54 protein-coding genes and 1 pseudogene (1 of these 55 only partly in view) are annotated in these 56,946 nt (G+C 47.9%); 34 read left to right on the plus strand and 21 right to left on the minus strand.

Features of this window, described 5'->3' with window-relative positions:
- Positions 1–212 precede the first annotated feature (212 nt).
- Together ACFSUS_RS26820 and ACFSUS_RS26825 are read left to right on the plus strand one after the other, a co-directional pair.
- On the plus strand, positions 213–698 hold the full coding sequence (locus ACFSUS_RS26820) for a (2Fe-2S)-binding protein (RefSeq protein WP_381527766.1): 486 nt from the start codon (positions 213–215) through the stop codon (positions 696–698).
- Between the two features lie 2 nt (positions 699–700).
- Complete coding sequence (locus ACFSUS_RS26825; protein WP_381527768.1) at positions 701–2,845, plus strand: xanthine dehydrogenase family protein molybdopterin-binding subunit; 2,145 nt, start codon at positions 701–703, stop codon at positions 2,843–2,845.
- 143 nt (positions 2,846–2,988) lie between these two features.
- Here the strand turns inward: ACFSUS_RS26825 and ACFSUS_RS26830 are convergent, their stop codons facing one another.
- Complete coding sequence (locus ACFSUS_RS26830) at positions 2,989–3,366, minus strand: hypothetical protein (RefSeq protein ID WP_381527770.1); 378 nt, start codon at positions 3,364–3,366, stop codon at positions 2,989–2,991.
- A 253-nt stretch (positions 3,367–3,619) separates the two neighbouring features.
- On the opposite strand from ACFSUS_RS26830, the gene ACFSUS_RS26835 reads away from it, so the two are divergent.
- From ACFSUS_RS26835 to ACFSUS_RS26845, 3 genes are all read left to right on the plus strand, one after another.
- Entirely contained in the window at positions 3,620–4,147 is a 528-nt protein-coding gene (locus tag ACFSUS_RS26835) for a GNAT family N-acetyltransferase (RefSeq protein ID WP_381527772.1), read from the plus strand.
- A complete protein-coding gene (locus ACFSUS_RS26840) occupies positions 4,144–4,659 on the plus strand; it encodes a RidA family protein (protein ID WP_381527774.1) in 516 nt (171 codons plus the stop codon). The genes ACFSUS_RS26835 and ACFSUS_RS26840 overlap by 4 nt, the downstream gene beginning before the upstream one ends.
- Positions 4,660–4,759: 100 nt before the next feature.
- Positions 4,760–6,097 carry a phosphatase PAP2 family protein gene (locus ACFSUS_RS26845; RefSeq protein WP_381527776.1) on the plus strand — a complete coding sequence of 446 codons (1,338 nt, stop codon included), beginning with the start codon at positions 4,760–4,762 and terminating at the stop codon, positions 6,095–6,097.
- A 13-nt stretch (positions 6,098–6,110) separates the two neighbouring features.
- Here ACFSUS_RS26845 and ACFSUS_RS26850 read toward each other — a convergent pair whose 3' ends face one another.
- The 3 genes from ACFSUS_RS26850 to ACFSUS_RS26860 all read right to left on the minus strand — a co-directional run bounded on the left by ACFSUS_RS26850 (position 6,111) and on the right by ACFSUS_RS26860 (position 8,178).
- The gene (locus ACFSUS_RS26850; protein ID WP_381527779.1) at positions 6,111–6,539 is read right to left on the minus strand and encodes a helix-turn-helix domain-containing protein; all 429 of its coding nucleotides are present in this window, start codon (positions 6,537–6,539) and stop codon (positions 6,111–6,113) included.
- Between the two features lie 195 nt (positions 6,540–6,734).
- Positions 6,735–7,055, minus strand: coding sequence for a 2Fe-2S iron-sulfur cluster-binding protein (locus tag ACFSUS_RS26855; RefSeq protein WP_381527781.1), 321 nt, complete (start codon positions 7,053–7,055; stop codon positions 6,735–6,737).
- Positions 7,056–7,173: 118 nt separating this feature from the next.
- Positions 7,174–8,178: an NAD(P)/FAD-dependent oxidoreductase gene (locus tag ACFSUS_RS26860; protein WP_381527782.1), complete on the minus strand. Its 1,005-nt coding sequence runs from the start codon at positions 8,176–8,178 to the stop codon at positions 7,174–7,176.
- 241 nt (positions 8,179–8,419) lie between these two features.
- Here ACFSUS_RS26860 and ACFSUS_RS26865 point away from each other — a divergent pair.
- Positions 8,420–9,010: pseudogene (locus ACFSUS_RS26865) on the plus strand (alpha/beta hydrolase family protein).
- Between the two features lie 51 nt (positions 9,011–9,061).
- Here the strand turns inward: ACFSUS_RS26865 and ACFSUS_RS26870 are convergent.
- The 5 genes from ACFSUS_RS26870 to ACFSUS_RS26890 form a co-directional block, all read right to left on the minus strand.
- On the minus strand, positions 9,062–9,250 hold the full coding sequence (locus tag ACFSUS_RS26870; RefSeq protein ID WP_381527784.1) for a hypothetical protein: 189 nt from the start codon (positions 9,248–9,250) through the stop codon (positions 9,062–9,064).
- Between the two features lie 126 nt (positions 9,251–9,376).
- Positions 9,377–9,829 carry a response regulator gene (locus ACFSUS_RS26875; RefSeq protein ID WP_381527786.1) on the minus strand — a complete coding sequence of 151 codons (453 nt, stop codon included), beginning with the start codon at positions 9,827–9,829 and terminating at the stop codon, positions 9,377–9,379.
- Positions 9,830–10,177: 348 nt separating this feature from the next.
- Complete coding sequence (locus ACFSUS_RS26880; RefSeq protein WP_381527788.1) at positions 10,178–11,212, minus strand: hypothetical protein; 1,035 nt, start codon at positions 11,210–11,212, stop codon at positions 10,178–10,180.
- Positions 11,213–11,379: 167 nt separating this feature from the next.
- Positions 11,380–11,751 carry a YtxH domain-containing protein gene (locus tag ACFSUS_RS26885; protein ID WP_381527790.1) on the minus strand — a complete coding sequence of 124 codons (372 nt, stop codon included), beginning with the start codon at positions 11,749–11,751 and terminating at the stop codon, positions 11,380–11,382.
- A 318-nt stretch (positions 11,752–12,069) separates the two neighbouring features.
- Positions 12,070–12,441: a hypothetical protein gene (locus ACFSUS_RS26890; protein WP_381527792.1), complete on the minus strand. Its 372-nt coding sequence runs from the start codon at positions 12,439–12,441 to the stop codon at positions 12,070–12,072.
- Between the two features lie 480 nt (positions 12,442–12,921).
- On the opposite strand from ACFSUS_RS26890, the gene ACFSUS_RS26895 reads away from it, so the two are divergent.
- From ACFSUS_RS26895 to ACFSUS_RS26905, 3 genes are all read left to right on the plus strand, one after another.
- Positions 12,922–14,445, plus strand: a complete 1,524-nt coding sequence (locus tag ACFSUS_RS26895; protein WP_381527795.1) for a T9SS type B sorting domain-containing protein — start codon at positions 12,922–12,924, stop codon at positions 14,443–14,445.
- 103 nt (positions 14,446–14,548) lie between these two features.
- A complete protein-coding gene (locus ACFSUS_RS26900; protein WP_381527797.1) occupies positions 14,549–15,868 on the plus strand; it encodes a PQQ-dependent sugar dehydrogenase in 1,320 nt (439 codons plus the stop codon).
- 59 nt (positions 15,869–15,927) lie between these two features.
- Positions 15,928–17,007, plus strand: a complete 1,080-nt coding sequence (locus ACFSUS_RS26905) for a Gfo/Idh/MocA family protein (protein ID WP_381527800.1) — start codon at positions 15,928–15,930, stop codon at positions 17,005–17,007.
- Positions 17,008–17,177: 170 nt separating this feature from the next.
- On the opposite strand, the gene ACFSUS_RS26910 is transcribed toward ACFSUS_RS26905, so the two are convergent.
- Entirely contained in the window at positions 17,178–17,840 is a 663-nt protein-coding gene (locus tag ACFSUS_RS26910; protein WP_381527802.1) for an NAD-dependent epimerase/dehydratase family protein, read from the minus strand.
- Between the two features lie 65 nt (positions 17,841–17,905).
- Here ACFSUS_RS26910 and ACFSUS_RS26915 point away from each other — a divergent pair, with 65 nt between their 5' ends.
- The 3 genes from ACFSUS_RS26915 to ACFSUS_RS26925 all read left to right on the plus strand — a co-directional run bounded on the left by ACFSUS_RS26915 (position 17,906) and on the right by ACFSUS_RS26925 (position 21,284).
- Positions 17,906–19,267, plus strand: coding sequence for an amidohydrolase family protein (locus ACFSUS_RS26915; RefSeq protein WP_381527804.1), 1,362 nt, complete (start codon positions 17,906–17,908; stop codon positions 19,265–19,267).
- Between the two features lie 128 nt (positions 19,268–19,395).
- Entirely contained in the window at positions 19,396–20,184 is a 789-nt protein-coding gene (locus ACFSUS_RS26920) for a 3-keto-disaccharide hydrolase (RefSeq protein ID WP_381527807.1), read from the plus strand.
- An 86-nt stretch (positions 20,185–20,270) separates the two neighbouring features.
- Entirely contained in the window at positions 20,271–21,284 is a 1,014-nt protein-coding gene (locus ACFSUS_RS26925; RefSeq protein WP_381527809.1) for a glycoside hydrolase family 5 protein, read from the plus strand.
- Between the two features lie 599 nt (positions 21,285–21,883).
- On the opposite strand, the gene ACFSUS_RS26930 is transcribed toward ACFSUS_RS26925, so the two are convergent.
- From ACFSUS_RS26930 to ACFSUS_RS26940, 3 genes are all read right to left on the minus strand, one after another.
- A complete protein-coding gene (locus tag ACFSUS_RS26930; RefSeq protein ID WP_381527811.1) occupies positions 21,884–22,834 on the minus strand; it encodes an aldo/keto reductase in 951 nt (316 codons plus the stop codon).
- Between the two features lie 153 nt (positions 22,835–22,987).
- Entirely contained in the window at positions 22,988–24,460 is a 1,473-nt protein-coding gene (guaB, locus tag ACFSUS_RS26935; protein ID WP_381527813.1) for an IMP dehydrogenase, read from the minus strand.
- Positions 24,461–24,624: 164 nt separating this feature from the next.
- The gene (locus ACFSUS_RS26940; protein ID WP_381527815.1) at positions 24,625–25,053 is read right to left on the minus strand and encodes a DUF2141 domain-containing protein; all 429 of its coding nucleotides are present in this window, start codon (positions 25,051–25,053) and stop codon (positions 24,625–24,627) included.
- 40 nt (positions 25,054–25,093) lie between these two features.
- Between ACFSUS_RS26940 and recJ the strand changes: the two genes are divergently transcribed.
- Positions 25,094–26,836, plus strand: a complete 1,743-nt coding sequence (recJ, locus tag ACFSUS_RS26945; protein ID WP_381527817.1) for a single-stranded-DNA-specific exonuclease RecJ — start codon at positions 25,094–25,096, stop codon at positions 26,834–26,836.
- A 133-nt stretch (positions 26,837–26,969) separates the two neighbouring features.
- Entirely contained in the window at positions 26,970–27,701 is a 732-nt protein-coding gene (gene lptB, locus ACFSUS_RS26950; protein WP_381527819.1) for an LPS export ABC transporter ATP-binding protein, read from the plus strand.
- A 57-nt stretch (positions 27,702–27,758) separates the two neighbouring features.
- On the opposite strand, the gene recO is transcribed toward lptB, so the two are convergent.
- Positions 27,759–28,451, minus strand: coding sequence for a DNA repair protein RecO (recO, locus tag ACFSUS_RS26955; RefSeq protein WP_381527821.1), 693 nt, complete (start codon positions 28,449–28,451; stop codon positions 27,759–27,761).
- 93 nt (positions 28,452–28,544) lie between these two features.
- Here recO and ACFSUS_RS26960 point away from each other — a divergent pair, with 93 nt between their 5' ends.
- Together ACFSUS_RS26960 and ACFSUS_RS26965 are read left to right on the plus strand one after the other, a co-directional pair.
- Positions 28,545–29,396, plus strand: a complete 852-nt coding sequence (locus ACFSUS_RS26960) for a fumarylacetoacetate hydrolase family protein (protein ID WP_381527823.1) — start codon at positions 28,545–28,547, stop codon at positions 29,394–29,396.
- Between the two features lie 17 nt (positions 29,397–29,413).
- A complete protein-coding gene (locus ACFSUS_RS26965; RefSeq protein WP_381527826.1) occupies positions 29,414–29,794 on the plus strand; it encodes a hypothetical protein in 381 nt (126 codons plus the stop codon).
- Between the two features lie 22 nt (positions 29,795–29,816).
- On the opposite strand, the gene ACFSUS_RS26970 is transcribed toward ACFSUS_RS26965, so the two are convergent.
- Together ACFSUS_RS26970 and ACFSUS_RS26975 are read right to left on the minus strand one after the other, a co-directional pair.
- Positions 29,817–30,941, minus strand: coding sequence for a 5-(carboxyamino)imidazole ribonucleotide synthase (locus tag ACFSUS_RS26970; RefSeq protein ID WP_381527828.1), 1,125 nt, complete (start codon positions 30,939–30,941; stop codon positions 29,817–29,819).
- 77 nt (positions 30,942–31,018) lie between these two features.
- Positions 31,019–31,720, minus strand: a complete 702-nt coding sequence (locus ACFSUS_RS26975; RefSeq protein ID WP_381527830.1) for a head GIN domain-containing protein — start codon at positions 31,718–31,720, stop codon at positions 31,019–31,021.
- A 341-nt stretch (positions 31,721–32,061) separates the two neighbouring features.
- On the opposite strand from ACFSUS_RS26975, the gene ACFSUS_RS26980 reads away from it, so the two are divergent.
- Positions 32,062–32,748 (plus strand): ABC transporter ATP-binding protein, encoded by a 687-nt coding sequence (locus tag ACFSUS_RS26980; RefSeq protein ID WP_381527832.1) that lies wholly within the window; start codon positions 32,062–32,064, stop codon positions 32,746–32,748.
- 26 nt (positions 32,749–32,774) lie between these two features.
- Here ACFSUS_RS26980 and ACFSUS_RS26985 read toward each other — a convergent pair whose 3' ends face one another.
- Entirely contained in the window at positions 32,775–33,578 is an 804-nt protein-coding gene (locus ACFSUS_RS26985; RefSeq protein WP_381527835.1) for an aminotransferase class IV, read from the minus strand.
- Positions 33,579–33,809: 231 nt separating this feature from the next.
- Here ACFSUS_RS26985 and ACFSUS_RS26990 point away from each other — a divergent pair, with 231 nt between their 5' ends.
- From ACFSUS_RS26990 to ACFSUS_RS27025, 8 genes are all read left to right on the plus strand, one after another.
- Complete coding sequence (locus tag ACFSUS_RS26990; RefSeq protein WP_381527837.1) at positions 33,810–35,177, plus strand: TolC family protein; 1,368 nt, start codon at positions 33,810–33,812, stop codon at positions 35,175–35,177.
- A gap of 85 nt (positions 35,178–35,262) precedes the next feature.
- Entirely contained in the window at positions 35,263–36,678 is a 1,416-nt protein-coding gene (locus tag ACFSUS_RS26995) for an efflux RND transporter periplasmic adaptor subunit (RefSeq protein ID WP_381527839.1), read from the plus strand.
- 196 nt (positions 36,679–36,874) lie between these two features.
- Positions 36,875–37,912: an NAD(P)H-dependent glycerol-3-phosphate dehydrogenase gene (locus tag ACFSUS_RS27000; RefSeq protein ID WP_381527841.1), complete on the plus strand. Its 1,038-nt coding sequence runs from the start codon at positions 36,875–36,877 to the stop codon at positions 37,910–37,912.
- Between the two features lie 489 nt (positions 37,913–38,401).
- The gene (locus tag ACFSUS_RS27005; protein ID WP_381527843.1) at positions 38,402–38,989 is read left to right on the plus strand and encodes an RNA polymerase sigma factor; all 588 of its coding nucleotides are present in this window, start codon (positions 38,402–38,404) and stop codon (positions 38,987–38,989) included.
- Positions 38,990–39,092: 103 nt separating this feature from the next.
- On the plus strand, positions 39,093–40,115 hold the full coding sequence (locus ACFSUS_RS27010) for a S1C family serine protease (RefSeq protein WP_381527845.1): 1,023 nt from the start codon (positions 39,093–39,095) through the stop codon (positions 40,113–40,115).
- 83 nt (positions 40,116–40,198) lie between these two features.
- Positions 40,199–40,546, plus strand: coding sequence for a hypothetical protein (locus ACFSUS_RS27015; protein ID WP_381527847.1), 348 nt, complete (start codon positions 40,199–40,201; stop codon positions 40,544–40,546).
- 132 nt (positions 40,547–40,678) lie between these two features.
- Complete coding sequence (locus tag ACFSUS_RS27020; RefSeq protein WP_381527849.1) at positions 40,679–40,927, plus strand: MoaD/ThiS family protein; 249 nt, start codon at positions 40,679–40,681, stop codon at positions 40,925–40,927.
- A 56-nt stretch (positions 40,928–40,983) separates the two neighbouring features.
- Positions 40,984–41,394: a molybdenum cofactor biosynthesis protein MoaE gene (locus ACFSUS_RS27025; RefSeq protein WP_381527851.1), complete on the plus strand. Its 411-nt coding sequence runs from the start codon at positions 40,984–40,986 to the stop codon at positions 41,392–41,394.
- Between the two features lie 46 nt (positions 41,395–41,440).
- On the opposite strand, the gene ACFSUS_RS27030 is transcribed toward ACFSUS_RS27025, so the two are convergent.
- Positions 41,441–42,559 (minus strand): endonuclease/exonuclease/phosphatase family protein, encoded by a 1,119-nt coding sequence (locus ACFSUS_RS27030; protein ID WP_381527853.1) that lies wholly within the window; start codon positions 42,557–42,559, stop codon positions 41,441–41,443.
- 184 nt (positions 42,560–42,743) lie between these two features.
- Between ACFSUS_RS27030 and ACFSUS_RS27035 the strand changes: the two genes are divergently transcribed.
- From ACFSUS_RS27035 to ACFSUS_RS27060, 6 genes are all read left to right on the plus strand, one after another.
- A complete protein-coding gene (locus tag ACFSUS_RS27035) occupies positions 42,744–43,256 on the plus strand; it encodes a ribosome maturation factor RimP (protein WP_381527855.1) in 513 nt (170 codons plus the stop codon).
- Positions 43,257–43,323: 67 nt separating this feature from the next.
- Entirely contained in the window at positions 43,324–44,568 is a 1,245-nt protein-coding gene (gene nusA, locus ACFSUS_RS27040) for a transcription termination factor NusA (protein ID WP_381527857.1), read from the plus strand.
- A gap of 164 nt (positions 44,569–44,732) precedes the next feature.
- Positions 44,733–48,182: a translation initiation factor IF-2 gene (gene infB, locus ACFSUS_RS27045; protein WP_381527860.1), complete on the plus strand. Its 3,450-nt coding sequence runs from the start codon at positions 44,733–44,735 to the stop codon at positions 48,180–48,182.
- Positions 48,183–48,336: 154 nt separating this feature from the next.
- A complete protein-coding gene (locus ACFSUS_RS27050) occupies positions 48,337–50,439 on the plus strand; it encodes a BatA domain-containing protein (RefSeq protein WP_381527862.1) in 2,103 nt (700 codons plus the stop codon).
- 36 nt (positions 50,440–50,475) lie between these two features.
- On the plus strand, positions 50,476–51,081 hold the full coding sequence (locus ACFSUS_RS27055; protein WP_381527864.1) for a Uma2 family endonuclease: 606 nt from the start codon (positions 50,476–50,478) through the stop codon (positions 51,079–51,081).
- Between the two features lie 215 nt (positions 51,082–51,296).
- Positions 51,297–51,812 carry a PEGA domain-containing protein gene (locus ACFSUS_RS27060; protein WP_381527866.1) on the plus strand — a complete coding sequence of 172 codons (516 nt, stop codon included), beginning with the start codon at positions 51,297–51,299 and terminating at the stop codon, positions 51,810–51,812.
- Positions 51,813–51,831: 19 nt separating this feature from the next.
- Here the strand turns inward: ACFSUS_RS27060 and ACFSUS_RS27065 are convergent, their stop codons facing one another.
- Positions 51,832–52,332: a dihydrofolate reductase gene (locus ACFSUS_RS27065; RefSeq protein ID WP_381527868.1), complete on the minus strand. Its 501-nt coding sequence runs from the start codon at positions 52,330–52,332 to the stop codon at positions 51,832–51,834.
- Positions 52,333–52,444: 112 nt separating this feature from the next.
- Complete coding sequence (fmt, locus tag ACFSUS_RS27070; protein WP_381527870.1) at positions 52,445–53,368, minus strand: methionyl-tRNA formyltransferase; 924 nt, start codon at positions 53,366–53,368, stop codon at positions 52,445–52,447.
- A gap of 311 nt (positions 53,369–53,679) precedes the next feature.
- On the opposite strand from fmt, the gene greA reads away from it, so the two are divergent.
- Positions 53,680–54,153, plus strand: a complete 474-nt coding sequence (gene greA, locus ACFSUS_RS27075) for a transcription elongation factor GreA (RefSeq protein WP_381527872.1) — start codon at positions 53,680–53,682, stop codon at positions 54,151–54,153.
- A 90-nt stretch (positions 54,154–54,243) separates the two neighbouring features.
- Positions 54,244–54,633 (plus strand): HIT family protein, encoded by a 390-nt coding sequence (locus ACFSUS_RS27080; protein WP_381527874.1) that lies wholly within the window; start codon positions 54,244–54,246, stop codon positions 54,631–54,633.
- Positions 54,634–54,709: 76 nt separating this feature from the next.
- On the opposite strand, the gene accC is transcribed toward ACFSUS_RS27080, so the two are convergent.
- Positions 54,710–56,212, minus strand: coding sequence for an acetyl-CoA carboxylase biotin carboxylase subunit (accC, locus tag ACFSUS_RS27085; RefSeq protein ID WP_381527876.1), 1,503 nt, complete (start codon positions 56,210–56,212; stop codon positions 54,710–54,712).
- Positions 56,213–56,435: 223 nt separating this feature from the next.
- On the opposite strand from accC, the gene ACFSUS_RS27090 reads away from it, so the two are divergent.
- Positions 56,436–56,946 carry the start of an aminotransferase class I/II-fold pyridoxal phosphate-dependent enzyme gene (locus ACFSUS_RS27090; RefSeq protein ID WP_381527878.1) on the plus strand. Its footprint extends 794 nt past the window's final position, so only the first 511 of its 1,305 coding nucleotides appear in the window; the start codon lies at positions 56,436–56,438; the stop codon falls past the right edge of the window.

Here is a 56,946-nt window from a genome sequence, read left to right on the forward strand (position 1 = left end):
TCCGAACAGAGCCGTTAAGCCCCGTACTGCCGATGGTACTGCTGTCACAAGTGGGAGAGTAGGAAGGTGCCACCTGATGTATTGCAAGCCAGAGCTCGTCCTCATAAGGGACGGGCTCTTTGCGTTTCGGGCTTTGAGTAAATTTGCAGGGAAGAGAATATCTGTTTTCTGTTTTTTGTAACTTGCTTCTTCACCCAACCCTTGTCAGACTAATGGCTATTTTTAAACTGCAAGTAAACGGCAAAAGCTATCAAGCCGATGTTGATCCTGATACACCTTTGTTGTGGGTGTTGCGTGACAACTTTGGGCTGGTTGGTACTAAATACGGTTGTGGCATTGCTCAATGTGGTGCTTGTACTGTTCATTTGAATGGAGAAGCGGCTCGTTCTTGCGTTTTACCTGTTTCTGCGATAGGTACAGGGAAAGTCACAACAATCGAGGGCTTATCTAAAAATGGGGACCATCCTGTGCAACGAGCTTGGAATGACATAGATGTTCCGCAATGTGGTTACTGTCAGGCAGGTCAAATCATGGCAGCTGCTGCCTTACTTAAACATACGCCTAAGCCAACTACTGAGCAGATCGATGCTACGATGGCGGGTAACATTTGTCGGTGTGGTACGTATCACCGTATACGAGAAGCTGTAAAAGTTGCTGCGGAGTCGACCGCTAATCCAAAACCTGCTAAAACGAAATAAGTATGCAAACATCATCAAACCCAGGCCGGAGAAACTTTCTGAGGATTGCGGCAATAACCGGGGGCGGTTTGCTGCTCGGTTTTAACTGGTCGGATGCTGATGCATCTTCATCGGCTTTGCTGGATGTAGTTGGGACAGCTGCGCCAAGTGTAGATTTTAATAGTTACTTGTCGATTAATCCTCAGGGGATTATTACGATTCTATCACCAAATCCGGAAGTAGGACAAGGTATTAAAACGGCATTTCCAATTATTGTAGCCGAAGAGCTGGACGCTGATTGGACAAAGGTTGTCGTTGAGCAAGCTCCGCTAGATACAAAGAAGTTTGAGCGGCAGGTGGCCGGAGGAAGCGGATCGATTCCGCACTCTTGGCAGCGGTTACGCAAAGCAGGCGCCACAGCCCGGCAAATGTTGCTCGAAGCAGCTTCAAAGCGCTGGAATGTGCCCCTGGCGGAGTGTACAACGGATAAAGGATTTGTTCTGCATACTGCTACTAATCGCAAGCTTAGCTATGGCGAGTTAGCTACCGAAGCAGCTAAACTACCTGTACCTACCGAAGTAAAGTTGAAAGATCAGAAAGATTTTAAACAGATAGGTAGCACGGTTAAGAATGTCGATAATCCGAAGATTATTACCGGTAAGCCTCTTTTTGGATTAGACTTCTACCGGGAAGGCATGTTGTTTGCGATGCTGCAACGGCCAGCATTTGGCTATAAACTCAAGTCCTTCAATACCGCGGCTGTCAAAGCTATGCCCGGTATTGTTGATGTGGTAACCTTCGATAATAATATAGCCATTGTCGGTAAGTCGACTTGGCAAGTGAGGAAAGCGAAAGATGCGTTAAAAATCGAATGGGAAAAGGCTGGTGATCTAGAAAGTACAGCTGATCATAATCGGCTTTTTAAAGAGCTTCTCGATAGTAAAGAAGCTACTGTCCGGCGGAAAGATGGCGATGTTGATTCTGCATTTAAAAGTGCGACTAAAGTAGTTACAGCGGAATACCAATGTCCGTTTTTACCTCATAGCCCATTGGAACCAATGAACTTCTTCGCTCATGTTCGTCCTGATGGAGTCGAATTAGTTGGGCCAACGCAGACACCAGAGCTAGCTCGAAATGAAACCGCTAAGCTATTAAATATTTCGCCCGATAAAGTCACCGTTGAGTTAACGCGCATGGGTGGTGGCTTCGGCCGACGGCTTAAGGCCGATTACGTGGTCGAGGCTGTGCAAGTATCGAAGTTGGTAAATGCGCCTGTAAAAGTAATTTGGACGCGTGAAGATGACATGACTGGTGGTAGTTACCGACCAGCGGTTCGTTATCGGTTTGAAGCGGCACTGGATGCCCAGGGTAATATGATTGGCTACAAACTGCGGGGAGCTAGTATCAACGCTGGTAACTCAACACGGGAAGACAACTTCCCGTCAGGAGCCGTTGATAATCTGCTCATCGATAGCGTAGATCATAAATCACCGATCACCACAGGACCTTGGCGGGCCCCTATTACTAATTTTCTGGCCTTTGCTGAGCAATCATTTTTTGACGAAGTGGCGCAGGCGGCTGGTAAAGACCCTGTACAGTTCCGCCTAGAGCTGCTAGACAAGGCCAAACAGAAACCCGTTGGCGCTATTAAATACGATATCGATCGGATGAAGAGCGTTATACAACTAGCGGTTGAAAAATCAGGTTGGGGCAAAAAGAAAAACGTTGCCCAAGGGTTTAGCGTTTACTTCTCTCATCGCTCTTACGTAGCTCAGGTTGGTGAAGTTGTTATGCAAAAAGGAAAACCTGTTTTGCAAAAAGTGTACTCAGCCGCTGACTGTGGAGTGGTTGTCAATCAAAGTGGTGCGCAACAGCAAGTAAGAGGTTGTGTGGTTGATGGTATCGGCCACGCTATGTATGGTAACATCACGTTTAAAGAAGGCGTACCCGAGCAAAAGAATTTTAACGAGTACCGGCTCATCCGGCTCAATGAAATTCCGGAGGTAGAAGTTCACTTTGTAGAGAACGGCATAGATCCAACCGGCCTCGGCGAACCTTCTCTTCCACCGGCTGGAGGAGCGGTTGCTAACGCTATCTTCAAAGCAACGGGTAAACGATTACGGAGCCAGCCATTTGTACAGGAAGAAGTTTTCAAAGGTGTATCCTGATCCGTTCGTAGACATATCAGAAGAAGGTACTTTATTGATAGCATCTAACTTCTACAAGCAGGCACACTATAAAACAAACGCCCGTAGGATGATCCTACGGGCGTTTGTTTTATTTGTAGTGGTAAAGTGAATAGCTAGATAGGTTATTGAGCCAAGGCAATCACACGGGTTTGTTGTTGAGCAGGAGCTGAGCTGAGTTTTAGCTGTTTTCGGATACTGCCTTCGCACGATTTGATTTCCAACTCATATTGACCATCGCTTAAGTCGTCGAGCTTGAATAGGATAGCTTGTTTATCTTCTTTTGTGCTTAGCGTTTGGCGGTAAATCACTTCCTTATAGCGGTCACGTAATAACACTACTACCGGAACGGTGGAGTTCTTGACTACTGATAAACGTATCTGATTATTTACAGTAACAAAGGCGCTAGCATCAAAGGAAAGCGCTTTAGGCGTAGTAGGATTGGTTAGTGTGGCGGCACTCAATAACAGGGCGCTTACCAGATTGGTTATGATTGGTAACATGGTCGTGTTTGTTTAGTGTTGGTTTGTATTTGTTGTGTGAGTCGAAGTTGTTCGAGTTGCTAGTACTAAGCCAAAGGTTGTGCCAGGAAACCATATCCATTGATTATCAAGAGTTTATCTGTCTGGCATAGCGTAAGAATGTACGGTAGCGGACAACTTTCGTTCACTAGCGGACAAATGCTGAGGTCGGAGGGCTTTGTTATTTCGGGGGCTCACTTAGCTGGATTCTGCAACCCTTATATCTTTGTAGCCTATGAATGAACCGAACATATTACCAGCAACAGAACAGGACATTCCAACACTTGCTGAACTGGTTAATAGCGCTTATCGGGGCGATAGCTCTCGCAAAGGCTGGACAACTGAAGCGGACTTGCTAGGTGGTATAAGGACGGATGAAGAGAGTCTACGTACCATGTTGCAAAATCCGACGGCTACCATCTTAAAGTATGAAGAAGATGACCAGTTGTTAGGATGTGTTTATCTCCAAAAGAAGGGTGACGAATTGTATTTAGGTATGCTAACCGTCTCGCCCAATGTGCAAGCTAAGGGCATTGGGAAGCAACTTATGATAGCTGCCGAAAAACTGGCCCATGATTGGCAATGTCGAGCCATGAAAATGACCGTAATTTCGCAGCGACACGAGTTGATTGCATTTTACGAACGGCGGGGATTTGTGGCCACTGGTGAAACTGAACCCTTTCCAATGGATGACCCGCGGTTTGGATTACCAAAGATACCTTTGTCTTTTATTGTCATGAAGAAACCCCTGGCCATCGCATGAAGCTCTTCTTTGTTGCTCTCGCCTTGCTTGCTTTCAGTAGGCCGTCTTGTAGTCAATCCATCGACCAAAAGATAAAAGATCAGGGTATTACATTGTTTACACCCGGTAAACCAATGGCGAATTACGTTAAAGCCGTTCGGACGGGGAACCTGTTATTTCTGGCTGGACACGTATCAACGCGAGCTGATGGATCAGGCATTACGGGTAAACTCGGCAAAGATCTGACAGTAGAGCAAGGTTACGAAGCTGCTAAAGTGGCGACCATTTCGCTGCTATCTACTTTAAAAGCCGAGTTAGGCAATCTCGACAGAGTTAAACGTGTCGTTAAAGTCACCGGCTTCGTTAACTCTACGCCTGATTTTGGTGACCAGCCAAAGGTAATTAACGGCTGCTCAGATCTGTTGGTTGCTGTATTTGGCGAGAAAGGAAAACACGCCCGCTCAGCAGTTGGGATGGGTGCACTACCATCCAATTATGCCGTGGAAATTGAACTGGTAGTCGAGGTAGATTAAGAGAAAATACGTATAAATACCTGACAGTAAGGGGAAATGTGCGCTATCCATAAAGCGACGGCGGGTCTAACTTTGGGGTAAGGTCAAACCTCTACCCCACATGAAAGCTATTCCAGTAACTATCTTAATTTGTTTAATAACTTGCTTTCAACTTCATGCGCAAATTGAACCTAGGGCGGGTGTCTGGAAAACCTGGGTAATTCCATCAGGTGAAGCCTATCGCTTACCTCCGCCACCTGACGCTAAGGCGACACAAGCCGAACAAAAAATACTGCTGAGTCTACAAAGCAAACGCGATTCAGCGGCTATTAACCAAATTAAGTTCTGGAACGCAGGTGCACCGGGGTACCGTTGGCAGGCCATTATAGAACAACTGTACGAATACTTTCCACCGGGCTGGGGGAGGGCTAAAGCCTTGATGAACGTAGCGATCTACGATGCCACTATTGCGGCCTGGCATTCTAAATACATGTACCGCCGTCCTCGTCCATCGTTTACGGGTCTGACGTCCTACCTGCCCAACCCGGATAGTCCATCGTATCCATGCGAACATTCGGTGGCCGACGGAGCCGCGGCTGGAATACTGGCTTACCTGTTCCCAGCTAAAGCGGACTCGATTCGGGGCGTAGCCGAAAAAGCTGCTCAATCGCGGGTGCTGGCTGGCGTGGCGTATCCCAGCGATGTAAAAGCGGGCTTTAGCCTCGGTCAACGAGTAGCCCAGGCCGTGATAGAACTAGCTAAGACAGATGGCGCGGATGCTGTCTGGGATGGCAAACGTCCGACGGGGGCAAACGTGTGGAACGACAAGCGCCCACCGTTTACTCCTATGTTAGGGCATTGCAAACCGTGGGTACTTACTGCCAGTAATCAGTTTCGGCCTGGGCCTCCATCCGATCCGGCAGAAGGAATGGAAGAGTTGAAGAAGTTCAAAAAGAATCCGCGCGCTATGTACCGGGCTCTTTATTGGGCCAGTGGTAATTATTGGAGCGAAATAACAAACCAAAAACTGTTTGAAAACGGGTTGAGTTTGAATGCTCCCCGCGCGGCCAGGGTATACGCCTTGGTAAGCATTGCGGCTCAGGACGCAGCCATTGCCTGCTTTGATACGAAGTATACCTACTGGGCGATTCGACCTAATCAGTACGATAGCACTTATACACCTTTTTTACCCGTTACGCCTGCCCATCCGAGCTATCCATCTGGTCACGCTACACTTTCCTGCGCGCAGGCCACCGTTTTAAGCTATCTCTTTCCCGAAGATTCTCAATTATTTTTAAGTAAAGCCAGAGAAGCCGCCGAATCCCGATTTGAAGGCGGAATTCATTTCCGAAAAGACAATGAAGTGGGCTTGGATATGGGAGGTAAAGTAGGCAAAGAAGTGATCAAACGAGCACAGCGGGACGGTGCGGATAATCCACCGGTGCTGGTTAAGAAGTGACCATACTGCGGTTTTATGACTGAGCGCCCTTCGCCTGCTTACGGTAGACGGAGGGCGTTATGCCGCACTCCCGTCGAAAAGCCGCGTAGTACGTACTCTTCGAGCGAAAACCAACTTCATAACCAATACCCGATACGCTCAGGTGCTGATGCTTGGGATCAGTGAGCAGGCTACATGCAGCCATGACTCGGTGGCGATTAACCAACCCGTAGAAGGTTTGCTCACCCACCTGGTTGATCGCCTGCGAAAGCTGATTAGTCGACACGTCCAGTGCCTGAGCGAATTGCGAAAGAGTTAACTCAGGGTCTTCGTAGGCGCGAGATGTAGTTATGTATGCTTCAGGCTTTTCGAAAAGTACTGATGCGGCTGGAGTATCCAGGGCAGAGTTTTGGTATTTGGCGGGTGATTCGATGGGTGCTATGGCTATATTTGGTGGGTACACGACGGCGGTAACTTTACTAGCCTGGGCTTATCCAAAAAAGCGTTCTCGGCCCAGGGTAACTGGTCGCAGCTGATTCTAACTGACCCGGGAAAACGATTGGTCATCATCCACCGGGCCTACAAACGCACGATTGACGGGCAAAAGGTACTCAACTTGTTACAGAAGATTATGACCGCTAAGAATCAGTAGTCAGTATTACTGCTCGGCTCCCTTGATCCGGAACACCCCCCCCTCCAGCGATTCATCGACCCGGATCTGGCAAGACAGCCGGCTGTCTTCCTCCGCATCGGGGAGAGTGTCGAGCATATCTAACTCGGCGTCTTGTGCCGGTGGTAACGCATCGAGTCCTTGCAGTACCTGTACATGGCAGGTTGCGCAGAGAGCCATGCCCCCGCAGGTCGCCAGGATGTTGTAGTCCGATCCTTTCAAAACCTCCATGAGGCTCAGGCTAATGCCCTCGGGTATCTCCATCGTCTGCCGCGTGCCGTCGCGGTCTTCTATTGTAAAGTTGATCATGTCAATTATTGATTTTAAACACCAGAGGCAACAGAGATTAGCGCAGAGTACACAAAGAACATAAAAAACCTCTGTGTACTTTGTGCTAATCTCTGTTGCCTCTGTGTTAGATTAAAAACTAAAATGTTGGGATACCATTAACGGTCGTGTACTTGAAACTTAGCTTTTGGCTCGGGTACACATACTTGAAGGCGCTCTGGCACATCAATGCAGCCTCATGGAAGCCACATAGAATGAGCTTTAGCTTGCCCGGGTACGTGTTGATGTCGCCAATCGCGTAGATCCGCTCGACGTTGGTTGAGTAGTCAGTCGTATCAACAACGATAGCTGACTTGTCGATGTTTAAGCCCCAGTCGGCAATTGGGCCGAGCTTGGGCGTCAAGCCGAACAGCGGAATCAGGTTATCAGCCTCCAAGGTTGTTACAGACTTGTCTTTGGCCGTGATGTTTATTTCCTGCAAGTGACCATTCCCATTGATGCTGGTAATATTCGACTGCAGCACCAGGTTAATCTTACCTTCTTTCGCCAGTTCAAACACCTTCTCGGCCGAATCTGGCGCACCGCGGAACGTATCACTTCGGTGAACCAGGGTTACCTCTTTGGCGACGTTGGCCAGGAAGATGGTCCAGTCGAGGGCGGAGTCTCCCCCGCCAGCCAGCACCACCCGCCGGTCGCGCAGTTGCTCAGGATTCTTCACCATGTAGGCAACGCCTTTGCCTTCAAAGTGCTCCAGATTCTCGATTTCTGGCTTGCGTGGCTCGAAACAACCCAGGCCACCAGCAATCACAACGACCTGGCAATGAACGGCTGTTCCGTCGTTGGTCGTGATGATGTATGAACCGTCATCCTGCTTCTCCAGCGACTCAACCCGCTCACCCAGCGTAAATGTTGGGTGAAACGGCTCGATCTGCTCCATCAGGTTATCGACCAAGTCCTGTGCGTTGATAGACGGATAACCTGGTATATCGTAAATCGGCTTCTGCGGATAAATCTCTGACAATTGTCCACCAACCTGGGGTAAGGCATCAATCAGGTGGCAACGCATCTTCAGTAAACCGGCTTCAAAAACGGCGAACAGCCCCACGGGACCCGCGCCAATAATGCATATATCTGTGGTAATCATCTTTTGTACGTAGTTCAATCAAGAGCATCAGCCGATAACGCAAACCAAGTATTTTGGTGGTGCTCTATAAATAGAACGAGCTGTAAAGGCGAATAATTCGGCATAAAGGTAGCTGTAGCGTGGATTTTGGCGCTAAAAAGGCCGTATCACAAATCGTGATGAGGGATAACGAGAAGGAATACTTGCACAGCTCACAAGGCACACAAAAGCGGAAACCATTCCGGATGTATATTGCGTACTAATCTCTCAACCGCGTAAAGAATTCTACGCGGCCGATGATCGTAAACATGGTGACGCGGACCTGCGAGACTGTATCGAATCTAAGAAATTTCTTGTCGCAACGGGTTACGTCGATCCGGCTAAGATTGGCATTATGGGTGGCTCCTATGGTGGCTATATGACATTAGCTGGCCTAACTTTCACACCCGATGAGTTTGCCGTTGGGGTCGACATTTTCGGTGTTGCCAACTGGCTTCGTACGTTGAACAGTATGCCCGAATAGTGGGGGCCACAGCGCGAGGCTATGTTCGAGGAGATTGGCCATCCTAAGGCGGATTCTGTTGCGTTGTATAAGAAGTCTCCGTTGTTTCATACCGAGCGTATACGTAAGCCGTTGCTGGCGATCCAGAGAGCTAACGACCCTCGTGTGCTGAAAATCGAGTCTGACGAAATCGTGGCCAATGTGAAGAAAAACGGAGTACCAGTCGAATATGTAACCTTCCTTGATGAGGAACATGGCTTCGTCAGGAAAGAGAATAAAATTACGGCTTATAAAGCAGTGAAGGAGTTTCTGGATAAATACTTGCTGAACGCACAAACAGCGGTACGCTGACAAGTGGATTCTGGCTGGCTAAGGATACAAAATCTATTCAGCCAGAATTTATTATTCAAGCCGTATTTCGGGATACTGGCGGTCAAACGTCTGAAATGCTCCGCAATGATTACACGAGTGAGGATAGGTGCCAGGGTAGCCTTTGGGCACTACGCCCGTTGCTTCCATATCGCCTATGCCGCAACGATCACATACATAACGAACCTTGTACGTACGAACTTCTTTCTTTACTTCAGGCATGGTTGTCTGGTTGAATTAGCACAATTAGTGACGGCAGGGACTCGCGTTTACTAGTTGTTTAGCGTATGGTAGCAGCTAAGATGCACTGCCAATGCAATATAAAGTTTCAGTTTGACAAAAAGGCCATTACGTTGGTGACCAGTACTGTTTCAAATCTACCATACAGTCAAGCCAGTCTGAGGGGTTTAGGGGTTTAATGATATACCCGTTTATACCGCCTTCGAACGAAGCGGCCATGTCTTCGTATTGATCAGAAGCGGTTAGCATAACAACCGGCAGTAAGCCCAACGGTTCGGGCTTGTTTCGTAATTCAGTTAAAAAAGCTAACCCATGTTCGCGCTTAGGTAGGTAGAGGTCTAACAGAATAAAGCGAGGGAAATTAGTACCCGTCAGGGCGCAACGTTCCAGAAAACGTAGCGCTTGCTTTGCATTGGTTGCCAGGATGGGCGTGATCGGTATCGAATTATGCTTAAAAGCGAATTCGATAAACTGCCATTGATCTGTGTTGTCCTCCACCACTAATGCACTAACAGGTTGAAGTGATGGGGGGCTGTCTGTTGACTTCGGTAAAGGCTTCATAACGCTTAAAACTTAAAATAAAACGGTGTAAGTGGCCTATTCAGAACACGACCTTCGTTAAAGTCAGCTTTACGTTTGTCAACATCTCTAGCTTTTATTTATCTTTTCTTATAGCAGGGTGAATGAGAAAACGGCCATTTGATAAAGCGTTCTTACTGATGTCGGACAAGGGTGAGGATGAGCGGCATCAGTGTTGGGGCAGGGTAGTATAAAGAAGAGTAAGTAGCGTTCTTTTTGTACCAGCGCTACGTTTAGTGTAAGTGGTGCACTCGCCGATTAACAACAAATAATCCCGTTAAATGTAGTCCAGAACTACATTTAACGGGATTAGATTAAGAGGGGAGCGTATTACCTTACCTCCCGAACCGGGCGATCATATTTGTTATAATCGTCTTTCGAGTCAGTACCTAGCTTTGCTCCGTAGCCCGATGCAACCACACCGATCATCAGGCCAATAAAGCCAAAGATAGCGGCTTTCGACGCGCCAGATGCTGCGTCGTCGGCCGCATGGCGAGCCTGAACTTCAGCTTCTTTTTTAGTTTGTTCAAATTTTACAGACGCTTGTTTGTACGTATTGATCCAGTTATCGACGGTACGTTCTGCTTCTGCTCGGCTTTTGCCTGTCCGCTTCATCACCACGTTCACTGCGTCTTCGCGGTCAACCTGGTTAATTGTACTTTGACCCTGCTTGAAGAGTCGGTTGAACAGTCCGCTAGCTGCATCATCAGCCCCTTGCGGATTCGATGCGGCCTGTTCTGCTGTATTACTTGCCTGCTCGGTGGCCCGATCAGCTTTACGTTCCAGCGCATTAGGGTTCAAACTTGGATCGCCGGTTTGGCGTAATACGGTGTTGACTTCGTTTTTCAGGTCGCCTAGGTCAAGGTCATTGGTATTGATACCGTTAGCCTTCAACTGATCCTGAACCATATTGGTTAACCCTGGTCCCGCGGATGCGGCTGCTGAGCCCGCCGTGCGAACTATGCCACCAACCAAGCGGCTTGCCCCACCAATAATACTGCCGAGTGTGGTAGTCAGAAAGTAGATGGTTAATAAAGTGACAAGACACCAAGTCAATACACCATGAATAACGCCGTCGAATGTCCGAGGGGCGCTCGCTAATCTACCAGCCACCCAACCACCTAAAAACAACGAAATCAAACTGCTAACGCCATACCATATAGCACTACCGATGCCCAAACCCGCTGTTGGGTTAGCTTCTTCAACCGGATCAATGGTGCCCAGTCCGATACCTAACCCTAAAAGTGTGAGGAGCATTTGAGTGACAATGGCCACTAATACACCAGCGAAAACGGCGCTCCAGGAGATGCGTTTAATGAAATCCATCCGGCTCGGACGATCTTCGTAAATCATTGTTCGTTCCATAAGTAATCGTTGTTTATCTAAAAATTGACCAATTCAAGGGACTTAATTCTCAGCTTTGTTTTATTAGTGCAAACGGAAATATCTTAAGTCGATGACGAAAACAACCCCCTGACATAGTCAAAGTCAGGGGCATCTTTAGCGTTGAGTTAATCAGAAAAAGCGGCTAGTTATAATCGTATTGTCTCGCCCGTACGGTCAATGTCCGATTGGCTGAAGTCAGCTGAATAATCTAATTCGTTGTTGTAACGACCGATGACAGGATCAATGTCGGTGGTTGTTTGGCTTGGGTATTGGTTCGAGATACCTTCTGTCTGAGTATTGGAGGTGTTAGATTCAGATTTAGACACGCTAACTCGTGATTTAACATCGTTGACCAGGTTTGTAACTTGCTCACTTGCTTTACTCCACTGGTCTTTAAGGCCTTTACTTTGTTTGTCAACCGTACTTGACAATTGGTCGCGTGTTTCTTTACCCGATCGTGGAGCTGTTAGATAGCCAACAGCTAAACCTGTTGCTAACCCTGTCAGAAAACCTTTCATAGCTATTGCATTTATTAGATATTACTAATCACATACTAGGTATTTTCGTGCCAATTCTATGTCGAGAAGAGCTAATACTTGACTATGAGCTATTTAGTACAGGGGAATAGACCTAATTAACAGCAGTCTATGGATATAACGGGGAATGATTGCCACATTATTGGGTATTTTACTTAAGTAGAATAATCAATGTGCCTCATTACGCACTGGTTAAAAAAGCAAATACGATGTATAGGAAACTCTTCGTAACGTAAAACGCCCGAAGATCTCTCCGGGCGTTGCTTAATCAGGGTGTTAATGCACCCAAGATTCTGTTGTTTACTCCATGGCGATAATACGTACTGGTGCTTTAGTAGGTGATGACAGTGTTACTTGTTTACGAATGCTACCCTCGCTGGATTTTATCTCCAATTCGTATTGGCCATCGGTAAGGTCGTTAACGCAAAATAAAAAGGCGTGAGCGCTTTCTTGCTTCCCGAGTGTGTGCTGGTACAACACTTCGTTCTGCTTATTACGTAGCAGAACGACAACCGGTTTATCAGTCGTTTTGCTAACCGCTAACCGGATTTTGTTGCTGGCCGTTACAAAGGCACTTGCGTCGAAAGATAGACCCTTAGGCGTGGTAGGATTGGTGAGCGTTGCGGCACTCAAAAGAAAAGATGTTACTAAGGTGCTCATTAATGGGAACATGGCTGTGTACTGTTTAATGGTTAAAAATGTTCTAGTTGTTTACTGTTCGCTTCCTGTAAGCCAAAGGTTGTGTCAATAACAATTTACGTTGATAATCAGATAGTTATCAACGCGGGCTAGAGTTGCCTCTGTACGTTAATGGACATCCTCTGTTCAGATGCGGACAAAAGTAGGAGTAACGCCGGGGCACATAAAAAGAATATAAACTGAAGCGGGGAAATCAGTAGGCGAATCGTACATAATTCAGTATCAACTGTTTTGATGAAATTAGCATTGATAGATGCTGTCCGTTAGCAATGCTTGTACCGTGCTGTTCAACCAACTCAAATGCATCACAAGATCATAAGCACGTTTGAGCACAGACACTAGTCCTATCGAAAGAGAATAATTATATTTTTACTTAATAATCATCTATTTTAGAGGCTCGTAGGTATAGCAGAGTTAGGTTACGTCTGTGTGGAAGCTTACAAACCGCGTAGAATGTTTGGAAAGACAGTTCATATTGCGTTTTGGCTATTAGCGTGCCTACCGGGCACAGCTATTGGTCAGGAGCTGATTCCAAATGGAAGCTTTGAAACGTATGCTAATTGCCCACGCCAGGATAATCTGCTGAGTGAAGCAACTCCCTGGTACAACCCCAACCAGGCAACCCCGGATTTCTATAATCAGTGCTTTCCGACAAGCCAGATTGAAATACCCCCCCGCACGGGTCAGGGGTTAGCCCGACTGTTTCTGGATCAGGGCTGGGCCGAATATCTGGCTACTCCGCTGGTCAAGCCATTAGAAGCCGGTGAGTGCTACTATTTTGAGATGTATGTAAGCACAAAAACGCCCAATCAATACGTTCCGCAAACCCTTGGCGCTTATTTTTCTGATAACCCCGTTGCCAGAACCGACAAAGGACTGCTAGGGGTTAGCCCCCAGGTTCTCGACTCGCAGGCTAAAACCATCAATAGCCCTTCTCAGTGGGAAAAAATAGCGGGTTATCTTAAAGCAACTGGTAATGAGCGTTATCTGACAATTGGTAGTTTTGTACAGCTCCCCCGAATGTTGGGTTTTTATTACATCTTTCTGGATGATATATCACTCCTGCCAATTCGGCTCGATCTTGGGAAAGATACTACCTTGTGTGGCCGGAAGAGCACCTATACGCTCAATGGCAAAACACCCGGAGCTATCGAGTATCGGTGGCAGGATGGGAGCCGATTGTCTACGTTTCCAGTAACCAGGCCGGGCAAATATTGGGTAACCGTAACGACGCCGTGTAAAATATTGAGCGATACCATTACCGTCGATTACACTCTCGATTTTGACTTAGGCCCCGATACCACGCTCTGCAACGAACAAACGATTGTGCTAAAAGCGCCAACCAGCATCTCGGCCTATGAGTGGCAGGATGGTTCTTCGCAAAATGTTTATCAGGTTAAGCAATCAGGGCAATACAGCCTCCGCGCAACGCAGGGTAACTGTACTGTGCGGGACACTATCCAGATTCGTTACATCCGGCCTCCTCAGCTAGAGCTGGGCCCCAGTAAGGAGCTTTGCGGGGCCGAAGTATATACCATTAACCCCACGTTTGCGGAAGGGACTTTTCGATGGCTTGATGAATTCAGCGACATTGAGCGTGTGGTAAAAAGCTCGGGTGTTTTTCGGGCTAGCGTTCGTAATGACTGCGCAACAGTGATCGACTCGGTAGAGGTCGGTTACGGTACCTGTGGCTGCGTAATTTATGCACCCAACAGCTTCACCCCCAATGCCGACGGTGTGAACGATGCCTTTGTGCCGTTTGCCTGTGGTGACATTGCAATCAAGTCACTAGCCATTTTTAATCGCTGGGGTGAAGTAATTTTTCAAACTGACGATGCCCCTTTTCAGTGGGACGGGCGTTACCAGAACGAGCTATGCCCGAATGGGGTATATGCCTGGCGAATCAATTACGAATTGCGCCAGCGTGGTCAGATTAGCCAAAAACAGCAACAGGGCGCTATTACGCTTGCCTATTAATCATCAGACGGATGGTTCGGACTAGTATTTTCTGGTACCAATTCGCTTACTAGAGCAGTTATCTGCTGCGTATGGCAAGATTGAATTCTGGTTTAATCAAATTATGAACAAATATTTTTTGATAACCCGCTATCTACTAGCTGGTGTAGTCGCTATCTGCACAATGAGTGCTGGTTCTTTTGATAAAAAGCCTAAGCACCCTGTGCCAAATGGCAACAAATTAATTCCTGCTTCTGAGTTGAAAGTACCGATAGGCTTCTCCGCGGCTGTGGTGGCCGAAGAGCTAGGACCTGCCCGGCACATCGTCGTCAGCAAGACAGGTGATATTTACGTAAAACTGGCTAAGTTGAGAGACGGCAAAGGCATCTACCGTCTGCGGGATACGAATAAAGATGGCGTCATTGACGAGCAAATGGGCTTTGGCGATTACCCTGGTACCGGTATCTACATTCGGAACGGCTATCTGTATACCTCGTCGAATTCCAGCATCTACCGGTACAAGCTCAACGAAAAAGAAGAGGTTATAAACCCCGACCAGCCGGAGTTGCTCGTGTCCGGTCTGCGGCTAAAAACCAGAGATCAGTCAAAATCGATTGCCGTCGATAATCAAAACAACGTCTACGTTAACATCGCTTCGGATAATGACGCTTGCCGGGAAGCCGGTACCGGTAAGGGGCTGATGCCTTGCCCGCTGCTTGACTCAGCCGCTGGCATTTGGCAGTTCAAAACCAACGTATCAAATCAATCCTTTGCGGATGGAGTTCGGTATGCCACGGGCTTGAAGAACGTAGTAGGCCTGGATTGGAATTCAAAAACCAACTCTCTGTTTGTTTTGCAACATGGTCGCGGGCAGTTCCATGACTTCTATCCACAATATTACACGGCCAAGCAGAGTGCTGAGTTACCCGCCGAAACGATGTACGAGATTCATAAGGGCGATGATGCAGGTTGGCCTTATGTCTACTACGATCACATCCAGAAGAAGAAAATCGTAGCGCCGGAGTACGGGGGCGATGGTAAAAAAACGGGTGGCGAAAAGACCATTGATCCAATTGCTGCTTTCCCGGCACACCTTGGCCCAAACGGTCTGCTATTCTACACCGGAACGGCGTTCCCGGAGAAATACCGGAATGGAGCCTTCATCGCCTTTCACGGCCAGTCGGCGGAGCTGCACAAGGGATACATGGTTGCGTTCGTACCCTTCAAAAGTGGCAAGCCGTCGGGTAAATGGGAGATTTTTGCTGATAACTTTGCGGGCACTGACCTGGTCAAACCAACGGGGCCGGTTCAACATCGTCCCTGCGGTCTAGCTCAGGGACCCGACGGCGCGTTGTACGTAACGGACGATTTGAACGGAACGCTCTTCCGAATTGCTTATAAAGGCACAGCCGCTAAAGCAACCGCTGCTGTCAATAAGAAATAGACCGGGCTACGTCGGCGTTGCGCTATTTTTTACAATTTGCCAGTTAAAACCAAGGCTACATGTCAAGTCAAACTAATTTGAGGGTCCTTGTTGTCGGCTGCGGCAACATGGGCGCTTCGCATGCTATTGCTTATCAATCGATTGATGGGTTCGAGATCTGCGGTATTGTCTCCACCGGAAAAAGTAAAGAAGTTCTCAATGAGCGCCTGGGAGGTGGCTACGCTCTGTTCAGCGACTATGCAACGGCGTTGAAAGAAACCCAACCCAACGCGGTTTGTATTTCCACCTATCCTGATACGCACGAAGCGTTCGCTATCATGGCGCTCGAACAGGGCTGTCACGTATTCATCGAAAAGCCAGTGGCCGATACGGTCGAGGGCGCAAAACGCGTCGTAGAAGCCGCGCACAAAGCCGAAAAGAAGTTGGTGGTTGGCTATATTCTGCGTCATCACCCCTCGTGGGAAAAGTTTGTGGAGGTCGCGCAGGAGATGGGAAAACCGCTGGTGATGCGGATGAACCTCAATCAGCAAAGCCATGGCTATATGTGGACCGTTCACCGGAACCTGATGAAGAGCCTAAGCCCGATTGTCGATTGTGGCGTACACTACATTGATGTGATGTGCCAGATGACCCGCTCGAAACCGGTGCAGGTCAACGCAATCGGTGCCCGGCTAACGAACGATATTCCGGCTGATAACTATAATTACGGTCAGTTACAGATTCGCTTCGAGGACGGTTCGGTGGGCTGGTACGAAGCCGGCTGGGGGCCCATGATGAGCGAAACCGCATTCTTTGTGAAAGACGTAATCGGTCCCAACGGCTGTGTGTCGATCGTAGCCCGAAACGCGGGTGCCGCCGGTAAATCGGATAACGTTGATTCGCACACTAAGACGGAATCGTTACGGGTACACTACGCCGATTTGAAAGATGGCGATGAGTTTGCGAAAGAAGATACCTGGATTGATATGCAGGATGAGCCAGATCACCAGGAGTTATGCAACCGCGAACAACGCTATTTTCTGAAAGCCATTCGGGAAAACCTGGACCTCACCGACCATATGCAGGACGCCGTCAGCAGTCTTGAGGTGGCCTTCGCCTGCGATGAATCTGTGCGAACAGGCCAGCCAGTGATGCTGTAGTTTAGCCGTGTGTATTACATGAACAGGCCCTGATTGAGCCGTTATAATTCAGTCAGGGCCTGTTCTTTTGGTTCGTATAACCTCAAAGCAGAACTACGCATTCTTGATTAATTATAATCTTATTTTACGCCAGGGCTACTCTTATTGACTGGTAGACAAGGGGTTGGTTGTCAAGCCTTAGCTAGCTTAACTACGTCTTTTACTTCCAGAACTGGCTTTTCGTAGCCTTGCGTAGCGGCCTTGATCATAGCCTGCGCCAATTCCTGTAATGTCGAGAATCCGGCGGGAAAAATCATTCTGCCGAGCGGGTAAATCCAGGTGATGAACTTGTAGTAGCTCTTTACATTCTTTGCTCCTTCGGTTGCTAACAGAAAGCCCGGCCGAAACATATACGCCTTTTTAAAGGGTAGTCGCATGAGGTGGTTTTCAGTGGTCCCTTTCACCCGCGCCCACATAACCCGACCTTGTTCAGTGCTATCGGTGCCCGCTCCCGATACGTATTCAAACGTCATGTCTGGATTGAGCCTGGCTAAGGTGTCTGCTACGTGTAAGGTAAGATCGTAGGTTAACCGGCGGTAGTCGTCTTCCTTCATGCCGACCGACGATACGCCTAAACAGAAAAAACAGACATTATAACCTGTCAACTGATTCTCAATAGGGGACAAGTTGAAGAAATCGCTATGAATGATTTCTTTTAATTTTGGATGCGATACGCCACCGGGCTTACGATTAATGACCAGGATCTGTTCAACATCAGGATGTTGCAGGCATTCGTGCAATACGCCTTCGCCGACCATACCAGTCGCCCCTGTTATGATTGCTTTAATTTTCATAGCTTAGTTCGTTCGTGAGTGGGCCACACCAGTGAGCTTATCCATAAAGCTAATCCTTTTCTTACATGCGAAGCTTTATTTGCCTTCTATTTATCGCGCTTGGCTCACCAGCCCTGGCACAGGAGCTAGTCAGCAATCGTCCGCGCGATATTGTTTTCCAGGGAGTCAACGTAATTCCCATGGATCGCGAGCGAGTCATTGAAAATCAGACAGTCGTCACCCGAAATGGAAAGATAACGGCTGTGGGGAACGCGGCCAATACCAAATTCAGTAAAGATGCGCTGCTTGTGGAGGCCAAAGGGAAATACCTGCTACCCGGCTGGGCCGAAATGCACGCGCACGTACCACCCATCGACGATATTGAGCCAATGAAAGAGGTGCTGATGCTTTACCTTACCAACGGCATCACAACCATTCGGGGTATGTTGGGGCACCCCCGACACCTTGAGTTACGTAGCAAAATCAACAACGGCGACATCTTGGGGCCGCATTTTTATGCTACGGGGCCCTCGTTTAACGGACAATCGGTGAAAACTGCGGAACGGGGTGCCGAAATGGTGCGGGAGCAGAAAGCCGCCGGATATGACTTTTTGAAACTGCACCCCGGCCTAACTAACCAAACCTTTCCGGCCATTGCCCGGACGGCACAGGAAGTTGGAATTCCGTTCGTTGGGCACGTTTCGTTTAACGTGGGTGTCTGGCGGGCGATCGACGCAAAATACTCGTCGATTGATCACCTGGACGGGTTTGTCGAAGCCATTACGCCGGGCGTTGATACGCTGGCCGAACAGGAAACGGGCTTGTTCGCGTCCTGGATCGCCTACCGGGCTGATGCGTCGCAAATTCCGAAACTCGTGAAGGGCTTACGCGAAAACCGCGTTCGGGTGGTACCAACACAGGCGTTGGCCGAACGTTGGCTGTCTCCGCTTACGGCCGACGCGTTCATCAACGATCCGGAAATGAAATACATGAAACCGCAGGATGTGCAGAACTGGGTGAAGACTAAAAATAACTATAATAGCAATCCAAACTTTTCGAAAGAACACGCCGAAAAGCTGATTCAGATTCGCCGACAACTCATTGCCGAGTGTCAGAAGAACGGCGTTGAGCTGCTGCTAGGCTCCGACGCTCCCCAGATTTTCAACGTACCTGGCTTTTCTATCCACCACGAGATGAAGTACATGGTGGATGCTGGTCTTACGCCCTATGAAACCTTGCGCACGGGTACTGTCAACGTAGCGTCGTATCTCAACAAGCCTGATGCGGGCACTATTAAGGTTGGCAACGTAGCCGATCTGGTTTTGCTCAATGGTAATCCACTGAACGACATCAACCAGACACGAAACATAGAAGGCGTGATGATGGGGACAAACTGGCTATCAAAAGGCTATATTCAGCAAACGTTGAAGAAGCTGGAGAAGCAGTAGTAAGTTTAAGACAATGCAGGATGCATTGAGCTTCTGGTTCCGCCGGTACGGTAGTCTCCAGACTACACTCAACATCGCTATCGTTAACCCAAACAAATCTTAATCTTTATAAACTACCAAGACTACATATGAAGCCATTCGCCAATAAATTTAACCTGCTTCCTGCCTTGTTGCTCCTGGCCATAAGCATTGCTATGATTCCTGAGACTGAAGAGCCGGTAGGGCTTGGCGTTAAAGCCCCCAAAGGAGCCGAAACGCTCTTTGACGGCTCACGCAAAACGCTCGATGAAAAGTGGACGTATTGGCAAGGACCTCGCCTGGCGGCTACCTTACCCATCAAGTGGCAGATCGAAAAAGATCCAACCGGCACTGGTACTGTCATGAATAGTAACGACCCCGCAGCGGCTGGCGGTAAATACGGTGCGGCCGACATCGTCACGAAAAAGCCCTACCGTGACTTCAGGCTACACATAGAGTTCTACGTTAGCAAGCCAGGCGGAAACAGTGGTGTGTATCTGCAAAACCGCTACGAGATTCAGATCTTCGATGGCGACACAACCTCGCATGGCATCGGTGCGGTCATTAACGAATCGCCCTCGCCGTATTACGCTTACAACGGCATAGGCAAATGGAATGCCTACGACATCCAATTTCGGGCGGCCCGTTTTCAGGATGGCAAACGTACTGAACCAGCTTTGGTATCGATGTATTTCAACGGTAAAAAAGTGCATACTAACCAGCCAATCAGTCAGGTTTGGGGTGGTCCAAATTCCGGCATCGACGGTGGCAATGATGGCGGTAAAGGCATCACTGATGTCCCCGGTGGGTTAAAATTACAAGCTGAAGGCCACGACGTACTTTACCGAAACATTTGGATTAAGGAAATGAATTTCAAAAATGCTGACACCAATTTTTGATTTTGAATTTTCAACTAATGCCATTCATTGTTGGCAAGAATACAAGCCCTCAACAAATTATTACTTAGTACTCAATACGTTCCTCAATGAAGTGTCTATTGGTTCATCTGTTTCTGTTTCTTTCATTCAGTATCATCCAAGCGTCTGCGCAGGTACCTAAACTCAGTCAGCTGCGAGTGCAGGGTAATAAGTTTGTTACGGCTGATGGCAAAACAATCATCTTCCACGGCCTGAACGCCAGCGATCCCGATAAACTCGAAAAGAGTGGTCATTGGGACAAGTCTTATTTTGAGGAAATGAAGCGCTGGGGTGCTACGCTCGTTCGGTTCCCAGTGCACCCGACGGCCTGGCGTAGTCGTGGCAAAGAACAGTATCTGCAACTGCTGGATAAGGGCGTAACCTGGGCGGGTGAGCTGGGGCTATACGTCGTCATTGATTGGCATAGCATTGGTAATCTGAAAAATGAGATGTATCAGAGTCCGATGTATGAAACCACCCAAAAGGAGACGTTCGAGTTTTGGCGCACTATGTCTGAGCATTATAAGGACAACACGACGGTTGCCTTTTTTGAACTGTTCAACGAGCCGACCGTTATGACTGGTAAGTTAGGTACTTGTAGCTGGCCAGAGTGGAAGAAGCTGATGGAGGAAACTATTACCATCATTCGGGCTAATGGGGCCAAAGCTATTCCGCTGGTGGCCGGTTTTAACTGGGCGTATGACTTGACCGAAGTAGCAAAGAACCCGATCAACGCCGAAGGAATTGCGTACGTAAGCCACCCGTATCCGATGAAGCGCGAAAAGCCCTGGGAAGATAAATGGACCGCCGACTGGGGGTATGTCGCCAAAAAATACCCGGTCGTTTTAACCGAAATTGGCTTTTGCGGACCAGATGACAAAGGCGCTCACGTCCCCGTCATCAGCGACGAATCGTACGGCGACGCGATTACCAGGTACTGCGATACAAATGGCATTTCGTATATCGTTTGGGTGTTCGATCCGCAATGGGCTCCCATGATGTTCACCGACTGGAATTATACGCCAACCCGACAGGGGCGATATTTCAAGAAAGTAATGCAAGAATATTCAGTTAAGAAGTAGTAGGCTAACCATTCAGGCGAGGAAAACAGAGCAGACCACAACCGCGACGCAGCCGACACGCTGTCGAGCTTTTGAAAGTTTGCAACCGGAGGTAATCCTTTATTGGCATGCCTGAACTTGATGGTTACGAAGTGAGTCGGCAGATCCGTCAGTCACCGATGGGCAAAAAACAGTATTGATCACCCTGACGGGTCATGGGCAAGAAGATAGACGACGTACGCAGGAGGCCGGTTTTGATGGGCACCTGGCCAAACCGGTTTAGATCAACTACTTACAGAACTAACGTAAAGCGCCTGCAATGGTGGCTGGATAACAATGTCGCCGGTGTCGGGCACAATGTTAGGTGTAGATACAAAGGGACTTTCAGTGCGTTGACCCGTTCGAGTAAAGGAACAAACCGCGTATTGTCCAGGAAACGGTGCTGCGTTCAGAGGTTGTTCGAGTTGGTTTTAGCCAACGCAAAAGCCGTCTGATGAGGTTATGTTTTTTGCAAAAAGCAAACACCTCCGACCTGACGGCTTCGCGGTGGCAAGATCTTGAGAGATTGTTGCCATCAACCGCTGTTTGGTAACAGATGATAATCAAAGGCTACTCAATTCTTAGTAGGCACTCGCGGTTGTCAGTTTGTCGATTGCTGATTGATCTAGATTTAATTCGCCGGCTTTTGTCAGATCACTCAACTGCTCAACACTAGTTGCGCTGGCAATAGGAGCTGTTATACTTGGACGGGCCATTTGCCAGGCTAATGCAATCTGCGCAGGGGTGGCGGTATATTGAGCGGCTACTTCATCAATTGCTTTCAAAATACGTTCTCCGCGGTCATTCAGGTATTTTTTGATGCCCTGGCCTCGTGGACTCTTTGATAAATCATCAACTGAGCGGTATTTGCCCGTTAGAAAACCGCTGGCCAGTGAGTAATAGTTGATAACCCCTAAGCCATATCTTTGACAAATTGGCTCATATTGCGTCTCAAATTTCTCCCGGTCGTAGAGATTATATTCCGGTTGCAAACTTTGATAAGCAGGGTAGCCGTGTTTAGCGCTGGCTTCTAAGGATTCGGTTAATCGTTCGGGCGAAAAGTTTGACGCCCCAATCACCCGCACTTTACCAGCCTTGATTAACTCGCCAAAGGCTTCGAGCGTTTCTTCAACGGGCGTACTCAGATCATCGTAGTGAGATTGGTACAAGTCAATGTAATCGGTTTGCAACCGACGTAGCGACTCCTCTACTTCACTTTGAACGTACTGTTTAGACAGGCCTTTCTTATCGGGGCCCATTTCAGCGCCGAGTTTAGTAGCGATAATTACTTGGTCGCGCTTACCGCTCTGTTTAACCCATTTACCGATAATCGTTTCTGACTCTCCGCCTTTGTTACCCGGTACCCAACGCGAATACACGTCGGCTGTATCAATTAGGTTGAAGCCAGCGGCTACAAAAGCGTCTAGCAAACGGAATGAGGTCGGCTCGTCGGCCGTCCAGCCAAATACGTTGCCGCCGAAGGCTAGGGGAGCTACTGACAAATTCGACTTGCCAATGGTACGTTTTTCCATAAGATTGCATAGCTTAACTTTTATTTGGTTAAGTTACATTGACAACGGGTTTAGTGAAAAACGGTTTACAGAAAAACAAAAAGGAGTCAGCAATCACTTGCCAGCTCCTTTTAATTGTGACTTAGCTCCTTTTAATTGTGACTTTATGATTCGTTAACGAGCCGAATAGTTAGGCGCTTCTTTCTGAATCGAAATATCGTGTGGGTGGCTCTCGCGCGAACCAGCCGTAGTGATTTTCACAAACTTAGCCTGTTGCAAAGCTGGAATATCGACTGCTCCACAATAACCCATGCCCGCCTTTAAGCCACCGACCATCTGATAGACGATCTCCGATACATGACCTTTAAAGGGCACTCGACCCACGATTCCTTCTGGAACAAGTTTCTTAATATCGTCTTCTGCATCCTGGAAATAACGGTCTTTCGATCCGTCTTCCATTGCTTCTACGGAGCCCATACCCCGATACGTCTTAAACCGACGTCCTTCATAAAGCACCACTTCTCCAGGCGCTTCTTCTGTCCCGGCAAGCAACGAACCAATCATAACGGTGCTGGCTCCACCGGCGAGCGCTTTGGTAATGTCGCCCGAGAATCGGATTCCGCCGTCAGCAATAACGGGTACACCGGTTCCCTCCAAGGCTTTGGCGGCTTCGTAAACAGCTGTCAACTGAGGCATACCAATGCCGGCAATGATACGGGTGGTACAAATGCTACCGGGACCAACGCCAACTTTCACAGCATCGGCACCCGCGTCGGCCAGCGCTTTAGCACCTTCGCCGGTTGCTACGTTTCCGGCCATGAGTTGCAACTTAGGGAACCGTTCTTTGATGCTACGAACCGCATCCAGAACACCCTTGGAGTGGCCGTGGGCCGTATCAACGCTAATGACGTCAACGCCAGCCTTCACCAACGCTTCAATACGTCGGATCAAGTCAGGCGTTACGCCAACGGCAGCTCCAACGCGCAATCGGCCCAGTTCATCTTTGCAAGCGTTTGGATGACTTTTCTTTTTGAGAATGTCTTTATACGTAATAAGCCCAACTAACTGGTAGTCATCGTTGACAATAGGTAACTTCTCAATCCGATACTCCTGTAATATTTCTTCGGCTTCTTCTAAGGTGAGCCCTTCCCGCGCGGTAATTAACTTTTCGCGGGTCATAATATCGGTAACGGGTTTCGTTAAATCGCTCTGAAAACGGAGGTCACGGTTGGTTAAGATACCAACCAGTTTACCGTTTTCGTCGACTACTGGAATACCGCCAATTTTAAATTCGCGCATGATTTTGAGCGCATCAGTCAACGTAGCGGTTTCGGAGAGCGTAATGGGGTCAATGATCATCCCGCTTTCTGAACGCTTGACTTTGCGGACCTGGTCGGCCTGGGCTTCCACAGTCATATTCTTGTGAATAATACCGATGCCGCCCTCCTGCGCCATAGCAATAGCCAACGCCGACTCAGTGACGGTGTCCATAGCCGCCGAGATGAGCGGAATGTTTAGCTGAATGTTGCGGGTAAGTTGGGTGACGGTCTTCGTGTCGCGTGGGAGTACCTCCGAATAGGCAGGTAGGAGCAGCACGTCGTCGTAGGTGAGAGCCTCGTAAAGAAACTTGCTGGTATCTAAGCTCATGGCAAATAAACAGGTGATGTTATTTGCCGGACAAAAGTACTAAAAGTTTTTGGATTTTTGGTAGAATGTCCTCCAGATTAGTTAAAGTTAATTTGACCCATCTGAGATCATTAGTCGCCAGGGAGCCACGCTGGCCTCAGGCAGATTATAGAACAGAAGCCTAATCAGAAGCTATCTAGCTTGATACTGACCGTTTTACTTCCGTCGCTAACGGTGAACTTGCAGTCGACAAACTTAGGGGCCGACATAGTTGGGCGGAAATTATTACTAAACCCATACGGCTCTTTAGGAATACCAAACATCCGTTTATCCATCTTACCGTTTCCATTCTCGTCATGATAGACGGCAATTGCATAGTCGCCGGGCTCGACAGAAAACGTAGTCTGCACGCTTTTCCCGTCAATGTTCAGCTTCCTGCCTTCCATCGGCTTTCCCTGTGGGAAACTATTTTCTGAGTGAAACAATGCAACGTAGACTGCTCCTTTCGGCGCACGAACGTTCTGAACGTCAACCTTTAAATTCGCTTTTTTGGGGGAGGGCCGATCAGAGCTACCAGACAGAAATAGGCTGAGAAATGAAAGCAAAATGAACATAGACGCAACGTTTTTCTAAAAACGGATTTATCTTGCATTTATGATAGCCCAGCCGACACCTCCGCCCAAACGATGGATTACCAAGCCTTTTCCTGATTCAGCGGAACAACGCGTTGCTATCAAGTCGCTCACCCAGTCGCTTGGCATAAGCCCCTTTCTGGCGGCCCTACTGGTTCAGCGGGGAGTGCATACCTACGACGAAGCGCGTACGTTTTTCAGGCCAGAAATCGATCATTTGCATCATCCATTCGCAATGAAGGACATGGACCGGGCTATTGCCCGTCTGCAAATGGCCATGCTGCCCGAGCGAGAGGAGAAAATTCTCATCTACGGCGATTATGACGTAGATGGCACGACATCTGTAGCTCTGGTTTACGGCTTTCTGAAAAACTATCATGCAAAGATAGATTATTATATTCCTGACCGATATAAAGAAGGATACGGCATTTCGCGACAGGGGATTCAATGGGCAGCTGACAACGGTTTTTCGCTGATCATTGCGCTCGACTGCGGTATTAAATCGATTGAACGGATAGCTGAAGCTAAGGCGCTTGGGGTCGATTTCATCATTTGTGATCACCACCGGCCAGGTACTGAACTCCCTGATGCTGCGGCTGTACTTGATCCGAAGCGCGACGATTGCCAATATCCTTACAAAGAGTTAAGTGGTTGTGGCGTCGGCTTCAAGCTGTTGCAGGCATTTTGCCTGTACAAGGAAATCCCACTTGATCAACTGTATCCATACCTCGATCTGGTCGTTGTTAGTATCGCGTCAGACATCGTGCCCATCACGGGTGAAAACCGCGTTTTGGCGCACTACGGGTTAAAATATCTTAACTCGGCACCCAGAACCGGTTTAAAAGCGTTAATTAAGGTAGCTGGCTTTAAGAACAGTTTAGACATTACGAACGTAGTGTTTGGTCTTGGTCCCCGTATCAATGCTGCCGGACGTATACAGCACGCTAAAGCCGCCGTGCAACTTCTGTTGGCTGAATTGGAAGAAGAGGCCGACGAGTTCGCGATGGCCATTAACAAGCACAATAACGATCGCAAAACGTTTGATAGTAGCATTACCGAACAGGCGCTGGCCATGATTCGGGAAAGTGAAGCCATGGTGCGGGCTAAGTCGACGGTACTTTATGATGCTACCTGGCATAAGGGAGTCATTGGTATTGTTGCATCACGATGTATTGAACATTTCCACCGGCCAACGATCATACTGACGCAGTCGCATGATAAAGCAGCTGGTTCGGCGCGTTCGGTGCCCGGTTTTGATGTGTATGAAGCTATTGAAGAGTGCGCCGATTTATTGGAGCAGTTTGGGGGACACACGTTCGCGGCTGGTATGACGATGCCCGTAGACAACATTGATGCGTTTCGGCGGAAGTTTGAGGAAGTCGTTTCTCGTAAAATAAAGGAAGAGCACCTGACGCCCTTGGTAGAGGTCGATCTGCCCATGGACTTCAGCGAAATTAACGACAAGCTCGCCAGAATTTTGAAGCAGATGGGACCGTTCGGACCGCATAATATGCCGCCAACGTTTATGACGGATGACGTGTATTTAGTCAGCGATCCGATTGTTATGAAGGAAAAGCACTTGAAAATTAATGTACGCCAAAGTAGAACGGGGCATACGTTGACGGCTGTCGGTTTTGGTTTAGCACACATGGCCGATCAGCTTCAAATGGGTAAGCCTTTCTCGATCTGCTACCAGGTTGAGCAGAACTTCTTCAACGGGAACGTTTCGTTACAATTGATGTTGAAGGATATTCGGTGTTCATGAATGGGGCAGGACTTGAAAAAAGATGCTTGAACTGAACATGCTAACGGTAGAGCAGATTGCGACTGGTCTTGAGGTTTTCGTTGATTTTGTGTTGGCTGTACAGGCTCAAATCAAGCGGATTGATTAATGTAAAATGATTCTTAGAACCGAAAATTTAATTAAGAAATACGGAGCCCGATTTGTTAATAATAACGTATCGTACCAGGTTGCTCAGGGTGAAATTGTGGGTTTACTAGGACCAAATGGCGCTGGTAAAACTACATCATTCTATATGGCTGTAGGCTTGGTAAAGCCCAACAGCGGGAAGGTATTTATCGATGATATCGACGTGACAGACCTGCCCATGTATAAACGGGCACGACTTGGTTTAGGTTACCTGGCACAAGAGGCTTCGGTGTTTCGAGATTTGTCAGTCGAAGAAAATGTGCTGGCGGTACTCGAAATGACTGATATGCCGAAAAATCAGCGTAAGGAAAAGGTCCAGGAGCTACTCGAAGAGTTTAGTCTTACGCATGTTCGCAAGAGCAAAGGCAAAGTGCTGTCAGGAGGAGAGCGCCGACGTACGGAGATTGCCCGCGCTTTGGCCGTTGATCCTAAGTTCATTTTGCTCGATGAACCTTTCGCTGGTGTAGATCCCATTGCCGTTGAAGATATTCAAAGTATCGTAGCGAAGCTTAAGCACAAAAATATCGGTATTCTCATTACCGATCATAACGTAAACGAAACGCTGTCGATCACTGACCGGGCTTATCTACTGTTTGAAGGTAAAATCTTAAAGCAGGGGAGTGCCGAAGATTTGGCGAATGATGAACAGGTTCGGCGGCTCTATCTGGGCCAGCATTTTGAGCTGAAACGGAAGATCTAGTAACGCGGGTGGAAACCCGCAATTCTATTTTTTAGCCATCGCGGGTTTTCACCCGCGTTATCCTAGCACCTCCCGCAATACCGGCACCGACTTCACTTCGCCGACCGAATCAATGTGGATTTGGTAGTAAGCCACCAATGCATCCAGCAGTTCGTTCCGGGCTGAACGGGTTAGCGCAATAGGAGTGCCTAGCGGCTGACGGAGCATGGTGTTCAATGCCGTCGTCATTTCAGGATCAAGCAGGAATGGGTATGAGTTTTCCTGAAGTTGGTTTTCAAATTCACGGGCACTTTCCGGACCGAATCCCAAAAAGAACGATAATTTCAACAGGAACGCGAGATGGAAGTTCTCGTAGTTCATCCGGGCCTCTTCCAAAAACAATACCGAGTCAACTAGAAACCGGAATAAGATCGGGCTACCCGCTTCTTCTTTCAGCACTTTGTTAAGTATCTCCGTCACGAACATCGCAATGGTAGATTTAGCCACCTCGAAGGGAAGGCTTTGGAACGGATGATTCGTTTTTACTTCCGAAAGCCGGTGTAGGTCACGGTCATTCTTGAAATAGACAACCATCTCCAGCAACGTCAAGGGTTGAAATAGAGCAATACGGTTATTCTTGCTTCGGGCTGTGCGGACACTGTTGACAATATAGCTTTGAAGGCCAAACTCTTCCGTATAAACGCGGGCAATAATGGATGTTTCGCGGTATCGAATATAGCTGAGGGCAATACCCCTGGTTTTTTGCAGCATCTGAACTGGGTAGTGAACTACCTAAGATAACACTTTTTGTCCAGAAAAGTCGTGAGTTTACTCTATAATTGCCCTCAAATCCTTACGTCCTTTATGAAACTGTACAAAACCCGCTCCGGCATTGTTGTCGAACACGAGAACCAATTTTACCTTGCTTTATCTGACGACTGGGATACACTCGTAAACCGCGATGACTTACATGAGTTTTTGCGTCAGCGACTCGCTGATGCAACGCCTTCTGACGAGTATCGGGAATGGACAGAAACGCAGCTACAGGCTCCCATTGGCCGGCAGGAGGTTTGGGCGTCGGGCGTTACGTACCTACGCAGTCGCGACGCTCGTATGGAGGAGTCGAAAAAGGCGGGAGGGGAAACCGGGGGTGCATCTGCCTTTTACGATCGCGTTTACGATGCCGAACGGCCTGAGCTGTTCTTTAAAGCAACCCCTGAACGCGTTGTTGCCCCGGGTGGTGCCGTTCGGATTCGACAGGATTCAACCTGGAACGTACCCGAGCCAGAGTTAACGCTGTTCATTACGTCGGAAGAGAAAATTGTTGGCTACACCTGTGGCAACGATATGAGCTCTCGGAGCATTGAAGGCGAAAACCCGCTCTATCTGCCCCAGGCTAAAACTTACGACGGGAGTGCCGCTCTGGGACCCTGTCTTTACGTTCCAGAATCGCCAATTTCACCCGCAACACAAATTCGACTGGAAATCATCCGCGACGATCAGGCCGCGTTTACGAATAGCATAGCCATAAATCAAATGAAGCGACAGCACACCGAACTCGTGTCGTTTTTGTTTCGCGAATGCTCATTTCCTGCTGGTTGCTACCTCATGACTGGCACGGGCATTGTGCCTCCCGATGATTTCACGCTTCGATCAGGCGATAAGATTCGCATCACTATTGACAGTATTGGCACATTAGAGAATACAGTAGCTTAACTTAATGAATTACTCCCATGAACAAAATCTTACTTTTATTTCTTCTGGCGCTTGTTGCTTGCGATAAGGAAGGGGTACATCCAAATCTGGTAGGAAGCTGGGAACCCACAGCCCGGTCTTTCCAGGCTGGTTCGTGGGAGAGCATCCCGACTGTATCCAGATCGAAGGTTGTGTTTACCAGAGAGGGTCTATTATCTGGTTTTGGTATGGGCTGCGGATGCTTGACGGCTTATAAATACAAGCAGCAGGGTAGCTTTCTTGATATTACGTACGGTGGTACCCCGTGTCCAACACTAATTGCCTGCCAACCTGAACCACCAACGGAAATTGTGTCGTTAACCAGGCAAGAATTAATTCTAAAACGCGGTCAGTACCAGACCCGTTACGAGAGAAGGTAATAAGCAATCAATAAGCCTGGCATCAGGCGATCACCCGGATGCTTCCTTTTACCAAAGCTACTTTCTCGCGCAGCTGCTCCATGTCTGCGTCCATAACTGTTATGTGTCCCATCTTGCGGTAAGGCTTCGTAAGAGCCTTACCGTAAAAGAATGGAAACACGCCCGGCATGCTTAGTAGGGCTTCCAATCCTTCATAAACGGCTGGGCCAGTATAGCCTTCTTCGCCGAGGAGGTTTACCATAGCAGCTGGTTGGTAAGCACTCGTGTCGCCAAGTGGAAAGTTCAGAATAGCCCGCCAGTGTTGTTCAAACTGGGACGTAACGTTTGCTCTAATTGTGTGATGGCCACTATTGTGCGGACGCGGAGCAACTTCATTGATGAGCACGTTTCCCGCTTTATCCAAAAACAATTCGACGGCTAACAGACCCACAATGCCAAACGCATCTGCGGTTTGTCGGGCTATTTCCTGCGCTTGTTGGTTAATCTCGTCTGAAACATCAGCGGGAGCAAACAGATACTCGACCAGGTTCAGTTCGGGGTGAAAAACCATTTCAACCGTGGGAAAGGTTTGCACCTGACCTTGTTCGTTACGGGCAACGATAACGGCTAACTCTTTCTCAAAATCAACCGCTTTTTCTAATACGCCAGGTGCATCGAATGCTTTGTCTGCGTCTGATATTGAGGCAATTCGCTGAACACCACGACCGTCGTACCCGTCGCGGCCGAGTTTATGAAAAGCGGGCAGAAAATCACTGTGCTGCGTTACGTCGGCCCGGTTGTCGGTCAGTATAAAATCGGCAGTCGGAAGGTTATGGTCGCGGTAGAACTGCTTTTGCAGCCGTTTATCCTGAATGGTACGAATCACTGCCGGTTGCGGAAATACCCGCTTCCCCTCGCGTTCGAGGGCTTCCAGTGCATCAACATTAACTCGTTCGATTTCGATAGTTAATACGTCAACAGTTTGCCCAAATTGATAAACGGTCTCGTAGTCTGTCAGCGAACCCTGTACAAACTGAGTACATAACGCGTGGCAGGGGGCTTCAGCATCGGGATCAAGAATATGAACACGGAGGTTCCAGTCGATAGCGGCTTGCAGAAGCATCAGACCAAGTTGCCCCCCGCCAAGAATGCCTATTGTTGGTGTCAAAAGAGTGAATGAGCGATAGAGTGAAAGAGCAAAATTACCAATTCACTCGTTCACTCGTTCGCTCATTCGCTCTTTTTCTAATCTCGCTTTGAAATGTCAGACCCGCCTGATTCGCTTTTGGTGAGTACTTTGGCGGGGCCGTAGTAATAGATGTCCGATCCACCCGATGCTTTCATGGTTAGTTCACGGGTGGCGTTTACGTACACGTCGGAACCACCTGACGAGTTCGCATTACACACCTCAACGGTCAGTTTGCGAGCATCCAAATCGGCTCCACCTGATCCGTGTGCGTTGAGTGATCGAGCCGTACCCTGCAAAACGGCGTCGGCACCACCCGAAGCCGACACGTTCAGCTCGTCGGCCTTGAGGTCCAATTTTACATCCGACCCGCCCGACGATTCGAGGTTTAAATCTGAGAAGGTTAAGCGGCCCTGCCCAAACACATCGGCCCCGCCCGACGCTTGCAAACTGGTTAGTTTCTTGAACGTAACGTACGCTTTAACGTAGTTGTCTCGTCCAAAATTAAAGCCCCAGTTCTTGCCTTTACGGTCGATGTACAGACGGAGAACCCCGTTTTTAACTTCTGATTTAACTTCGTCTTCCTCAACGCCTTTCACGTCGAAAGTCAGTTTTTCAGCGTCGCCCTGGGTCAGATACACATCAATGCCACTAGTTACGTTTAACCCCGTGAAGCCTGAAACAGTACGTTCTTTTTTCCAGTCGCTATCTGCCGTGTTGATTCCCGTGAGTATGAGTAGTGCTAACGCAAAGGTTTTCATGGTTGAAATGATTTTTAATTTATGTGAAGATGATAAAAAAGGATACTTCGTTGCATGATTGCCGAAAAATCTGTCCGATTTCAAGTAAGTAATTGTCCAGAATCGGACGATGATTAGGCAAAGAAACAAGGTAAAAAACTGGTAGTCAATCCCTTTTTGTTTCTGGCACGACACTTGACCATCCTAGGCAAAAGGTATATTAGATGACCCAAAGAAGAGCGGGCTATAACAGTTTTTTAGCTAAACAGCCAATATCTTTACAGTTTTCACGCGATCGCTAAAACGGCTGTCACCAGTAAAGTCATTCGGAAGAGAACGTAATCATTTCAAAATATCGGACTATGATCCAACTTAACAACGTTTCCAAGTATTATCCTGCCGGGTTTGGTCGGGTCTATGTGTTACGAAACATTAATCTTGAGATTGCACAAGGTGAGTTTGTTTCCATCATGGGGCCATCAGGGTCAGGAAAGTCTACATTGCTGCACATCCTGGGTCTTCTCGAAGAACCTTCTGAGGGTGAGTATTTCTTTGAAGATCAGCCTGTACAGAAGCTATCTGAGAAGAGACGCACGGAACTCCACCGGACGCAGATCGGCTTTGTGTTTCAGGCCTACCACCTGATTGATGAGCTAACGGTTTATGAAAACATAGAGACACCGCTGCTCTACAAAGGTTTGAACGGATCAGAACGTAAAAGCCGCGTCGCTGAGCTACTTGACCGTTTCAATATGGTCGCCAAAAAAGATTTATTTCCGTCGCAGCTATCGGGCGGGCAGCAACAACTGGTTGGTATCGCTCGAGCCCTGGCGGCTGAACCAAGCGTAATTTTCGCTGATGAGCCAACGGGTAACCTGCATTCCGACCAAGCCCGCGACATCATGGAACTCTTCCGGGAGTTGAATCAGAAAGATGGCGTCACGATTGTGCAGGTCACCCACTCGGAAGTTAATGCCGAATATGGTACGCGCATCGTACGACTAAAAGACGGCTGGTTGGTACCTGAAGCAATGGGAACACAAATTTAAGCTAACAGCCGCTAGGCAGGTGGGTCTTACAAGCTCTTTGCTGTAAACACCTGCATGAGCTGTTGGTAATATTGGGGACTAAACTGGCCCTGAAATACTTGGATCCCCATAACGTTTGCGGCAAAAACTACATCTGCTTTTTTTAGGATTTCAGGTAAGAAGAAACCTTCTTCTGCCTTAGGAAACATACGTAGCAATTGCCGCCGGGCTATGCCATTGATGCAGCCTGTTTGACACGAGGGAGTAAAGAGCGTATCGGCGGATTGCCAGAACAAGTTAGAGGCAACGCATTCGGCCAGATGCCCATTGGTATCGAGCAAAATAACGTCATCGAGCCCCATGCTTTGTTTGTGGACACCGGCAAGTACATAAGGCAACGAGTTCAACGTTTTGAACGATGAGACAGGGGATGGTGCCAGCCGAAACGCAGGATAAAGATCAACATTCGTTTTTTGTGTGATAGCGAAGGGCGAGCCGGGTCGAGCCGTAATCAGAACGTTCGCACAGTTGGTTGTCGGCGTATACAAGCCACCCGTTTGGCGCCAGACTTGAATTTTGACACGTGCGGTTTGATCAGAAAGCTCGTTTGATGACAACAGCTGTAAAATGGATTGATAAAGCAACGGTACGTCGAACCCATCGGGATAGGTGAGCCCCAGCGTTTTCATGCCGGCCGTGAGCCGGTCGTAATGATCTGACCAGAACCAAAGTGTCCCGTTCTCATACCGAATTGTTTCGAAAAGACCGTCGCCGTATTGGAAGGCACGGTCATTTAGCTCAACGTAAAATTTTTCTTCGGGTAGTATATCCGAATTATAAACCAGATTCATGCTTGTTTTGCGCCGTTTATCCCAAAACGATAGCAGCGCCTAAGGTAAGTTTGTAACATTGAACCATCAAAAATTATGTGTATGCAAGTGGCGTGGAGGCAAATTGGGGTCGTTGCGACCTTCTGGCTAACGACTAATTTGTCGATAACATACGGGCAGAGTAGTAACACATCGGGAGCCGTCACGACTGGTAATCAAAGCGCAGTACCTACTTCTAGCGCTTCAGCTCGTTTGAATCTCCAGCAATGTATTGATATTGCCCAGCAGAACAATATCACTGTTCGGCAAGGACAGTTGACGGTAGCAAATAGTGACCTTCAACTTCGACAGTCACGGCTTAATTTGCTGCCAACAACCAATTTTCAGGCAAACCAAGGCGTGAACGGAGGACGGAGTATCAACCCGCAATCCAACGAATTCGTACAACAAACCATTATTTCGGGTAGCTATCAACTAAATGCCTCAGCAACCCTGTATAACGGTATGGTACTACGTAACACCGTTAAACAAAATGATCTAAGCCTTAAAGCTAGCCAAGAGGAATTGACCGCGTCCAGAAACAACGTATCATTGACAGTTGCTCAAAGTTATCTGAATGTTCTGACTGGCCAGGAGCAGCTCCTTGTTGCCCAAAGGCAGGCTGATGTTGCCCGGGCGCAGATCGATCGTACACAAAAACTGGTCAACGCAGGATCTGTTCCAGAATCTAACTTGCTGGAACTTCAGGCAACCCTAGCCAGCAATGAACTGGACATTGTGAATGCGCAGAACACGCTTGACCTGGCCAAAGTATCTTTACTGCAGGCTATGAACGTACCAATCAATCAAGCTTTTGAGGTAGAGCCGATCAATGTACCAGACCCTGGCCTGAATCCATACACCGAGAACGTTCAACAAATTTTTGATATAGCTGTTGGCAACCTGCCCGAAATAAAGGGGGCCGATTTACGCGTTAAGAGTGCTGCTTTAGGTGTTCAGGTCGCCAAAGGAGGGCTTTACCCAACGTTAAGTTTCAATGGTAACTTGAGCAGTATTTATTCTAGTGCCGCTAGTAAACAACAGGTACCGAACGGGTCAATACAGCAGACACAGCAGATTATTGCTTTCTATACGGATCCAACTGGAGCTCAGCAACCTATTTATGCAACAGCGCCGGGCTATGACACTCGCAATATCACTTACATTGATCAGCTCAATAATAACTTCAATCAGTCGCTTTCGCTATTTCTGCGGGTTCCTATCTTTCAAGGTAATCTGTCTCGTAATCGCATTACAACGGCTAAAATTCAGCAACAGAACGCTGAACTTACAGCACAGAATACGCGGCTAACATTACGTCAGCAAATCGAAACAGCTTATACAAACATGCGGGCAGGGGCAAATCGCTATCGGGCTACGCAGGCGCAGGTGGTCTCGTTGGAACGGGCTTTTCAATTTGCCGAGAGCCGATTAAATGCGGGTGCCATTAACGCCACAGATTACAGCATTGCCAAAACAAATCTTGATCGTGCTCGCGCCAGCTTAGTACAAGCTAAGTATGATTATGTGTTTAGAACCAAAATTTTAGATTACTATCAGAATAAACCGCTTAGTTTTTAATGAGTAAATGAGCGAATAAGCGAAAGAGCGAATAACTTCGCACCAGAACCTTTTCCTCATTCGATTATTTGCTCATGCACTCATCATGAAAAAGAAGTCAAACCGCATTTGGTGGATATTGAGTGGGCTGGTCGTCCTGCTCGTTGTAGGCTTAGTAGCTGCTAAGCAAACTGGTATAATTGGCAAACCGCAGTCAACAGAGGTTGATTTTGCAACGGTCAAGCGTATCGACATAACGGAGCGAGTTAGCGCATCGGGACGAGTGCAGCCCCAGGTTGAAGTAAAGATCAGTCCCGACGTATCCGGCGAAATCATTGGCCTGTATGTTAACGAAGGTGATCCCGTTAAGGCAGGCCAGCTGCTGTGCCGAATCCGTCCCGATAACTACGAGTCATTGCTGGCGCGGGCGCGGGCAACCGTAAACCAGAGTCGGGCGCAGTTGGAGCAATCGAAAGCATCCGTTTCTCAGTCGAGTGCGCGGTTGATTCGGGCGAAAGCCGACTTTGACCGTAACCGAAAGCTGTTCAACGACAAAGTAGTTTCTTCGGCTGACTTTGAGACCAGCGAGGCTAATTATAACGTAGCAAAGCAGGAAGTTGAAGCGGCCCAGGCCAGTGTTCGGGCTGCACAATTTAATATACAGAGCGCTGAGGCCAGTTTGCGGGATGCGAACGAAAACCTGCGCAAAACAACCATTTATTCGCCGGTGAACGGCACGGTCTCTAAGCTTAATATTGAATTAGGTGAGCGGGTTGTAGGTACATCGCAGATGGCTGGTACCGAAATTATGCGTATCGCTAACCTCCAAAATATGGAAGTACGAGTTAACGTCAACGAAAATGACATCGTGCGGGTGAACCTGGGTGATACAGCCGATATTGAAGTGGATTCATACACGACAGTGGGTCGGAAATTCAAAGGAATTGTGTATGAAGTGGCTAACACGGCCAATGGCTTAGCTAGTTCATCTGGATCAGGCGCGGCTTCATCTGTGTCTGCCGATGCGGTAACGGAGTTTGAGGTAAAAGTCAAGATTCTGAACAATTCATACGCCGACTTGCTGGCCCAGAAAGATAAAAAAGGATACCCTTTTAAGCCAGGTATGACTGCTTCGGTCGAAATTATTACAGATCGTAAGTCAGGAGTGCTAGCTGTACCAATTGCAGCCGTTACCACCCGCGGAGCCAATGCTGAAGCAAGCGACGACAAGCCGGAAGAACGGCAAAATGGAACAGTCGACGAGCCTGCTAACCAGACGGCCAAGAAAGAAAAGCCCAAAGAGATTGTATTCGTTAACGCAGGAGGGAAAGCTACCCAGCGAGAGGTTAAAACAGGAATCAGCGATTTTGAGAACATAGAAGTCATCTCTGGATTAAAGCCTGGCGATCAGATTATTTCAGGACCTTTTATTGCTGTCTCCAAGAAACTTAAGAACGGCGATCTAGTTGTGAAACGTGATCCGAACAAGGCTAAAAAGAAAGAAGAGAAAGATTCGGAATAAGCTTCCTCAAAACATACCAACAAGAAAGAGCGCTGGACGTATCCAGCGCTCTTTCTTGTTGGGTAAACTTTAATTAGTCACGAGGTGCTTTTGTATCCGGTTAAAGATGCGTCTGCTACAAGCTCAGGCCAAGCGCGAAACCGATGCACGAATTCAGTGGTACCCTAAATTGAAAGAGGTGTTGTAGTTTTACTTTATGAAATCTCAATATAGTAACCGGTCAGCTTCCGGATCAAGCCAACCGCCAACCCGTCTGACTATGGTAGGGGGGGGGAGTTGGGCAACAGCATTAATCAAGATATTATCCGAAAACAACGTACATGTTAAATGGTGGCTCCGTAAAGAATCGGATGCGGATCATATCAAAAAATTCGGCCACAACCCTAGTTACCTGAGCGATGTACAGATCAACACCCGGAAGGTCAAGGTCTGTACAAAGATTCGGGAAGCCTTTCGGGATAGTGAGTACGTTATCTTAGCTGTTCCCGCAGCTTTTGTGAGCGATGCACTAACAGGTGTTAAACCTGAACACTTTACGGGTAAATGTGTAGTGTCGGCCATCAAAGGTATGATTCCAGGCGCCAATCAGTTAGTAACCGACTGGGTCAGCAATCAATATAACGTTCCGGCAAACCAAATGTCAGTCATTGCCGGTCCGTGCCATGCTGAGGAGGTCGCTTTAGAAAAGCAATCCTATTTGACCATTGCCTCGCAGGACCCTGGCTGCGCGGAAGAAGTGGCTATGCTACTACGCTGCCGATTTGTGCAGACCACACCCGTAGATGACATTTATGGTATTGAGTATGCCGCTGTCATGAAGAACATTATCGCCTTAGCTTGTGGTATCACACGTGGATTAGGATATGGTGATAATTTCCAGGCGGTACTTGTGTCAAACGCCATGCAGGAAATACGCCAATTCGTAGATGCCATTTACCCTAAACACCGTGATCTGAGTGGCTCAGCTTATTTAGGCGATCTACTTGTAACGGCTTATTCACCGTTTAGCCGTAACCGAACTTTTGGGACACTGATTGGCAGGGGATACACGATTCAGTCAGCACAAGCTGAGATGAACATGATTGCCGAAGGGTATTATGCTGTAAAAAGCATCTACGAAGTAAACCAGCGCTTTAAAGTCAACATGCCAATTGTTGAGGCAGTCTACAATATTCTATATGAACGAGCAGTACCTACTGGCGAAATGAACCAGTTAAAAGGACTACTGAAATAAGCAACTTGGCATGCTTTGATAAACATACCTATGCGGGCTCACAAAAAAGGCCCCCTGATTGCTCAGAGGGCCTTCAAACGTTTATAGCGTTGTCGGCAATGTTACCGGCAGTTGTGCCTTAGTTTAATTACTTCGCGCTATCAGACGACATCGTCGAAGCCGAATCGGTAGCCATCGTAGAGTCTGTAGCCATCGTCGAAGATGAGTCTGAAGACATAGTAGAGGTCGAATCGGTCGTGGTCGTGCTTTCTGATTCAGTCTTTTTCGAGCTGCAAGAAGTTGCAAGGGCGATCATAGCCATGAAAAAGAAGGCGGATTTCGTGATTGCTTTCATAGTTTTGGAGTGTTTTTGTTTATATGTGATTAATGAATCAATGTCAACGTTAATACTCCATAGAGTGAAAGGTAACCCAACGTTTTTAAACTTTTTTTATCTTTTTTTTGGGTTACGTCTGAGACGTTTCCCGTATTAAGCAATGACCCAACACAATGAAGGAAAGTAGGCGGCCCGTATTGACCGATGAGGAGTTGTTGATGGGCTTGGCCGATGGCTCTGATGATGCACTTACCCAGTTGTATCGCCGGTACTTCCCAATGGTGCTCCACTTCGTTACCAGCAATAGTGGCAGCGAAGACGACGCTAAAGACATCTACCAGGAAGTATTGGTAGTGGTATATGAGAAAGTAAAGAATGGTTCGCTTGAATTACATTGTCAATTAAAGACGTATCTATATTCGGTGGGCAGGCGCTTGTGGCTAAAGCAATTAACACAACGTAGCCGATTTATGGTACGCGACGTAGAAATGCCCGCTACTGATGAAGATGCAGCCCGGCAAATTGATGAAGATATAATTGATCATGAAGAGCGCGACCGTCAGTTTGATTTGATGGCTGACTCACTTAGCCGGCTCGGAGAACCGTGCCGGACGTTGCTGGAAGACTTTTATATTCAGCATCTGAGCATGCAGGACATTACAGAAAAGTTCGGCTACACAAACGCAGATAACGCCAAGACGCAAAAGTATAAGTGTTTAATGCGGTTGAAGCGGTTGTTCTTTTCGGAATACAAACAATAAAATGAAACTGTGAAAGCGTATGGTTCTGTGCGCCAAGCTGACCGCTACTGCGAATTAGCTCTGCACCAAAGAACTTTACAAGAGTGCAGTTGTACCTACCAAGATGGAAACGAACGAGGAAAAAGACATTGAAAACGCGTTGCGCGTTTACGGCGAACGAATCCAGTTCAAACAGCGTCTGACAGCGGCTCAAGCGAACCTGGATATGGATGCTATGCGTGAAGAGATCGGTTTGTATCAGTCGGGCTCTGACCAGTCTGGGCAGATTCGCACGCTCTGGCGTACGTATCGTACAACGCTGGCGGTAGCCGCGTCGGTAGCTGTTATCACAACGTTCGGCTCGATTTTCTTATATCGAACGTACCAACAGGGGCATCAACAGCAGGAGCAGCAGTACAGTTTATTAAGCAAGGAGATTCAGGCGGTTAAATCATCGCAACGTAAATTGTTGAGTGATTTAAACGGACGAAGCCGGGCCTTAAGTGTTAATCCGGCTCAGGTGGCTGGCTCTGGTTTTCTGATCACAGCCGATGGATACTTTGTTACGAACAACCATATTGTTCGTGAGGCCGATTCGGTTTATGTGCAGAGTGCAAAAGGTGAAGTATATAAAGCTCGGGTTGTGCATACCGACCAAGCCCATGATTTGGCAATTTTACAGTTGTGCGACGATAGTGCTTTTCGGTCATTACCCCCAGTTCCTTATAGCTTTGATGGGCATACCTCTGACTTAGGAGAGCGTGTTTATACTCTTGGCTATCCACGTGAAGAAATCGTTTATGGAGAAGGGTACCTCAGTTCAGGTACTGGCTATCGTGGAGATTCGACGGCTTACCAGGTTGCCATTAGTGTGAATCCTGGCAATTCAGGCGGCCCGCTTCTCGACGAGAAAGGTAATGTTATTGGCATCATCAGTGGTAAACAGACCACGTCAGAAGGGGTAAGCTTCGCCGTAAAAACAAATTATCTGCTCGAAGCGCTGAATACCATTCCTGCAGATTCACTTAAAGGGCAACCATTACGTCTCAATCGAAAAAATACGCTGGCAAATTTGCCGCGTAAGCAGCAAATAAAGCGGATGCAAGACTACGTCTATCAAGTCAAAGTCTTCAAGCATAAAGAGTAAGGAATCAGCCGGAGCATCGTAAACAATTCGATCGTTGAACGGTTAAACGTATAGTGTTACTACACAAAACTAATTCAACGATTATGAAAAAATTAATGATGCTGACGGCTGCGTTGGCCCTCACGATCGCTGTTGTATCGGCTCAGGATACAAAACAAAACGCGAAAGAAACAGCTCGTCAGGCTGGTCGGACAGCCGATGCCGCTGGTGATAAGATTGGCCGGGAAACTAAGCAGGCAGGCCGTAAAATTGGAAATGCTGCTGAGAACACTGCAGAAGATGTAAAAGAGGGCACTCAAAAAGCTGGTCGGAAAGTATCAAAGGCCGCAAAAAATACGAAAGAGGACGTTAAAGATGGTACTAACAAAGCCCTCAACAAAGCCGATCGTAAAATGGAAAAGGCCGAACGCAAGTTAGATAACTCGAAATAAATTACATATTGAGGGTGACCCAAGAAACTAACTGTGCCATTGCTTTCGGGTAGTGGCACAGTTTTTTGTTAGTTGAATTGTAACTTCGTTTAAAAAACTAGTTCAGTATTATTGTTTACGCTGTTTTAAGCTATGGATTCATCCGTTTCGGTGCTCTTATTTGGTATAGTTCGCGACTTAACCGGGCAATCTGCAATTTCGGTACCACTGCACGAGGGGGCCAATGTAGAGGAGTTACTCGGACGACTGCATCAACAATACCCTAGTTTGGCCGGGGTTCGTTCGCTGCTTGTTGCAGTAAATGGGGAGTATGCCGAACCTACTCAAGTGCTTACCAGTAGAGACGAGATAGCGTTAATTCCACCGGTTAGCGGAGGATAAACAGTTTACGCTGTCGATAGTTTGACTCCTCAATTATAGGCTTACTAACTTTTTTTATGATTGCCATCACTACTGATCCCATCGACGTGGCTTCAGCGTTAAAATATCTTCAATCAGATCAAGCAGGAGCTATTGATCTCTTTCTGGGGGTCGTTCGTGATAATACACAAGAGAGACCCGTAGACCGGCTTGAGTATGAGGCCTATGATCGTATGGCCATTAGCGAAATGCAGAAGATTGCCGATGAGGCCCATCGTCGCTGGCCGTTGCTACGTTATACCATCATTCACCGCAAAGGCACGTTGCTGATCGGCGAAATGGCAGTGCTGATTGGCGTCGCTACGGCCCACCGGAACGATTCCTTCGACGCCTGTCGATATATGATCGATACGATTAAGCAAACCGTACCTATCTGGAAAAAAGAGGTTTTTACGGATGGTGAGGAGTGGGTAAATGCACATCCGTAGGTTAGAGAAGTAAGTGGAAAGTCGTACTCAACTAGCATTCGTTCTGCTACTTTAACTGATACGTGCCTACAATTGGGTAATGATCGGAGTAGCTTATATAATTGATTGTTTCAAAGTTCAGGATACGCAGTTTGGGGTCATGGAATTGATGATCAATTCGAATAAAACCGGGCAGGCGGTTATAGGTAAAGCCGAATCCACGACCGGCATCCTCGAAGCTGTTGGGTAGTGTTTGTCGCATACGTTCGTAAACGACACTGTAAGGCGTGTCGTTGTGATCGCCTGTCACGATTACCGGAAATTCGCTTTCCCGGATGTGTCGCTGAACTTTGGCTACCTCTTCCCGGCGTTCAATAAATCCTGTACGCAAGGCGCTCAACACCCCCCGTGTTTCGTGTTTGACCCCCGTAAGCTCCTCTTGGTTTAGCACTCTGCCGACTCGGATACCCATGGAGTGCAAGTGAACATTAATGACGCGGATAGTATCGTTGCCAACCTTGATATTGGCCCAAACTAACCCGTTGAAGCCATTAAATGTCTCCCGGCCCGAATGAATAATCGGATAAATTGAGAAAATGGCTGCACCAATGGGTCCGTCAGGAGCGTTGGCGAGCTCAGGATGTAGCAGAACCGAGTAACTATAACCAGCTTGCCGCATGCGTCGAACGACATTGTAATCAGGTATGCTGGTCGATATATAAAATTCTTGCAGGCATTTAATCGGTGCATCGTAACGTAGCACATAATTGACTATTCTACGAACTCGGGGTGAGCTATGGTAGCGCTCCCAGGGGCTATCTAAGCCAAATGACTCTACGTTGTAGCTAAATACTTTTAAAGGTGTACCCTTACCACTTAACTCAACCGGTTGGTGCCAGACGAACGTACGTGGTCCAAACAAAACGATGCCAATCATTAAAACCAATCCGGAAAGCCAACTACGCCAGGGACGGGTCGTTAACCAGAAAAATACCAGTACTAAATTCAAAAGCCAGGCTACAGGCAACGTGATCATGACCATACCGGCTGTCCAGTGCTCAACTGGTAGCTTATAAAGCAGCCAGTATGCCAAACATGTGTATAAGCCTAGTAGTAGGTTGAGTGACCATAGCAACGACCGGAAAAAATAGGCAACGAAATAGGCAACTCGTGCTCTTACTGTCATATCGTCATTGGTTGGGGAATCCCCATTGAGAGTCAAAAATAAGGCATAATGGCTGGAATGACCACAATCGAGCAAAAGCAAGGGCTTGCTATACAAGCAGAAACGTATTATCTTTGTGGCACAAAAACCATATGGCGTTGTTTAAAAAAGGGAGTCGCACTCCCTTTTTTGTTAGCCCTACCTTATGGACGATAAAGCACGCGTTTCCGAACTGATCCAACCGTATTTAAACGGAGATCAATTTTATATTGTTGATGTTCAAGTCGTTGGCCGGCCGAGTGGTCGTATCAAAGTGATTATTCTGCTGGATAGTGATACTGGAATTACGATTGACGAATGCGCTGACATTAGTCGTAGGCTAGGTGCGCAGATGGACGAAGAAAATTTTTTCGGAGAATCCGCATTTACGCTCGAGGTTTCATCGCCGGGAGTGGACTACCCATTAACGTTCCAACGCCAGTACGTCCGTAATGTTGGACGCCAGTTAGTAGTAACGTTGATTGACGGAAGCACCCGAACCGGTAAATTAGACTCCGTTGCGAATGATCACATTATATTGGATATTCAGGCGGAGAAGCAATCCAAGAGTAAAAAGAAAAAAGAAGCTAACTTGACTGAGGAAGCACCACCTGTTGGCCCAACGCCGATTGCCTTCGAACAGATTAAGAAAGCGAACGTAGTACTATCATTCAAATAGTCAGTGAATGGTTGTCAGTAAAGTAGATTAACTCGCTGATTAACCAACTGATCAACTTTAAACTACCATGACCAGTGGATTATTAATCGAATCGTTTGCCGATTTCGCCCGGTCGAAAAATATTGACCGGCCTACCATGATCGCCATTCTGGAAGAGGTCTTCCGGACAATGATTCGTAAAAAATTCGGTACCGACGAAAATTTCGATGTAATTATTAACGCTGAAAGCGGAGATTTGGAGATGTGGCGGACACGTGAAATCGTAGACGACAACTCTGAAGACATCTGGGATTACGATAAAATCCCTCTTGCTGAAGCGCGTAAAATACAGGATGACTTTGAGGTAGGTGAGCAAGTCGCCGAAGAGGTTAAATTGGAAGATTTTGGCCGTCGCGTGGTTCAAACGGCACGTCAGACGCTGATTCAGAAGATAAAGGACATGGAGAAAGAACTCCTTTATCAGAAATACAAAGATCAGGTTGGGGATTTAGTTGGTGCTGAAGTGTATCAATTGTTAAAGCATGAAATTATTCTGGTTGACTCAGAGAATAATGAGCTGAGTTTGCCACGTACGGAACAGATTCCGAAGGACCGCTACCGGAAAGGCGAAGCAGTAAAGGCGGTCATCAGCCGGGTCGAAATGCTCAACGGCACGCCTAAAATTGTGCTGTCGCGCACTTCACCAGTGTTCCTGGAGCGCCTGTTTGAAATTGAAGTTCCCGAAATTTATGATGGCTTAATTTCGATTCGTAAGATCGTTCGGGAGCCGGGTGAGCGGGCTAAAGTAGCTGTTGAATCGTACGACGACCGTATTGACCCTGTAGGTGCTTGCGTAGGTATGAAAGGGTCACGTATACACGGCATTGTTCGAGAGTTAGGTAACGAAAATATTGACGTTATCAATTACACCGAAAACCTTGAACTGTTAATCAGTCGAGCACTTAGCCCGGCCAAGATTAGCACGATGCAGATTGATCGCGACGCCAAACGTGTATCGGTTTTCCTGAAGCCTGACCAAGTATCGTTGGCCATTGGTAAAGGAGGCCAAAACATTAAGCTGGCTGGCCGGTTGGTCGACATGGAGATTGATGTTTTCCGTGATAATGAAGGTCAGGAAGACGACGAAGACGTTGACCTAATGGAGTTCTCTGATGAAATCGATGAGTGGATGATCGATGAACTTCGGAAAGTTGGTCTCGATACAGCCAAGAGTGTGCTGGCGCTGAGTAAAGAAGAACTGGTTCGCCGGACCGATTTGGAAGAAGATACCGTCGAAGAGATCTTGAGTATCCTGCGACAAGAATTTGAATAACGAATACTGTAAAATGAACCCTGAACTATGGTTTTATCCACGGAGCAAAGGGTTCATTTTACAGTATTCGTCATCCATTATTAGAACCGAGGGATTTTTATTGCTGTAACTGTTGTTCATACCATATCAACAACCATTAAATTTGCGGAATATAGACCGAACGTATGGCAGAAGATAAGTCAATGCGCCTAAGCCAAGTGGCAAAAATTCTCAACACGGGGACATCCTCGGTTGTGAGTCGTCTGTCTGCCAAAGGGTTTAAGGTCGATAGTAACCCTAACACCAAACTCAACATGGAACAGTTGGAGGTGTTAGCGAAGGAGTATAAATCAACGGAACTTCTGACCGGAGCTCGCCGGGCCGAACCATCGGTTGCGGTTGCTGAGCCACCGCGCCGTCAGGAGGAAGATGTTATTTTATACCGTCGTGATGACGCAGGTCGTCCCCTCGGGGGCGCTAAAACCGATACCCCCAGCCGGGCCAATGGCGAAACCGAAGCTCCTAAACCAGCGTCGGCGGAGCCCAAGCCAACCCCGCAGACTGCCCAGACGGGTCTGCCCGGTTTGAAAGTGGTGGGTAAAATTGATTTAAACGCCAGACCTACACCGCAACCTGCACCGGAAGCGAAAGCTCCAGCTCCTCAGGAAGCGAGACCAGTAGTTGCCCCTACTCAACCTGAAGTTCCTGTCCGTGCTAGTGAAGCGCCAAAACCCGTGGCTCCTCAACCAATTGTTGAGGCTCCGAAGCCAGCGCCTACACCAGTTGTAGAAGCGAAAGTTGAGCCAGCTCAACCAAAGCCAACCCCTGCTGAAGCACCAATTCCGACAGAAGAACGCGCTCCTGTTGCGGAGACACCTCGTGTGGAGACTCCGAAGGTAGAGGTTCCTAAGCCGCAACCGGTACAACCGCAGGCACCTGTACCTCCCGTTGCCAAGGTTGAGACACAACAACCGGTAGTGCGCACAGAAGCGCCTAAACCAGCGGCCTCAACCCCGGTTGCTGCTCGTCCAGCTCAGGAGAGCCAGCCACGACAGGAAAATCGGAATAATGACCGCCCGAATAATCAACCCAAAGCAGAGACGCCTGTGGTGAAACCAGAAGCGCCTGCTGATGAGCCGGAAAACGTAACTGAAACTATCCGGGCAGCTGGTAGTCATCAGCTAGGTGGTCTGAAAATTCTTGGTAAAATTGAGTTGCCTGTCAGCAACCCCCGTCAAGGTGGCGGTGGTGGCGGCAGCAGCAATGCTGATAAGAAAAAGCGTAAACGTATTCGCGGTGGCCGTGAAGGTGCTCTTGGTAGTACTGGACAGCCTAACCAGCAGGGTGGTGGCCAACCACAGGGGCAAGGCGGTAACAACAACCGCAACGATCGTCCGCCACGGGATGGACAAGGAGATCGTGGTCCGGCAAATCGGGTTCAGGGCGATCGTCCGCAAGGCGACCGTAACCAGGCGGGTGGCCAGCGCGAGCGGGATAATAACCGCCCACAAACCCAAGGGCAAGTTGGTCAACGCGAAGGCGATCGGAGCCAGACACCTGTTAATCGTCAGGCTGGTAATGGCCAGAACCAGGGTGGCAACAATACCAATAATGCCAATCGAGGTGGCCAAGGTGGTAACAACCCTAACAACCGTAATGGTGGAGGTAATGGCCAAAATCGGGGCGGTAACAACGCTAACCGAGGTGGTAACAACCGTCGTGAAGCACCAACGCAGGCTGATGTCCGGAAGGCAATTCAGCAGACTAATGCCCGGATGCAGGGCAACCAGCCAAACCGGGGTGCTGACCGCCGACGTGATCGCCGAAACCAACGCGAAGAAGATCGTCGTCTGCTGAGCGAACAGGAGGAACTCGAAGCAAAGATTCTGAAGGTGACCGAGTTCGTATCTGCCAACGATCTGGCATCATTGATGGACGTATCGATCAACGAAGTCATCTCAGTTTGTTTGAACTTGGGTATGTTCGTTTCGATTAATCAGCGGTTAGATGCTGAAGCTATCACGGTTATTGCCGACGAGTTTGGTTACGATGTGCAGTTTGTATCGGCCGAAGATGAAACCGAAGCCGGTGTTGATGTGGAAGCTGACGAACCCGAAGAGCTTCAGCCACGGGCGCCGATTGTAACGATCATGGGCCACGTTGACCATGGTAAAACATCGTTACTTGACTACATCCGTCGGGCGAAAGTTGCGGCTGGTGAAGCCGGTGGTATCACGCAGCACATTGGAGCATATAGCGTAAAGACCAGCGATGATCGAATGATAACGTTCTTGGATACGCCAGGTCACGAAGCCTTTACGGCAATGCGGGCACGCGGTGCAAAAGTAACCGATGTTGTTATTATTGTGATTGCCGCCGATGACAGCATCATGCCCCAAACGCGTGAGGCTATCAACCACGCGCAGGTAGCGGGTGTTCCGATTGTATTCGCTTTCTCGAAAGTGGATAAACCAGGGGCAGACGCTGAAAAAATACGTACAGAGTTAGCCGCCATGAATATGCTCGTTGAAGAATGGGGCGGTAAATATCAGGCACAGGAAATATCGTCGAAGTCTGGAATGGGCGTTGACGAATTACTGGAAAAGGTTTTGCTGGAAGCCGAGTTACTTGAGTTGAAAGCGAACCCCAACCGTCGTGCTTTAGGTACAGTTATCGAAGCCTCGCTTGATAAGGGCCGTGGTTATGTTTCAACGGTTCTTGTTGAGAATGGTACGCTCCGTCAGGGTGACATCATGCTGGTTGGCGCTCACTACGGCCGTATCCGGGCCATGACGAATGACCGGGGCGAACGTATCAGAGAAGCGGGGCCCGCGCAGCCTGTGCAAATACTAGGATTGCCGGGTGCTCCACAAGCAGGCGATAAGTTTAACGTAATGGAAACGGAGCGCGAAGCTCGTGAAATTGCGAACAAACGTGAACAGCTTTTGCGTGAGCAGACACTGCGGACACGGAAACACATCACGCTTGAAGAAATTGGCCGACGGAAAGCGATCGGCTCGTTCAAAGAGTTGAACGTTATTGTGAAAGGTGACGTGGACGGTTCGGTTGAAGCTTTGTCAGACTCGCTCTTACAACTGTCAACTGAAGAAGTTCAGGTAAACATTATTCACAAAGCTGTTGGGCAGATTTCTGAGTCAGACATTTTGCTGGCATCGGCTTCAGATGCTGTGATCGTTGGCTTCCAGGTTCGTCCGTCGTCAAGTGCGCGTAAGCTGGCCGAGCAAGAACAGATAGAGATTCGTCTTTACTCGATCATCTACGATGCTATCAACGAAGTGAAAGACGCTATGGAAGGCCTGCTGGCTCCGACCGTCGAAGAAGCTATCGTTGGTAATGTTGAAGTGCGTGAGGTGTTCAAGATTAGTAAGGTCGGTACCGTAGCCGGTTGTTACGTGACCGAAGGAAATATTAAGCGTAACAACAAGATCCGTATCATCCGCGACTTCATCGTGGTACATACTGGCGAGATTAGTGCGCTGAAACGTTTTAAAGATGACGTTAACGAAGTGCGGTCGGGCTACGAGTGTGGCTTGAGCATTAAGAACTTCAACGACATCGAGGTAGGCGATGTGATCGAAAGCTTTGAACTAAAAGAAGTGAAGCGAACACTATAGTCAACGTAAATAGTTTGAAAAGCCCCAAATGGATGACCATTTGGGGCTTTTTCATAACCAATGCATAAGTAAACTTACATAGTTCTGATTAACTTGGGCGTTGCTAAACCAAAGCCCCCATCAGCGTCGTTAGTACGTAGAGATCACAATCTGAATGAGTTTCCTATATCCGTCTTTTTTGTTTGGTCTGCTGGCTGTTTCGGTGCCCATTGCCATTCACTTATTTAATTTTCGCCGGACGCGCCGGGTGTTTTTTACCAATGTTGCCTTGCTGCGTACTGTTCAGACTGAAACCAAATCGTTTCGGCGGTTAAAACACTGGCTTATTCTTGCTGCTCGGTGTTTGTTTCTGGCCTGTCTGGTGTTTGCTTTCGCCCAACCCTTCATTCCAAGCAAAAGTAAGTTAGGCTTATCGCGTCAGGGCGTCACTAGCTTATATCTCGATAATTCGTTCAGTATGCAGAACGAGCGGAATGAAAAACGTTACCTGGATATTGCTACGGGAAAGCTGGACGAACTGTTGACGCTGTTTCGCAATGCGACGTCACTGCAATTGCTTACTAACGATTTTTCGGCTGCTGAACAACAAGCCGGTACGGCTGAAGCAATTCGGGATCGCGTTACGTCGGTACGGTTTGCCCACACGCCACGAACCCTCGAAACTGTTTACAAACGCCAACGTAATCTGTTGGCAAGCCTGAACCCAGGTGGGCGTAATCAGTTGTTCTGGTTTTCTGATTTTCAAAAAAGTACGGTAGGCGATCTGTCGCGACTTAAAATTGATACTACGGATCGACTGTTTATTGTGCCTCTCGACGCGCAGGCAACTAAGAATGTCTACGTAGATTCTGTATGGCTTAGTACGCCGTTTATTCGAGAGATGCAGAATAACAGCATCAACGTACAACTAAATAATGGTGGCCGCGAGAACGTAAAGAATTTGCCTATACGATTGTACCTGGACGATACGCAAACGTCAACGGCTTCGGCTACTATACCTCCTGGTGGCTCGGCAACGGTGTCCCTAAACTTTAATGTGACATCGAAGGGCTACCATCGGGGAAGGATCGTGTTCGAAGATTACCCAATTACGTTCGATAATCAGTACTTCTTTGTGATTGAGGCTTCGCCGGCGGTTCGGGTGTTGCATTTGTTTGACCAAAAAGGTCCTACCGATTATGTGCAGACTGTTTATTCTGACGACAGTTTGTTTGTTCAGCGTAGCTTTAACGCTCAAAACTTCGATGTAGGCCAACTAAAAGAAACCGATTTAGTCGTGCTCGAAGGCGTAACCCAGGTAAACGGTACATTGCGTACAGAACTGGAGCGGTTTGTTCGGCAAGGAGGAAGCCTGGCCATTATTCCACCGGCAACTCCCGATGCTTCATCGTATTCGCCATTTTTAAGTGCGTTAGGAGTAGGTGTTGTGCAAGTTACGGCGTCAGCGCCAGGCGTGAGTGCTACACCTTTACCGGTTGCTGAGCCTGATCGACGTAATCCTTTCTTTCGAGATGTGTTTCAACAGAGTTATCAATCCGAGCCGCTAAATATGCCCAGTGCAGCACCCGTATGGCGGTGGAGCGCCGGCGAACGACTACTGAGTCTACGCGATGGTAGCCCATTGTTAACCCAGGTTCGAGTTGGAGGTACGGCTGGGCGTCAGGGCAATGTATATGTACTGGCTAACCCTCTGGCGACTCAATACGGCAATTTTGCTGAACATGCCTTATTTGTGCCTGTTATGTACAAGATAGCCGCGCTGAGTGTTCGTCCGCAGCGAACCGCTTATTCGTTTGACGATAACCTACTGGCTGTTCCGGTTAATGATCCATCAGAGCGGACGGTTTACAAACTGAAGCGTGACAAACTGGAGATCATACCTGTGCAACGTGTTGTGGGCAACCAACTATTGCTCGAAATGCCCAAGAGCAATGAGCTAGCTGCTGGTCAGGAAATTGAAGCTGGTTATTATGAACTACAATTAAATAACAGCACTGGTCCCCCCAAAACCGAGCGGTTACTAGCTTTCAATCACGGTAATCAGGAGTCGGCTATGGATTTTTATTCGGCTGACGAATTACGCCGGGTATTCGCTAATCAACCCAACGTTGAGGTGTTTGACAGTATTCAGGATGGCGACTTTGTTCAGATACTAGAGCAGGAGAATCTGGGTAAAAGCTTGTGGAAATACTTTCTGCTGGCGGCACTCGCGTTCCTACTAATCGAGGTGGGTTTAGTACGCTTTATGAAGGGATAAATTGGTAGATTTGACAAACGGCTAACGCATATACTTATGGCGGGTATCGTGTTTCCTATTCCCTTTGAACCGGGTATCGATATATTCGAGCAGATGCGTCATATGACAGACGACGAATTTTACTTCTTCTGTCAGGAGAATGCTGATTATAAATTTGAACGGGATGCGTCGGGTAACATAAAGCCAATGGCACAAACAGGTGGTGAATCCGGGATTCGTAACAGTGAACTAACCGCTGAACTAACGATTTGGAACAGGAAGAGCCGATCTGGATTTGTCTTTGATTCATCGACGGGCTTTCGCTTGCCTAACGGGGCTACTCGTGGTCCTGATGCCGCCTGGATTGTTAGTAGCCGATGGAATACCCTCACGCCTGAACAGCGCCGTAAGTTTCCACCTCTTTGCCCTGATTTTGTGGCTGAGTTAATGAGTGAATCTGATTCACTTAAGGACACAGACGCGAAAATGCGTGAGTACGTGGACAATGGCTGTCGATTGGGCTGGTTGATTGACCCAAAAGCCCAAGAGGTGCGTATCTACCGGGCTGATGGCTCAATTCATGTTCGTCATGGATTCGACGAAAGCTTATCGGGTGAGGATGTGTTGATTGGATTTATTTTTGATTTACAACTGCTACTATAAATAAAAGTGAATCATTTCTAGCTGGCGGCACTCGCGTTCCTACTAATCGAGGTGGGTTTAGTACGCTTTATGAAGGGATAATGCCCTCATTAGAGAAGGCGCATTAAGGCTTATGTTACGCTACTATTGTTAATCAATGTAACTGCTTTGAGTTATTGTATTTCATCTGATTTAGCAATATACTTGCTTCATAAATATGTTTATTTTAACCTTTTATGAAGCCTCTCAAAACCCGTCTACTTCCGTTGGCGCTTGCCGCATTAATTTTGCTAGAAAGCTGCGCTAGCTCTACCGTGATTCAATCAAATCCAAGCGGTGCAAAAGTTTACCTGAACAGCTCATTGGTTGGTACAACGCCCTATACCCACACAGACACTAAAATTGTGGGGAGTACTACGTTCGTCCGATTGGAAAAAGAAGGTTATCAGCAATTAAATAGCTCATTTTCAAGGGACGAGAAGGCAGATGCGGGGGCCATTATAGGTGGCTTTTTCTTATTGTTTCCGTTTTTATGGACGATGAAATACAACCCTTCTCGGACATACGAACTCGTTCCAATGGCTGGAACAGACAGTCCAGGAGTTGCTACCATGCCACTGGCTAATGATCAATCGGTGTCGAGTTCAAAAGCCGTTCGTTTGCGTGACCTTAAGAAACTTCTGGACGATGGTATTTTGACGAAGGACGAATACGAAAAGGAGAAAAAGAAGATTCTCGATTCTGAAAATTAATAGAGAAGCGGCCAGCAAACTACTGGCCGCTTTTTCGTTCGTATTCAACAAAATCAAAGGCTACCTCATGCCGTTCGTCGGCTGAGTGCGTTTGCCGGCTTACTTCCTGCCAGTCTTCTTTATTGAATTCAGGAAAATAGGAGTCGCCATCGTAGGGTTTGTGAATCTCAGTGAGATACATTGTTGTGGCGATAGGTAAAGCAAGTGCATAGATTTCCGCTCCACCGATCACAAATATTTCTTTCTGATTGACGGCTTTCGCTGCAGTGATCGCATCATCAAGTGTATGAACGACTGTTACGCCCTGGTGCGATAAATCTTGGTTACGAGTAATAACAATGTTAGTTCGGTTTGGTAAGGGCTTGCCAAGCGATTCCAACGATTTTCGGCCCATAATTATGGGATGGTGGCTCGTCTTTCGTTTAAAGAACGCGAAATCGTCGGGTAAGTGCCAGGGTAGATCGTTGTTACGGCCAATGACTCGGTTCTGAGCAACGGCCGAAATAAGGCTGATTTTCATGCTGTTGTACTAAGTAAATTGCTACCATACCCTTGTCGGTAATGGGTGAGTTGTATTCATGACGTCTGCAAAGCGATCACCCAAAAAGCTGGTGCACGCTACGTGAAAGCTACTAAAGCCGGTTCCCTCGTAAGAACTCCTCCGCTGTCATCCGCCGTTTTCCCTCTGCTTGCAAGGAGTCTAACGATAGCCAGCCATCTGCCGCTCGAACCAGAATCGTTTTTTTGTTATCCGTGTAAGCCTCACCAGGTTCAGCCGTGAAAGGCGATTCGTTAGCCACCGAAACGCTGTATATTTTAAAAAACTTACCGTTTATTAACGTCCAGGCAGTCGGGAAGGGTGACAAGCCTCGGACAAAGTTCCGAATCGTACGAGCCGGTTGATTCCAGTTGATTTCAGTCGTTTCTCGGCTGAGTTTAGGAGCTGGTCTCAGGTCATCGGCAACTGGCTGAGGAGTTCGTGGGTATTCACCGGCTTCGATGGCCTGAACCGTTTTGACTACTAAACTAGCTCCCCGTTCCATGAGCCGGTCATGGACTGTACCAGCCGTGTCGTCGGGGTAGATTGGCTCAACATCCTGAAAGATCATCTGGCCTGTATCAATCTCTTTTTCTATAAAGAAAGTGGTTACGCCCGTTTGTGTTTCACCATTAATAATGGCCCAGTTGATAGGAGCCGCCCCCCGATATTGTGGTAACAATGAACCGTGTAAATTGAACGTTCCAATAGTAGGCATTGACCAGACCACTTCGGGAAGCATCCGAAAAGCAACGACAACCTGTAAATCAGCCTGATAACTGGTTAGTTCTTCTAAGAACGCAGGATCACGAAGTTTTTCGGGTTGCAGAATGGGTAAGTTAGCGGCCTCAGCGGCTTTTTTTACCGGCGACGGGGATAATTGCAAGCCCCGGCCCGATGGTCGGTCAGGGGCGGTAACGACAGCTACTACGTTGCAGCCTGCTCCGAGGAGTCGCTGTAGGCTGGCAACCGCAAAATCGGGCGTACCCATGAACACGATGCGAAGCGGTTGTGGCATGAATCGATTAATCAGTTTTTGATAAGCAAGTCGGCTACTTGTTGATATAGCCGGGAAGTATTTCTATTTTTGTCTCACAGACGCGTCACTCCAAACGCGTCGCGTCAGAACGTAATGGACCGACAAACAGCTCTGTTTATGCAACGAGCAAACGACCACATTCCAAAACCGCTCGCTTCGGTATACCGACGGCGACACTGACGCGGCTGCAAAGAAAACCAATTTGGTTGCAGAACGGTCGGTGTACCGTTTTTTTGTTTTTAAGGAGTGACCTAAACCAATGTGAAAAACGAGTAAGTACGTAACGTATTATGGGAAAGATTTCATATTACACAGAAGAAGGACTCAACCGGCTCAAGGCTGAGCTAAATGATCTGAAAACGAAAGGCCGTGCCGAGATTGCCCGCCAGATTGCCGAAGCGCGTGACAAAGGCGATCTTAGCGAAAACGCTGAATACGATGCCGCCAAGGATGCGCAGGGCCTTCATGAACTGAAGATTTCAAAGCTTGAAGAAGTGCTCGCTAATGCCCGTATATTAGATGAATCTACCATTGATGCTTCTCAGGTATCGGTTTTGTCGAAGGTAAAGATCAAGAACAAAAAAAACGGCGCTGAAATGCTTTATACGTTGGTATCTGAAGAAGAAGCTGATTTGAAGTCGGGCCGGATTTCGGTTGGCTCACCAATTGGTAAGGGACTGCTGGGTAAGCGTGTCGGCGATATTGCTGAAATCACGGTTCCAGCGGGTGTTATGGAGTTTGAAGTTGTCGAAATCGCACGCTAAGCTTGGTGAACAGTTATCAGCCGCACTGACCAGTGGATTCACTGATGTGCTGATAACTGTTCACTGCTGGTTGATAACTAATTATTGAAAATGCCTTCTGTTTTTTCCCGGATCGTGGCTGGCGACATTCCGTCGCATAAAATCGCGGAAACCGACGATTATCTCGCTTTTCTGGACGTAATGCCGACGACGACTGGCCACACGCTGGTTATCCCTAAAAAGGAAGTCGATTACCTTTTTGACCTCGACGATGCGCTGTATGCTGGTTTAATGGCTTTCGCCAAGAAAGTGGCTCCGGCTATCGAAAAAGCGATTCCCTGCAAGCGGATCGGCGTAGCGGTTGTCGGCTTAGAAGTGCCCCACGCGCACGTTCATCTGATTCCGCTCAACTCGATGGCGGATATGAATTTCAACAACAAAATGAAGCCAAGCCAGGAGGAACTGGCTGAAACCGCGGAGAAGATTCGAAGCTTTTTGTAGGTGAATACATAACAAACGAAAAAGGATGCTGATGAGTACAGCATCCTTTTTCGTTTGTTGACAAATCATACTGTACTTAATTTGAATTTAACCGTCTTTCTTTCCACTTACTTCTTGAGTGAGCTACCTGAACAGCTGTCTCACTGTTCTTTGGCTTCTGAGTGTTTATTAACCAGGCCGCTAACACGGCCGCCAACTCAGCCTCTGTGGCATCCGGTTCAGGTATAAGTTTATCTGGCGTAAAGTACTTCGACACGAAGCCTGTATCGAACTGACCGGAGCGGAAAGCCTCGTGCTCCATCACGAATCGGCAGAACGCTAACGTAGTCTGAACGCCCGAGATCTGGTATTCGTCGATCGCCCGGATCATTTTCTGAATGGCTTCTTCGCGGCTGTCACCATACGTAATGAGCTTGGCAATCATGGGGTCGTAGTAAATAGGAATGGCCATGCCCTGCTCAAAGCCGTCGTCAACGCGGACGCCGTTGCCCTGTGGGCGGACATAGGTATCGAGCGTACCGACGTCAGGCAGGAAGTTATTGGCGGGGTCTTCGGCATAAACCCGCACTTCTACAGCGTGCCCTTTGATTTGTAAATCTTCCTGTTTGATTGTGAGCGGCTTACCTTCGGCGATGTATATCATCTGCTTCACCAGATCGACCCCTGTAATCTGTTCCGTGACGGGGTGCTCAACCTGAAGCCGGGTGTTCATTTCCAGGAAATAGAAATCAAGTTTGTCGTTGACGATGAATTCAACCGTTCCAGCTCCGTAATAACCACAAGCTCGGGCTACATCAACGGCGGCCCGACCCATGGCATCGCGAATCTCAGGCGTCAGGATGGCCGAGGGAGCCTCTTCCACCACTTTCTGGTGGCGACGTTGTACGGAACATTCGCGTTCGAACAGATGAATAATATTACCGTGTTGATCGCCTAAGACCTGAATTTCAACGTGACGGGGTGACGTCACGTATTTTTCAATGAACACCGACCCATCCCCGAATGCAGATAAGGCTTCGCTTATGGCCCGATCCATTTGTTCGTCAAAGTCGGCTTCGTTTTCAACCACGCGCATGCCTTTGCCACCGCCACCTGCGCTAGCTTTAATTAAAACCGGGTAACCGATTTGCGCTGAGATTGCTTTGGCCTCAGTGCGGTCGGTGATGGCCGAGGGCGTTCCCGGCACCATAGGGATATTATAATTGGCAACCGCAGCTTTAGCCGCTAGCTTACTTCCCATGATGTCAATAGCTTCTGGCGAGGGACCAACGAAAATCAGCCCGGCTTCGCGCACCACTCGAGCAAAATTGGCATTCTCCGACAAGAAACCGTAACCAGGATGAATGGCGTCTACTTGTAACCGTTTACAAACGTCGATAATAACGTCGGCTCGTAAGTAGGATTCCGCAGAAGGAGCTGGGCCAACGCAAACCGATTCATCGGCGTAACGAACATGAAGCGCGTTGCGGTCGGCTTCTGAGTAGATAGCTACAGTTTTGATGCCCATTTCGCGGGCAGTTCGCATAATACGTAGCGCAATTTCTCCCCGATTGGCAATAAGAAGTTTATTTATGGTCATAAGATTGTCAAAGATGGTCAGCTGTTGTCAAGCGTGATCCGGTAGAATTATGCATTCAATACCTGACCACTTTTGACCACAGCTGACCAATATTACGAGTTTGTTGCAAAACGATTATGAAATTGAATTTTACGGGATGCGTTTGTGCTACCAAAAGTAAAACGTATTTTTGCACTTACCATGTAAGAAAACGAAGGTTTTGCCTGATAAACAATAACAAAAAGTGGATTTATTTGAGAAACTGCGCACCAATCTAGGACCCATTGGTTCACCATCACGGGAATTTAATGGTCACCATTATTTCGCTTTTCCTAAGCTCGAAGGTGAGCTTGGACCACGCATGCGTTTCCGTGGTAAAGAAGTGCTCAACTGGAGCCTGAATAACTACCTTGGTTTGGCTAACCACCCGGAAATCCGTAAGGCTGATGCTGAAGCTTCTGAGCAGTGGGGCCTAGCCTACCCGATGGGGGCTCGGATGATGTCCGGGAATAGCGAACTTCACGAACAGTTTGAGCAGGAGCTAGCTCAGTTTGTTGGCAAAGAAGACGCCTTTCTTTTAAACTACGGTTACCAGGGGGTTATGTCGGCAATTGAGGCCGTAGTTGATCACCGCGATGTAATTGTTTATGACGCAGAGTGTCATGCCTGTTTGATTGATGGTATCCGGCTGCACAAAGCCAAACTGGGGGAGTACTATAAATTCAACCATAACGACATGGCTAGCCTGGAGAAGA

The organism is Spirosoma soli (genome assembly GCF_042684525.1).
Lineage (GTDB): Bacteria > Bacteroidota > Bacteroidia > Cytophagales > Spirosomataceae > Spirosoma > Spirosoma soli.

Bases quoted from the DNA above. Each gene is read 5' to 3' on its own strand.
- ACFSUS_RS26900 (WP_381527797.1), top strand. From the start codon at position 14,549: ATGAACAAATATTTTTTGATAACCCGCTATCTACTAGCTGGTGTAGTC.
- recJ (WP_381527817.1), top strand. From the start codon at position 25,094: ATGATAGCCCAGCCGACACCTCCGCCCAAACGATGGATTACCAAGCCT.
- ACFSUS_RS26915 (WP_381527804.1), top strand. From the start codon at position 17,906: ATGCGAAGCTTTATTTGCCTTCTATTTATCGCGCTTGGCTCACCAGCC.
- ACFSUS_RS27050 (WP_381527862.1), top strand. From the start codon at position 48,337: ATGAGTTTCCTATATCCGTCTTTTTTGTTTGGTCTGCTGGCTGTTTCG.
- ACFSUS_RS27020 (WP_381527849.1), top strand. From the start codon at position 40,679: ATGGATTCATCCGTTTCGGTGCTCTTATTTGGTATAGTTCGCGACTTA.
- ACFSUS_RS27030 (WP_381527853.1), bottom strand. From the start codon at position 42,559: ATGACAGTAAGAGCACGAGTTGCCTATTTCGTTGCCTATTTTTTCCGG.
- ACFSUS_RS26870 (WP_381527784.1), bottom strand. From the start codon at position 9,250: ATGCCTGAAGTAAAGAAAGAAGTTCGTACGTACAAGGTTCGTTATGTA.
- ACFSUS_RS27010 (WP_381527845.1), top strand. From the start codon at position 39,093: ATGGAAACGAACGAGGAAAAAGACATTGAAAACGCGTTGCGCGTTTAC.
- ACFSUS_RS27060 (WP_381527866.1), top strand. From the start codon at position 51,297: ATGAAGCCTCTCAAAACCCGTCTACTTCCGTTGGCGCTTGCCGCATTA.
- ACFSUS_RS26985 (WP_381527835.1), bottom strand. From the start codon at position 33,578: ATGAATCTGGTTTATAATTCGGATATACTACCCGAAGAAAAATTTTAC.
- greA (WP_381527872.1), top strand. From the start codon at position 53,680: ATGGGAAAGATTTCATATTACACAGAAGAAGGACTCAACCGGCTCAAG.
- ACFSUS_RS26930 (WP_381527811.1), bottom strand. From the start codon at position 22,834: ATGGAAAAACGTACCATTGGCAAGTCGAATTTGTCAGTAGCTCCCCTA.
- ACFSUS_RS27015 (WP_381527847.1), top strand. From the start codon at position 40,199: ATGAAAAAATTAATGATGCTGACGGCTGCGTTGGCCCTCACGATCGCT.
- ACFSUS_RS26840 (WP_381527774.1), top strand. From the start codon at position 4,144: ATGAAGCTCTTCTTTGTTGCTCTCGCCTTGCTTGCTTTCAGTAGGCCG.
- ACFSUS_RS26825 (WP_381527768.1), top strand. From the start codon at position 701: ATGCAAACATCATCAAACCCAGGCCGGAGAAACTTTCTGAGGATTGCG.
- ACFSUS_RS27005 (WP_381527843.1), top strand. From the start codon at position 38,402: ATGAAGGAAAGTAGGCGGCCCGTATTGACCGATGAGGAGTTGTTGATG.
- ACFSUS_RS26925 (WP_381527809.1), top strand. From the start codon at position 20,271: ATGAAGTGTCTATTGGTTCATCTGTTTCTGTTTCTTTCATTCAGTATC.
- ACFSUS_RS26845 (WP_381527776.1), top strand. From the start codon at position 4,760: ATGAAAGCTATTCCAGTAACTATCTTAATTTGTTTAATAACTTGCTTT.
- ACFSUS_RS27055 (WP_381527864.1), top strand. From the start codon at position 50,476: ATGGCGGGTATCGTGTTTCCTATTCCCTTTGAACCGGGTATCGATATA.
- ACFSUS_RS26860 (WP_381527782.1), bottom strand. From the start codon at position 8,178: ATGATTACCACAGATATATGCATTATTGGCGCGGGTCCCGTGGGGCTG.
- ACFSUS_RS26980 (WP_381527832.1), top strand. From the start codon at position 32,062: ATGATCCAACTTAACAACGTTTCCAAGTATTATCCTGCCGGGTTTGGT.
- ACFSUS_RS26940 (WP_381527815.1), bottom strand. From the start codon at position 25,053: ATGTTCATTTTGCTTTCATTTCTCAGCCTATTTCTGTCTGGTAGCTCT.
- ACFSUS_RS26920 (WP_381527807.1), top strand. From the start codon at position 19,396: ATGAAGCCATTCGCCAATAAATTTAACCTGCTTCCTGCCTTGTTGCTC.
- nusA (WP_381527857.1), top strand. From the start codon at position 43,324: ATGACCAGTGGATTATTAATCGAATCGTTTGCCGATTTCGCCCGGTCG.
- ACFSUS_RS27065 (WP_381527868.1), bottom strand. From the start codon at position 52,332: ATGAAAATCAGCCTTATTTCGGCCGTTGCTCAGAACCGAGTCATTGGC.
- recO (WP_381527821.1), bottom strand. From the start codon at position 28,451: ATGCTGCAAAAAACCAGGGGTATTGCCCTCAGCTATATTCGATACCGC.
- ACFSUS_RS26855 (WP_381527781.1), bottom strand. From the start codon at position 7,055: ATGATCAACTTTACAATAGAAGACCGCGACGGCACGCGGCAGACGATG.
- ACFSUS_RS26995 (WP_381527839.1), top strand. From the start codon at position 35,263: ATGAAAAAGAAGTCAAACCGCATTTGGTGGATATTGAGTGGGCTGGTC.
- lptB (WP_381527819.1), top strand. From the start codon at position 26,970: ATGATTCTTAGAACCGAAAATTTAATTAAGAAATACGGAGCCCGATTT.
- ACFSUS_RS26975 (WP_381527830.1), bottom strand. From the start codon at position 31,720: ATGAAAACCTTTGCGTTAGCACTACTCATACTCACGGGAATCAACACG.
- ACFSUS_RS26960 (WP_381527823.1), top strand. From the start codon at position 28,545: ATGAAACTGTACAAAACCCGCTCCGGCATTGTTGTCGAACACGAGAAC.
- ACFSUS_RS27080 (WP_381527874.1), top strand. From the start codon at position 54,244: ATGCCTTCTGTTTTTTCCCGGATCGTGGCTGGCGACATTCCGTCGCAT.
- ACFSUS_RS27035 (WP_381527855.1), top strand. From the start codon at position 42,744: ATGGACGATAAAGCACGCGTTTCCGAACTGATCCAACCGTATTTAAAC.
- ACFSUS_RS26820 (WP_381527766.1), top strand. From the start codon at position 213: ATGGCTATTTTTAAACTGCAAGTAAACGGCAAAAGCTATCAAGCCGAT.
- ACFSUS_RS26875 (WP_381527786.1), bottom strand. From the start codon at position 9,829: ATGAAGCCTTTACCGAAGTCAACAGACAGCCCCCCATCACTTCAACCT.
- ACFSUS_RS27000 (WP_381527841.1), top strand. From the start codon at position 36,875: ATGAAATCTCAATATAGTAACCGGTCAGCTTCCGGATCAAGCCAACCG.
- ACFSUS_RS26895 (WP_381527795.1), top strand. From the start codon at position 12,922: ATGTTTGGAAAGACAGTTCATATTGCGTTTTGGCTATTAGCGTGCCTA.
- ACFSUS_RS26965 (WP_381527826.1), top strand. From the start codon at position 29,414: ATGAACAAAATCTTACTTTTATTTCTTCTGGCGCTTGTTGCTTGCGAT.
- ACFSUS_RS26880 (WP_381527788.1), bottom strand. From the start codon at position 11,212: ATGGAACGAACAATGATTTACGAAGATCGTCCGAGCCGGATGGATTTC.
- ACFSUS_RS26890 (WP_381527792.1), bottom strand. From the start codon at position 12,441: ATGTTCCCATTAATGAGCACCTTAGTAACATCTTTTCTTTTGAGTGCC.
- fmt (WP_381527870.1), bottom strand. From the start codon at position 53,368: ATGCCACAACCGCTTCGCATCGTGTTCATGGGTACGCCCGATTTTGCG.
- ACFSUS_RS27025 (WP_381527851.1), top strand. From the start codon at position 40,984: ATGATTGCCATCACTACTGATCCCATCGACGTGGCTTCAGCGTTAAAA.
- ACFSUS_RS26905 (WP_381527800.1), top strand. From the start codon at position 15,928: ATGTCAAGTCAAACTAATTTGAGGGTCCTTGTTGTCGGCTGCGGCAAC.
- accC (WP_381527876.1), bottom strand. From the start codon at position 56,212: ATGACCATAAATAAACTTCTTATTGCCAATCGGGGAGAAATTGCGCTA.
- ACFSUS_RS26835 (WP_381527772.1), top strand. From the start codon at position 3,620: ATGAATGAACCGAACATATTACCAGCAACAGAACAGGACATTCCAACA.
- ACFSUS_RS26830 (WP_381527770.1), bottom strand. From the start codon at position 3,366: ATGTTACCAATCATAACCAATCTGGTAAGCGCCCTGTTATTGAGTGCC.
- ACFSUS_RS26910 (WP_381527802.1), bottom strand. From the start codon at position 17,840: ATGAAAATTAAAGCAATCATAACAGGGGCGACTGGTATGGTCGGCGAA.
- guaB (WP_381527813.1), bottom strand. From the start codon at position 24,460: ATGAGCTTAGATACCAGCAAGTTTCTTTACGAGGCTCTCACCTACGAC.
- ACFSUS_RS26885 (WP_381527790.1), bottom strand. From the start codon at position 11,751: ATGAAAGGTTTTCTGACAGGGTTAGCAACAGGTTTAGCTGTTGGCTAT.
- infB (WP_381527860.1), top strand. From the start codon at position 44,733: ATGGCAGAAGATAAGTCAATGCGCCTAAGCCAAGTGGCAAAAATTCTC.